Consider the following 57,671-nt stretch of genomic DNA (forward strand, 5'->3'; position numbering starts at 1 on the left):
GAGCTTGGCAGTGAATTTGCCGCCTATCTGGGCGATTTAATAAAAGGATGTAAAGCATGACAATTTTGGTCACCGGCGGTGCCGGTTATATTGGCACCCACACTCTGGTCGAACTCTTGGCCGCGGGCAAAGAGGTTGTGGTAATAGACAACCTGAGCAACTCAAGTGTTGAAGCCCTGGCCAGAGTCGAAGAGATCAGCGGCAAGAGCGTACTCTTTTATCAGGGTGATATCCTCAACAAGGCATTCCTGCAGAAAGTCTTCAGCGACCACAGCTTCGAAGCCGTTATTCACTTCGCTGGCCTCAAGGCGGTAGGTGAGTCCGTCGCCCAGCCACTGAAATATTATGAAAACAATGTCACCGGCACCCTAATTCTGTGTCAGGTGATGAAAGAATATGGCGTTCGCAACCTGGTATTCAGTTCATCGGCCACTGTTTACGGCGATCCCGCCAGTCTGCCGATCACCGAAACTTTTCCCACATCGGCCACCAACCCCTATGGTCAATCCAAACTGATGGTGGAACATATTCTGGCGGATTTAGCCGCGGCCGAACCCAACTGGAATATCGCCCGCTTGCGTTACTTCAACCCGGTTGGCGCCCACAAGAGCGGCCGTATCGGTGAAGATCCCAACGATATCCCAAATAACCTGATGCCATTTATCGCCCAGGTTGCCGTCGGCAAGCGTGATAAACTCAGCGTCTTCGGCAATGACTACCCCACAGTAGACGGCACAGGTGTGCGCGACTATATCCACGTAGTTGACCTGGCCATAGGTCACCTCAAGGCTCTGGACAAGCTCGCCACCAATCCAGGTCTGGTCACCTATAATCTGGGAACCGGCCAGGGCTACAGTGTACTTGAGATGGTCAAAGCCTTTGAAAAAGCCTGTAACAAGGCGATCCCCTTTGAGTTTGCCCCGCGTCGGCCCGGCGATATCGCCGCCTGTTATGCTGATCCCGCCCATGCTGCCAAAGAGCTGGGCTGGAAGGCTGAGCGCAGCCTGCAGGATATGGCCGACTCCAGCTGGAACTGGCAATCCAACAACCCTAACGGTTACAAGGGTTAGTCATGGATCTTTCTCGCAGACGCCTGTTCAGTCGCCGCAAGAGTGATCTGGTTCGGCCGCCCTGGAGCAAGCCGGAGGCGGAATTTACCGACGCCTGCACCCGCTGCGGCGCCTGTGTGGATGCCTGCGAGACTCAAGTGCTTATCAAGGGGGATGGCGGCTTTCCGGAGCTTGACTTTCAGCGCGCCGAATGCAGCTTTTGTCAGGCCTGTGTCACCCACTGTGAACAGCCGGCATTCAGGCCTCTTGGCGAAGCGCCTTGGCGGCTCATTGCCCAATTTGCCGACAGCTGCCTCGCTCGCCAGGGTATTGTCTGCCAAAGCTGCAAGGATGCCTGCGACGAACGGGCGATCCGCTTTCCGCCCCTTTTAGGGGCTACCGCCCTGCCGGTACTGGATGCTGAGCGCTGTAGTGGCTGCGGCGCCTGCGTTGCCCCCTGTCCCGCCTCTGCCATCAAGCTACGAGAGCCAAACCCCGACTGACGCTCTGCCGGGAGCCAAAAATCTGACTCCCACAGCGCCAAATATTAGTGGTTTTGTTACTTTGTGATAACAGGTAATATCGAGTTTCCCCTGATAAAACCACTAAAAAGTACTATGTTTGGTAAAAACAAAAAAACGGCAGGGCTCACCTATATTGCCCAGGGTAGCAAGATTACCGGCGAGAGCCACTTCGATGACGAGACCCTGGTCGGCGGCGCCATCTATGGAAAAGTAACAGCTGAAAATAAGCTGATCATCGAAGCCAACGGCCTGATTGATGGCGAACTTAACTGCCAGGAACTCAAGGTTTCCGGGCTATTTCGCGGTAAACTCCACTGTGAAAAATTAACTATCTGCGGTACCGGCACGGTCGAGGGAGAAGTCGCCAGTAAATCAATGGAGATCTTCGAAGGTGGTCAATTTATCGGTATCAGAGTCAAAGATGAGGTTAACTTGCTTAAAGAGCTTGGCGATGATAATCCCCCTATGACTGAACTTAAGCTCCAAGCTCAAGAGTAGTGATCAAAAAAGCACACAAACATGACTTTTATCACATTTTAATCACAATAAATTCGAAAAGCGCACTGAATTGTGCTCAGTCACAGTAATCATATTTGTGCTGGTCTAGCATCTATCTCCAAAGAGGTATAAATCCATAGGATGGATGCTAATGTCGAGTCGATTATTGAAACAGCTGTGTGAGCTGGATATCTTTACCCTCATGGTGTTCAAGAACATCTATGAAACAGGGCACGCCAACTGTACAGCGCGAGAATTGGCAGTGTCTGCCCCTAAAATAAGCCGCTGCCTGGCGGCACTGAGATTAGCCTTTGACGACGAGCTTTTCTATCGCCGTCAGCAACAACTCAAGCCTACACCTCTGGCGGAGAATCTATACCAACCGGTTTGCGATTTCATCCATTCAGTGCACCGCCTGGAACAGCAAGTTCATCAGAGCCGCTTGCCTTCAAGCGATATCTGTATTCATGTAGCCGTAGCGCATGGCTTGCTTTCCTCGCTGGCGATGAAACTGGGACAGACGAACATTCAGCAGCAGTTGGGCCAGATCAGACTCTACCCCTGGCAAGATGATTCAGCAGAAAAAATTCACCGTGGACAATTAGACTTAGGGGTCTGTCTGGAGCACCCCGAGCAGTTGGATCTCATTCTGAGTTCGCTTGGGCAAACCATGGGTGTGTGTGTTGTCAGCCGAGAGGATCATCCGCTGTGGCAAAAATCACCGGCTATCACCCTCGAAGATATCAGCCAATATACTTTCGTTTACTTGACCATCAAGGGCTTCAACGAGCGCATGGATCCCATGGAACTCTTCTGTCAGCAAGAAGGCATTCCCCTATCCCAAGTGCATGCCGTACACGACAGGGAAGAATGGCATGCTCATCTGTTGACCATGAGCAGTGTAGCCTTCAGCACCCCCAATGAAATGGCGCTTATTGAAGGCATGCCGGGTTTGCGGGTGCAACATCTGCCCGAGACCGAAGTGGCTAAACTCCACCGGGCATTTTCGCTGCCAAGCTACTCCTTGGTAGAAAAGGCCCCCAGCTATCGCCGTTACTCCGAACAACAAAGAAAACTGTTGTTGAACCTGGTCACTCAAGAACTCTACCCCAAGGCTGAATATTGAGAACTGATTGATCACCTGGCATCTTTGCGACCTTCAGAATTAGCCCATTCTCCTATTTGTCCAGAACTATCTGCTACTTATAGCCAGCTTCAGCTTGTCACTCTGCGCATTCGGTAATTTCAAAAACTGAAATTACCGATTTCGCCACCCGTTATTTCTTTATCAATTTATTAACTCATATTTCACAAATAAAACAATAAGTCAAAACTACTACTTTGGATGTATGTATATTCAAATGACTGCACAGGCAGTACCCATAATTTGAATAAAGGGACGCAATGATGAAAAAACACAATAAGTCATTACTGGCGCTGGCTCTGACCAGTCTATTGTGCCTTACCGCATGCGGGGACGGTGAGGACGGAAAAGACGGAGCCCCCGGTGAACCTGGCATACCAGGCGAACCCGGACAGCCAGGAGCCCCCGCAGGTTCAAGTACTTCCACCATTATCAGTGCCGGCGATGTCAGTTTCGAGATAGTGCCGGCCGACAACACACTGGCAGGCGGCGAAACCTTCGCCCTCAAGTTCAAGGCCTCGGCCACCAACGGCTCAGGGGAGCGAGTCCCACTGACGGGCCTGGATCAAGTCGCCCTCTACTCTATTACCGCCATGAGCAATAGTTCCGGCAGCGGTGCGCCGCTGCAATGGGTCAATAATGCCACGGCTCAGGAACTGGGCAGCTCCATGTACTGCACCCTGGATGGCACCTATAGCTCCAGGGGTCAAACTGGCGATGCCTGTCTTCTGGTTGAAGATCCGGCCGAGCCAGGTACCTATACCGGCACTTGGGCACATGATGGAGTCGCTCCCATCATGAATGCCAATGACAACCTCAGCGCACCTCATCGCTTGTTCCTGCGCGCCTATAACCTCAAGGATACCAGCGGCGCAGCCATAGCAGACAAGGTGCTCTCTACGCCGCTGGATTATATTCCGGCATCCGGCGAGCTGGTTGAAGCCACAGGTAAGGATACGGTAACAGATACCGCCTGTATTGCCTGCCACAGTGAAGTCGAAGGCCGCATCGCCAAGATAAACGCGCACCACAACTACCAAAGCACTGAGAAGTGCGTTGCCTGCCACAACCCGGCTCTGGTACCTAACGAAGCCCAAAAAGCCGAAGGTTGGGTATTTGATTTCGGCCCCATGGTTCACAGGCTGCATGCCGGCCATCACATCGCAGGTTTCCTCTCCGGTGAAGCCAAAGAGTACTTCGGTGAAATAGGCTTCCCGGCAGAACTTAACAACTGCGCCAGTTGCCACAACAACGGTGACTCCTGGAACGCCAATATCTACCGCGAAGCCTGTGTCGGTTGCCATATCAATGTTAACTTTGAAACCGGCGTAGGCCACTCTGACTTCAACCTGGCTCAGGCCGACGACAGCCAGTGTCAGTCTTGCCATGGCAGCGGAGCACTTAGCCCAGTGCAAGCTCATAAAGTGGGTAAACGGGCTGAATATGCCGAGCTGTTGACCGTTGAGTTCACCTCGGCCACTGCGGCGGCTTCCACCACAGCGGGCAATAAACTGGTTACCATCACTGCTAATGTCAGCTTCAATGGTCAACCACTGACAGATGCAGCTCAACTGGCGGTGCTCAACAAAGACGCCACTCTGATAGGCAATGTGGATGCCAGAGGCGAAGTCACCCGCTGGGGCAGCAGGCCAGGTCTTGCCAGCGGCAGCGCCGCCAATGGTGTGCTGACCCTGACTACTGATGTCCCGGAAGCTCAGGCAATGGGCACCATTTACATCGGAACCGAGGCCAACTTCTGTGTCGATAACTCAGGTAAGATAGCCGCCTGTGCCGAAGGCATGCCCTTCGATGCCGTCAATCCAATTGGCGCCACTTCAAGCGTTAAGTTCTATAACCTAGATGGTGGTGATGCTGTCACAGCCCGCTTTGCCATTGCAGAGCGGATGAGCGCCAGCGAAGCCAAGTGTAATGCCTGTCACGGCACACTGGACTACATCAAGGGTACCCGCCACGGCACCTACACCTTTGATCAGTGTATGGACTGCCATAACAACAGCTATTACGGCTCCTATCACGGCACCTCCGAGTACAACACGGGTAATCTGGATGCCGATGGCAAGCCGATATTTGCCGAAGTCCCCGGACTCCTGTATGCCAACCGCGATCTGATGACAGTTGCCCACCGTTTCCACAGTGGTAACTGGGGTGAAGCTGCCATCTTCCGTGACGCTGCAGGCGAGCTGCACGGCTATCCAGCTGTGGAAACAGAGTGTGCTGCCTGCCACAAAGACGACACACCGCTGTTTGCCGCCGATGGTGGCCTGACATCAGCCAAGCGTGGGATCAAGATTTCAGCTACCGAGTATATCTCTCCCGTTGCCGAATCCTGCCGTACCTGTCACGCTCACTCTGACGCGGCCGCTCTGGCCCACTTCAAGAGTAATGGAGCCTTCGTTGCCGGTGATGCTGCCACAGACGCCAACCTGCCGGTTGAGTCCTGTGCCACCTGTCACGCCGAAGGCAAGACCTATGGCGTAGATAAGGTACACGCAGGGGGTGCTCACTAGTACCGTACCTTGAGGGCTGTCCCTGCAAGGCCCTCCCTCAACTCTGCAACAACAAGGGGACCCACTTGGGTCCCCTTATCTTTCCTCATCCAACTTAAGCCATAACTTACAACTCTGTAGCCGACATCCTCTGCTGCCACAGCTGTCGCAGTTTACGGACAAAGCTCTCCGGCGGTTGATCCAATGCGTCCACGGGAATATAGAGGTGATAACCCAAGTACTTGTCCAGCGTCAGGCAACGGCGGCCAAACATGGCCAATACGCCTCGGTAACGCTCATCATTGACCGTAAGAGGTTCAAACTCAGCGCTGAGAGCCGCTTCCAGTGTCTGCAGCTCTTCATCCTGGGCAGCTGCTGTCATCAGCAAGGGCCGCTGCTCCGACAAGAGCCCGGTCGCCAACCTGGGTGAAATGGCATCCAGCAGTGGATTGATACGTTTGAGCTTGAGCCCGACATAGGGCAGCGTCAGTTGCTCCATGCCTTGGGTGACTCTGGGCTGATCCAGCCGCTGAATATTATCCCAGGCCACAAACAAGCTACCGCGGCGATGGAAGAATCTCAGCCCTTCAGCGCTGAATTCAAGACTGACATGGGGCTCGAGCTGCTTGGCAATACCCAGCACCAAAGACACGGCCCCAAGGGCAAAACACACTATGCCCGGGGCAAACATCCAGGGCCAACCGATAAACAACACCAACCCCAGGACTATGCCCAGCCCTCCGGCCAGAGTCAGTGTAATGCCATTGCGCTTACTGCCCGGCCTTATTGTGATAGTTTCCATAACGCTTTCGCTCTATTGCCAGCGGCTTATCAGCCGTTTATTCATTCTATAACCAGGGTTCTGAACCATTAGCGGCCGGTAACAGTCAACCAGGCCAATCCCAGATATTCGTGCAACGCCTTTTGTGAATCATCCAGATTGGATGTGCTCAGGCGCCACCAGTGATCGCGCCTAAGCAGAAAGTCAGTCGGTGCCGCCCGAGGTTCAAGCCCGGTCGAGCGGAATATTCGCATCGCCCTTGGCATATGGCTGGCGGAGGTGACCAGGATCAGTTGTCTGCCACCCAAGGCATCTATCCCTTTATCATCAGTGCCGGCACCGAAGGCCTGCCGCAGCGCCTGGGCTTCCTCTATGGTATCGCGGGCCGAATCCAACATTAAAACTCGCGATGGCTCGGCCCCCAACTCGATGGCGGCCTCGGCCATACGCCGGGCATGACTCTGCTGCTCAAGACCGCCGCTCCAACCACTGACCGCCAGCAGGCAATCTTTGCTGTTGGCCGCCTTGAGTTGCGCCACCCCTTCACTGAGACGCTCAAGCGCCGTTGCCGACAACATATGTCGCGCGAGTCCGCCAACCTCATCATCATGGCCCGAACCCAGCACCATCACCACACAGGAGCGCGCCGGCGCTGCGGTATAAAGTGGATACTGACGCTCAAGCCCGGCAAGCAGTGTATTGCTGCCGATAGAGCTGGAAAGCAGTAGCACCCAAGTGATGGCAAAAACCACCAGGGCGCGCGCTACACCCGGCCTGCGACGGATATAAAAACAGGCAAGCAGCAGAGTGACCAAGGTTAGAGGGATGGGCATAAAGAATTGAGAGAGGATTTTTTTCAGCCAGAACACGCTTGATATCCGAAGGTTGGCAAAAGTAGCCATAGCTTACAGAAGCGTTACTCGGCTGACCAGTGATTGGCGAAGGGCGATGGACTCACTTGCCCCAATACATGTTCGAGCGCTTTCCACTTTTGTCTAAAGTGCCTAGAGTGTCTAAAGTGTCTCAGTCGAATACCTGTAACACGGCCCGGGCACCTCGCCAAACTCAGTCCTGGCCCCACAGCCAAGCGGCGCCGCGTACCCCGGAGGAGCAGCCGTAGTGATTGGGCAACACAGGAGTTCGGCACTCGCCGCCGACCACATAGCGCTTGAGTCTATCCGGCAATGCCGGATAGATGGCCTGCACATTGGACATACCGCCGCCGAGTACTATGGCGTCCGGATCCAGCAGATTGATCACATGGGCCAGAGAGCGGGCCAGACGGTCGAGATAGCGCTCAAAGGCCGCGCCGGCCTCGGCATCCCCCTGCTCCAGCAATGCCATCACCTCGGCGCCTGAGCTGAGCTGCGCACCGGCAGCCTGGTTATAGTCGCGGACAAACCCGGTTCCCGAAATAAAGGTTTCGATGCAGTCGTGCTTGCCGCAAAAACACTCAGTGCTGTTGAACTCCTCGGCGCGTATCCAGGGCAAGGGATTATGGCCCCATTCACCGCCTATACCATTGCCGCCCTGATGTACCCTGCCATTGATGGCAATGCCGGCACCGCAGCCTGTACCTATGATCACCCCGAACACCACCTCTTTGCCTGCGGCGGCGCCATCCACCGCCTCGGAGACCGCAAAACAGTTGGCATCATTGGCAACCCGCACTTTGCGCCCCAGACGCTGCTCGAGATCTCTATCGAGCGGATGACCATTTAACCAGGTGGAGTTGGCGTTTTTCACCAAACCGGAAAAGGGTGAGATCACCCCGGGAATGCCAATACCCACAGTTCCTGTCATTTCCAGCTGCGTCTCGGCTTCATCGACCAAGGCACAGATGGCCTCAAGGGTCGCCTGATAGTCTCTGGGGGTGGCAATTCGCTTGCGAAACAGCTCACTCCCGGAATCACCCAGAGCCACCAATTCAATTTTAGTGCCGCCCAAATCAACGCCGATACGCATCATGCTTTCAACTCCGGTGTTTGTATCTGCTTTAATCGCACGGCCAATCGGCGCTGTATGCGATAAACCAAGGATTGAGGATAGTTTCTTTTTGGTTATATTTTAAGTTGTTGCCTGCTGGATATTCCAAAACTCGGCCACCGGCACTCTCAAGCACGGCCTGAGCCGCCGCCGTGTCCCATTCACTGGTAGGGCCCAATCTGGGGTAGATGTCCGCCTTGCCCTCAGCAAGCAGGCAGAATTTGAGTGATGAGCCGACACTCTTCATTTCGTGCTCACCAAGCTGCTGCAGATACTCGCCAAGCCCCGGGCTCGAGTGCGAGCGACTGCCGACAATCACAGGAACCTGGCGCTTAACTCCGGCCCTGGCATTCAATTCCACCCGCTGGTATCCAGCCGCATTTGGGGTCTCACGCCAGGCACCAAGTCCCAGTGCACCCAAATAGCACACGGCTGTGGCAGGCACATAGACAACACCTGCGACCGCCTGGCCTCGGTGAATAAGCGCAATGTTGACGGTAAATTCACCGTTGCCCTTGATAAACTCCTTGGTGCCGTCGAGTGGGTCGATAAGCCAATAGGTTTCCCAGCCCTGCCGCTGCGCCCAGGGGATATCCGCCGCTTCTTCCGACATCTGTGGCCAGGCTGGAAACTCACGCGCCAGCGCCTGTTGCAACACGGCGTGACTGGCAAGATCGGCAGCCGTGACCGGACTGTCATCGGCCTTGTGCTCAATCGCCAGTTCGCCGCCCTGATAGTAGTGCATTATCGCCTCACCGGCGGCGCGGGCCATCTCGGTCAAGAGTGTCAGCTGCTTGGCATCAAGCAAGGTCTTGGGGGGATTATTCGACAAGGTTTCATCCTTTGGATCAACAAGATAGTTTATTATGCCAGCCACCCGGCTTTGGTGGGTATAACCTTTAGCTACTGGTTATAATCTACAGCCGGTTTTGCCTTACTTTTCATCCTGTTTAACCCCATTCAATCCAAGGAAGGTGCACCAAGCCCCGAAAGCATCAGCGCCAGCTGCGCCTGCCAGGAAAGCCAGATGGGTGATGGATAGTCTTTTGGCAAATAGCAGCGAAATGCCGAAGGCATGGCCGCCATGGCATCTTTGAGAGCGCTTGAATCGAGCGCCGAATACGCCGGGCGCGGCGCCTGCGCTCGATTCAATAAGGCGCCGTACTCTGCTGTGCTGACAGGCGTTATCCGGCACCCTGGCGTGATTGGCGCCGGGTTTGGTTGAGCATGTAATGTAGCTTGAGATTGCAACGCGGCCTGAGATTGCAACGCGGTTTGCAATGGCACCGCCGCCTGAGAGCTTGGCGCTGAATTGCACTGCTGCTTGGCGATTTGCTCGGCTATCTCTTTGGTGAAAAGATACCAGCTGCACTGCCCCGTTGCCGCGTAATGAAAGCAGCCGCTCAGCACCGCGGACTTCTCTGGCTTAAGATGAAACCAGATGAGCAACTGCCAGATAAGCCGCGCCAACGCCTCGGCCCAGGTTGGCGTGCCGACTTGATCCGCCACCACCTTGAGTTCCGGACGCCCGGTCAGCAATCGCCGCATGTTCAACACAAAGTTGCTGCCAAAACGGCTGTAAAGCCAAGAGGTTCTCAGCACCAGGGCGCCGGGATTGGCCTTAAGCAAGCGCTGCTCGCCGGCGAGCTTGCTCTGACCGTACAGGCTCAAAGGCTCGCAAACATCACTCTCGGTCAAGGCTCTGGGCGCATTCCCGAGCATATTGGCCGCTGCATTTCCAGAAACGTTTCCAAGAGCATTTCCCAAATCCTTCCCGAAGACATTTCCGAAGACATTTCCGAAGACATTCCCGAAGACATAGTCGCTCGAAATATGGATAAGCCAAGCACCCTGTTGCCGGCACCAGATAGCCAAACGCTCCGGCGCTTCGGCATTAAGCGCCATCGCGGCAGCCATATCCTGCTCGGCCGCATCCACGGCGTTGTAGGCGGCGCAGTTGATTATCACATCAGCATTGATTTCACTGAGCCGCTCAGGCAAATCTGCCGAGGTTAAATCCAGCTGCTGATGCCCGAGCGCCACAATTTCAATTGCGCTGCCAGGTGCTACAGCACTGCGGGGCTCTACAGCACTGCCGGGCACCAGGCTTACCTCAGGTATCTTCATTCGCAGCCTGGAAGGCGAAAACTCGGGTAACCAAGGTAAGTTCGCCAGCAGCGCCTGTCCGAGCTGACCATGAGCGCCGGTGATCAATATTCGGGTAGTCTTGGCTGTCACGATTTGGGATTCATGGCTAATCAGTTGATGGATTTTTGTGGTTCGTATACTTAAAGCAGGCGAACCAGGTTAGCCTGCAACCGCCTCACTCTCAAAGTAGTCGATTAACTCACCAAGCGTCTTGTGGCCTCGCTGCTGCAGGAAATTCAGCAGTGCCAATGGCTCGCGATTGAGCAGCCTGTCTCTTGGATAACCGGCTGCATCCACTATCTCAAGCGCCAGCGGGAACTCACCCAGACTGAAGGCCACATGGGAATCTGATCCCATCACCAATTGGGCGTCGAATCGTTTCGCCAGTTTGGCAATATTGAGGCAGCTGTCTTCACTGCCCTTGCGGGAGCAGGCAAAAGAGGAGTTATTGATCTCCAGCGCCACATTATGCTCGGCGGCGGCGCGGACAATCAGCTCCTGATCCAGTGGATATTTGGGGTTGCCTGGGTGGGTAATGATATCGACCTTGCCGCTGCGAATGCAGTTCAGCAGCGCCTGAGTGTGGCTGTCACTGTCGGCGGGAGGGAATACCGGCTCGTGAAACCCGGCCTGCACCAAGTCCAGCTCTTCCAGGAACTCACCAAAGAAGTCGATTTCCCCCTCCAGATTGGTAATATTGGCTTCAATCCCGCGCAATATCCCCACGCCGTCGACTATCCGCGGCAACACCCTGAGATTCACGAAATGCCAGAAATGCGGTGCATCGGCCATCGCCGGACCATGATCTGTGGTGGCAAACAAACGGATCCCTTTGTGCTTGGCGACTGCCAGATAATCATGGATCGTGCTGTAGGCGTGAGTAGAGGCAACTGTGTGGGTATGGGTATCGACTACGAACATGGCTCCCCCAGGAGACTGTTTCTTGAAAACCGGGCCACTAGCTTAGCGCAACTGACCCACTTTGGCGAATGAACCCAATAGCTTTCCAGCCCATCGGCCACCCCAAAGATAAAGGGGATGCATCGACTCAAACGGCTTGAACAGCATAGATTTCCACTCGGCAAAACTCTCAAGCACCTGCCGTGGGCTTTCGTCCTAACGGCTTCTCGGCACGCCGTGAAATCATCCCTGATGGCTCTACTCTGGCACCCATGCCAGCGAAGGCCTCGAATCCATCAGGAGCAGAATACTTATGTTGTTGGCATTTGCGGTTGATTAACCCAAGTAGGCTCAACTAAATCGGACTTGCTATCTTTTACCAAGCGCTCTCTTGCGGGCCCGCTGCTTTTGGGCGGCTTTACTCTGGTTTTTCGGCGCGTCGAAACTGCGGTTGAGATCCGGCTCAAACCCGGGCAGCCATTCTCTGGGGAGGCGCCTGTCGAGCATGGCTTCCAGCTCTTCGAGGAGGCGCTCGTCGTCACGACTGAATAGGGTGATGGCGAGCCCTTCCATGCCGGCGCGGCCGGTGCGGCCAATGCGGTGTAGATAATCTTCGCGCTTGAACGGCAGCTCCAGATTGATAACGCAAGGCAAGGCCGCTACATCCAGGCCTCTGGCGGCAACATCCGTGGCCACCAGCAAACGGTATTCACCCGCCTTGAACGCCTGATAGGTCTGCTCCCGCTGGGCCTGACTCAGATCTGAGTGCAGCGCACTGGCGGCCAAGCCCTCGGCACTGAGCTCACAGACCAGTTTGTCGGCGCCCTCCTTGGTGCGGCTGAACAGCAACACCTGACGCCAGTCGTGCCGGCGACAAAGGGCGGCAACGGCGGCGGCCTTACGCTCGCTATCGAGCTCAATCAATCGCTCTTTGATACTGCCATCCTGCTCTGATGCTTGCAGCTCCAGCACTTTGGGAGACTGCAGCAAAGTCTTGGCCAGGTGCCAGATGTTGTCGTTGAAGGTGGCGGAAAACAGCAGAGTCTGGCGCTGTTTGGCCATCTTTTTCATCAGCGCCGAGATCTCATCTTCAAACCCCATGTCCAACATGCGGTCGGCCTCATCAAACACCAAGGTTTCAACCTTATCCAGCCTGAGACTGCGCTTTTTAAGATGATCCAGCAGGCGCCCGGGCGTGGCGACCAAGAGATCAACGCCATCCTTGAAGTTCTTTAGCTGCCCATCGAGTGGCACGCCGCCATAGGCAATGGCAATCTTCAGCTCGCAGCCCTTGGCATAGCTTTTAATGTTATCGAAAACCTGCTGCGCCAACTCCCGGGTAGGCACCAGCACCAGAGCCTTGGGCGCTGCGGGTTTTACTGCTCTCTCAGCCGTGGCGGGCAGTAAACGCGCCAGCAGCGGCAAGGCAAAGGCGGCGGTTTTCCCTGTGCCCGTCTGTGCCTGCACCAGGAGATCGCTGCCGGCGAGCACCAAAGGAATAGCCTCTGCCTGCACTTGGGTTGCCTTGCTAAAACCCAGTCCGGCCAGATTGGTCAGTAGCGATTCGGGCAGAGAAAAAGCGGTAAATTCCATGGAGAGTCCTTCAAAAATAAAGCTTAGAGCAAACCGCCATTATACCCTGCTACCCGGTGCCGAATAGATGTTATCCCTGGGTTCAGGCAGCAAACGTGGCTTACGGGTGAAAAATTAACCGCCCGAGAGACTTATTCGGCTTGACGTTTGCTTTAGGCTGCAGCGCATCTTATTGTCATAAAAAGCAGTTTTACTTTTCTCTGCCCTATTTGAACAAGGAAGCGCCCATGGCCGTCACCAGCTTAGATGCCAGTCAGGTATATCGTCCCGCCAATCTCGACAATCTGGGAGATGAGGTCAAATCTACCCGCGAACTGGAGCCGCTGGATGACATCATAGGCCAGGAGCGGGCCCAGAGTGCGGTGGAATTTGCCATGTCCATCAAGGAGAAGGGCTACAACATCTATGCCATAGGCCAAAATGGTCTGGGCAAACGCACCATGATGCTGCGTTATCTCAAGCGCCATGAATTTACCGACAAGACACTTAACGACTGGTGTTATGTGGCCAACTTCGACCAGACCCGGACCCCAAAGGTGCTCAAACTGCCCGCCGGCAAGGGCGTCACTTTCAAGAAAGAGATGGAAAAACTGGTTCTCAGGCTGGTCAAGGCGCTGCCGTTGGCGTTTGACAACGAGATGTATTACCGCCGCGCCGACAAGCTCAAAAGTCAGTTGGCGCAAAAACAGGAAGCGGCGCTGCTGGCTCTGAGCGAAGAAGCCAAGGGGATGAAAATAAGCCTCTCCATCAACACTCAGGGCGAGTATCAGTTGATGGCGCTGAACGGCGAAGAGCCGCATACCGAGGAAACCTATCTCGCCCTGCCAGAAGCCGAGCAACAGCTGTTTGAACAGAATATCAAACACTTGGAATCGCGCCTAAGGGGCATTATTCGCCAATTGACCGAATGGGAAGAGGAGTTCAGCACCAAGCAGCAGGAGCACGATGAACAGGTGGCCCGCGAAGTACTGAGCCATTTCTTCAAGCCGCTCAAGGATGAATACCGCAGTCTGCCGGAAATCCGCTCTTTTCTGACGGCGATGCAAAAAGATATGCTCGGCAACCTGGATATCTTCCTTGAGGAGAGTGAAGACCAACTGGCGCTGGCTTATGCCTCGCTGGAAAAGAAAATGCCCAGGCGCTATCAGGTTAATCTCTTGGTAGAACAGGAAGAGCAGAAATTCCCTGTGGTGGTAGAGGAAAACCCCACCTATCACGGCCTGTTTGGATATGTGGAAAACGCCACTTACCGCGGCACTGTCTTTACCGACTTTTCGCTGATCCGACCCGGCAGCCTGCACAAGGCCAATGGCGGGGTGCTGCTTATGGATGCGGTCAAGGTGCTGGAGCGGCCCTACGTTTGGGACGGACTCAAACGGGCACTGCGTTCCCGCAGTCTGGACCTCAGCTCGCTGGAGCGTGAAGTCTCCCTGTCCGGCACAGTTTCACTGGCACCTGAGCCTATCCCTCTGGATGTCAAAATCGTGCTCTTCGGTGACAACCAGACCTACCAGTTACTACAGCATTATGATCCCGACTTCAGTGAGCTGTTTCGGGTAACCGCCGACTTTGAAGATGTGATGCCAAGAAGTCCGAAGGCCGAATGCTTCTATGCCAGATTTATCTCCTCGATAGTGCACGACAACCAGATGCTGCACTGCGATCGCAGCGCCATTGCGCGGATAATCGAATTCAGCTCGCGCCAGGCCGATGACCAAACCCAACTGTCACTGCATTCGGCCAATATCGCCAATCTGCTGCGGGAGACCCACTACTGCGCCAAGGCGGCCAACGCCCGCAGTATTCGCCTCGCACATGTGGAGCAGGCACTGGCGCAGCAGGAGCAAAGGGTATCGCGTCTCAGGGATCAACTGATGCAGAGCTTTCACAAGGGCACCACCCTGATTGATGTGCACGGCAAGGTCTGTGGCCAGGTCAACGCCCTGTCGGTCATCGCCACCACAGATCATCAGTTTGGCCTGCCCAACCGTATCAGCGCGACCACAGCCTTTGGCAAGGGCGAAGTGTTGGACATTGAACACAAGGTGCGCCTCGGCGGCCGTATTCACTCCAAGGGGGTGTGGATCCTCTCGGCCTATATCAAAACCCTGTTGGGACGCGAGGCCGATATTCCGCTGACCACCTCCTTGACCTTCGAGCAATCTTATTCCGGGGTCGATGGCGACAGTGCCTCCATGGCCGAATGCTGCGCCATTATCTCTGCAATCGCCCAGGTTCCCCTGCGCCAGGATATTGCCATAACAGGTTCAATGAACCAGTTCGGTGAAGCCCAGCCCATAGGCGGGGTCAATGAAAAGATTGAAGGCTTTTTCGATGTCTGTGCCATCAAGGGGCGCAGACATACCCAAGGGGTAATCATTCCCGCGGCCAACGCCCACAACCTGATGCTGAAAAAGCCTGTGGTGGACGCCATCAGCAAGGGCAAGTTCCATATCTGGACGGTCGAGCATGTGACCGAGGCGATGGCATTGCTGTGTGATATGGAAACCGGCAAGGCCGACAAGCGCGGTCACTACCCGAATGGCAGTTTACTGGGGCTGGCCTCGGCCAGGCTGTCAGCCCTGAAAACTAAAAACCAAGACAAGAATCAAAACAAGGCTTAAACCTATTCTGGGCAAAGCGCACTCTTTTCCGGTATAAAGTCAAAACGTCAGTGACCATGCCGTGAAACTCAATAAAAATCCCCGCCATTGTTAATGGCGGGGATTTTTCATCTGGCTATTTTTCCAGGCGAACCACCTGAACTGGGCTTAACGCCGACGTCGCAGCAATCCCAGCGACAAGAGCAGTAAACTCCAGCCGAGTGAACCACCCGAGTCTGACTCATCCACCGGCGGCTCTGGTGGGCTCACAGGGTCAACCCCGTCGGACTCCACCTTCAGCATAAAGCTGGTGCTGGCGGCATCGCCGCTGTTGAGGCTATCACGCACAGTTACTGTGACCAGGGTTTCACCGTGGAAATCGGCCTCTGGGATCAGGTTGAAACTGTCACCGTTAATCTCTGCGCTGATGTGTTCACCACTGACCTCCAACAGATTAGGCACTTTATCGGCATCAATATAAGTCACGGCAATACCGTCTATACGGCCATTTTCAGCAACGCTCATGTCACTGAGTGGCGCCAGTTGGATATTGCCTTTAACCACAATTTGATGGCTCAGGGTTTCCGGTTCGCCGCCTTCAAGATCGTAATCCAGCGTCATGGCAAGCGCCTTACCGGTAGCACCAGGTTGAATCGCCGCCTTGAAGCTCAGCTCGACCCTGCTTTGCTCAGGCCCTGAGTAATCAAAACAGATAACCAGGTCTTCCTCGAGCAAGGTATCCAGATTATCGAAGCCCAGCATCTCATAAAGATAGCCATTCTTCGGCCCCGCATCACTGGACCAGGTACTGTCAAAGCCTTCGACAAACACAGCACCGTCGGCCACATCGGCCCCCAGATTCTGGTAGGCATAGATGATCTCATACATACCTGGATGATCGTCGATACCACTACGCAGTATGGTCTGGAAGTCAAACTCCTGACCTGTCTGGCGGTCGGTAACATTATCAAACTCGAGGAACAACAAATCTCCCAGATCCGGACGTTCTTCCTTATACTGAGACGCTATGGTCAGGCCCCATGGTTCTTCCCAATGACGGCGGTACTTCATCTCGAAACTGCCACGCCAGAAGGGTGCCAGCGCCTCGTAGAGGAAACCCGGGCCACGGTGCGCCCCCATATACCAGTAGGCAGTGTTAAACTGCAACGCGCCCACTGTGTGCATCCGCATATAACCGGCATTGGCCTGATTGTACACCTTAAACTCGGCGCCCTCTTTGTAGAACAACCAGTCAATAGGCACATCGACACTGGTTTGAGAATCACCGACCAACCAGTCGGCATTGGGCTGCATACCAAACTCACCAAAGAGATCTATGTAGCCACCGGTGGAGTACTCATCAATCATAGGTGTACGACACATGGCATCGTTAAGGTTGGTACTGACTTTGTATTGCCGCTCAAGGAGCCGAGTGCTGGGCTGCAAGCCTGTCAGCGTCAAACCGTTTTCATCGGCAACAATCGCTTCGGCAACCGCAGGATTATTACTCTTGATGGTCGCCGGCGCCAAACGCATGCCTTCGGGTAACTTGAGCTGCAGTTCATAGTTGCGATCGCGGGATTCCAGGTTGGCCGCCAGTTTAACGGTAACATCCACAACATCTTCACTCAGCGCCTTGTCCTGGCTGACTGTCCAACTGACGGCATCCTCGCTGCGGCGGATATTGAGGGCACTAAAACCGAAAGAACCTTCAGCGCCCGGCCCGGCACCGAGATCCATACCGCCATAGAAAACATCCCCTTGCTTGGCATCGGGAATATTCCAGTTAAGAGTCAACTGGTAGTCACCGTTGCCATCGTGCGATGCCGGGCCATCCAAGCTCAACATACCACGATCGTCATCGGCCATGATCACCGCATGGCCGGTCACAGCTTCCACTTCCCCCTTGCCATAAGCCATGGCGGTGGCAAACCAATAAGTACCGGGAGCAGGATTTTCCAGGCTACAAAGGTTGTTTTCGGCTTGGCTGGAAGAGAAACACATCAGCTCGGCATCGTATTCAGCCTTGAGCGCCCTGTCATCCTGTTCCATCTCCTCCTGCGAAGGGATAAAGCCGTTGTTGCCGTTGGCATCACGACCCAGGATCACAAAAGGGAACACCCCTGAATAGCGTGGGTTCATATCCTCAAGCGTGCTGGTGCGCTTGGCGCTCTGCACTTCCACCACCAAACGCTTGGCGCCTTCAGGAACCGTGACTGTTTGAATATCCCAGCCCTTTTCTATGTAGTCCAGGTCAAGGAATGGCGCCACGGCTTCCAGGGTGGCACTTTTAAGTTCAGGCTGCACTGGGCCGTAGAAACGTGGCGTCAGCTGGGCATAGGCCGAGGTATTCATCTTCAGAGTCTCACTGCCCTGAGAGCGGCTGATCTCCAAATCCATGGATACCGGCATCTGATCTGCCTTACTGGCCACCACCACTGGCATGTGCAGCTCAGGGGAAGCACCCGACGCTTCAGTGAGCCTGAGCTCACCATTGAAGAAGGTGTTTTTGTTTTGTACCTGTTGCCAAGGCGTTCCCGGTTCGCTCGGATTGACGTTGGACTCAATCAGCGGCGGCACTTTGGCCTTGATCACCAGGGTCTGACTCTCACCCTTGGCAAGAGTAAAGTTCGTGGGAGAAACGCTGAGCTCAAAGCCCTGCTCCTGACCCAAAGCCTCGGCACTCCAGCTGCCGTCGCGGGTAGCAGTAACAGTACGCATCCAGCTGCAGCTTTGCTCACAGGCCATTTCCACCATAGAAGGCAGGTTGAGCCAATTGACTATCCCACCGTTTTCCGGATTGGCATTACGGTAATTTTCTATGGTCTCATCCATCACCAGGCCGGTATCGGCTGCACGGGCCACATTAATGGCACCGGCGCCGGCCATAAAGTGATAGAAAGGCTCCAGCAACTCATAACCTGTGTTGAGATACACAGGCCCGGCAGTCATCATCAGCGCCGACTGCACTTCAGCCGGGGTCCACTCTGGATGCAGCTGCATCAGCAACGTCATGGCACCCGTCACATGGGGGGCTGCCATTGAAGTGCCGCTCATAAAGGTCCAGTCAGAAGCATCCGGCGCTCCGGTAAAGGGTTGATCATCTGCGTTGGCAGCGTAAATCTGTACCCCGGGAGCAGTAAGATCCGGCACCAAGGTGTTGTTGGTGCGGCTCGGGCCCATTGAGCTGAAAGGCGCCAGGTTATTGGCCAACGCGTCGTCAAATAGATACTCGTTGCTGAAATCCGAGATAGTCGCGACAGCCGTGCCAGGCTCACTGTATTTAACCCAGTTTTTCAGCTTATATCTGTTACTCTGCTTCACCTGGATCCCAGGGATCACAAAGCTGTCGGCCACCAGATTGTCGACCTGATAGTCCACGTTTTGCAGAATAAAACCACCGGCGCCGCCGGCCGCTACATTCTTGGCCTTGTCCACTCTGGGAATGTCACCGCGCTCACAGATGACCATCTGGTCATCGCGGAAGGTTCCGGCAGGGAAAGGGGCGTTGCAGGAAGCGGCGTTGAAATCATCACTGGGATCAGGGTCGGCATAGTTTTCAGCCAGCACCACCTCACCGGTAATGCTGCCGGAGAAACTCTTGCCTGCAATAGGCTCGGACGGGCGATAACGTTCGTTGCCGCCGAAGTTGTCTATATGCTTGCTACCGGCTTCCAGCACCCTGTCGTGGGTGGTGGCGCCAACAGTTGTCACCCAGGGAGAGCTGTGATCCGCGCTCCAATAGGCGCCGGCATTACCGGCCGCTACGGCCACAGAAATCCCCGCTTCACGGGCTGCCAGAAAAGCCAACTCCATAGGGTCGGCCCAGGGTAAAGATTCAGCGCCACCGATTGAGAAGTTTATCGCATCGACCCCGTCGGCAATCGCATCTTCAAAAGCCGCCAGAATCGCCGACTCGGGACAACCTGCATAGGGATCACCACCATTGCCGGGCCAGCACACCTGATAAGAGATGATATGTGCCCGCGGCGCTACACCGCTGGTAGACGGGAAGTTAAAGGGCACATTAACCCCATCACTGGTAGCGTCACCTGTTGCAGCCTGCAAAGGTGTATTATCCAGATGGTTACCTGCTACTGTGCTGGCGGTGTGGGAGCCATGGCCGTTATAGTCCTCACCATTGGCCGGGCGCACCATGACAGGTGTGCCCCAGGGGTTGGCCTGAAATTCCGGCGCACCGTAAACATCTGTGATCTCGGGATAGGAATGTACCCCCACCAGTTTGTTGTTACACAGCTCAGGGCTGTCGACACAATCACCGGTAAACTTGTTGCTACCGAGCGGATTCAAACGCACATAGTCCTGATCCTCGGCAAAGGCCGGGTGATCTGTGTTAACCCCGGTATCTATGATCCCGACCAACATGCCCTCGCCCTTGGCAGCCAGGCCTGTACTCGGGTCCTGGCCGAGCCAGATCCGGTCGGCACCGATAAACTCAGGCCCTCTGTCGGTACGCAGTTGGAAAATGCGGTTAGGGGTTATCCGCTTGACGCCGCTCTGGCGGGCAAGAATTTTGGCATCTTCCTGAGTCATCTCCACCACCATAGCATTGCTGGCGACGGTGAAGCGCTGTTTCAACTGCAGATTGGCGCCGGCCTGACGGGCGCGGTTTACGAAACTGTCCTGGCGCTGTTCCAGGAAGCGGCTGTAAGCCCTGGCATCAGTCGTATTGACACTGACCCGACCTTTGGCGATCAGCGAACGATTTTTTGGTGCCTTGGTGGCCGCCAGCCCTGAAATACTACCGTCATAAGTTGCCAGAGGCTCTTCATTAAGCTGCACTATATAACTTTGAACGCCACTGACAGATGGATCCGGTTGAAATATCTGTTCCGGTGTCCGTTGACGCAACACCTGATTGAGCACTCCCGGCTGACCGGCATAAATATCACCTTCAAGACTCGCCTTGCGGGCCTTGTCTGCCGCCAACACCTGTTCTTTGGTAAAACTTGGCTGATAGAAATTGCCTTTGCCCACAGGTTGCATCTGCACCTGGGCGCTGGCGCTCATCATGCCGCCGAAATAGAGCGCGGTCAGACTGGCCAACGCCGTCTGACGGAACCGCGTTCCAAGTTGATTATTTGTTATAGTCATAGGTCCTCTTTAAGACTCTTGCTTTCAGTTGCGCAGTTAATCTGCACTACAGATATAACAAACAAAAACAAACAATTTCGTAGCATTTGGTAACCTTGCAATTACATACAAATGTATGGGATGCTGACGACACCTGCAGTTCTATTTCAGCATTGTTGGGTTCCAAGCCTCTGATATGAAGGTTAAATATGAAACTGACTTGGGTATTTTTTCTGCTATTTCTGCAGCAGCCATGGCTGGCTTTCGCTAACTGTAATCCTTCATCCCCTTCAACTTCTGAACCGGCAGTACCGCTGCATCTGACACTGACCAATGATCCCTGGCCTCCTTTTATTGAGACCGATGGCAAAACCGGTTTGGCACTGGAAATAGTTCAGAGCGCGCTGGCGGTTCATTGTTATCGCTTACAGGTGGAGTTAAAACCCTGGGCACGGGCACTGAGGTCGGTTAAAGAGGCCAAAACCGATCTGCTGCTGGCGACCTGGCATACGCCGGAGCGAGAGCAAGTGCTGTTGTTTTCTGAGCCCTATCTGCAAAATCGCCAGCGTTTCATCAAGCGCCGTGGCGATCCCTTTGAATACACAGATCTCGACAGCCTCAAGGAGAAAAGAATCGGCGTGGTACGCGGATACAGCTATCAAACCGGTTTTCGCGCCGCTAGCGATTTTATTCGCGTGCCCAACAACAGTCTGGAGTCCAATCTGAAGATGTTGGCAGTGGGGCGTCTGGATTTGACTCTGGAGGATGAGATTGTCGCCACAGATACATTCTGGCGTCTGCACCAGGAAGATAGCTTCGACTTTACCGGTCCGCCACTGGATATTCGCAACCTGCACCTGAGCACCAGTCGCCTTCATCCCCATGGCGCAGAGTTAATAGCCGAGTTCAATCAAGGGCTGGAGACAATCAAAAAAAACGGCGAGTATGCCAAAATACTCGCCAAATATGGGGCAATTCTACAAGGACGCCGGGCGCCGCCAATACTGCATCTCGATGGCGCCATGGCTAAGCGGGTTAAGGATAAGACTCCGAACGGGATGTTCTGCTTCAGTCAAGAGTGGCCAGCATCTCATCCGAGTAATCCTGCAGGCGCTCACCGCTGCGAACCTTGGCGATATAGTCAGGGTTAGCAATAAAGGGGCGGCCTATGGCGACCAGGTCAAAACGCCCGGCAGCAATCGCCTCAGCGGCCGTTTCCGGGCTGTAGCCACCCACACCCACCAGATTTCCCTGGTAGTGACGGCGCATGTAGTCCGATACCCGGCCATCGAGGAAGTCAAAGCGCATGTTGTCGTCAAACATGCCCTCGTGCAGATAGGCCAATCGGCGTGAGCCAAGCTCAGCGAGCAGATAATCGAACACCTGACGGTCACGGGGATCGGCACTCATATTAAAGTATGCCCCGGGTGACAAACGCAGCGCCGTGCGATCTGCACCTATGGCGGCTATGGTGGCATCCACAACTTCCAGGGCAAAGCGGCTCATGTTTTCAGGCGTTTGACCGTACTCATCTTCACGTCGGTTGCTGTCGTAATGCAGGAACTGATCGATGAGATAACCGTTGGCGCCGTGGATCTCCACACCATCGAAACCGGCCTCAATGGCGTTTTCTGCCGCCTTGGCATAATCACGCACCAGTTCAGCAATCTCGGCCTTGCTGGCCGCCTTTGGGGTTTGATAGCTCAGCTCGCGCATTCTCGGCACTGTACCTTCAACGCCCACGGCAGATGGTGCCAACACATGCTCACCATTAAAAAAGTGCGGATGCGCGACCCTGCCTGTGTGCCACAGCTGGGCAAAAATCTTACCGCCCTTTTCATGCACGGCATCTGTCACCCTGCGCCAACCGGCAATCTGAGCCTGGGTAAAGAGCCCAGGAGTATTGGGATAGCCCTGCCCATCCGGGCGAATGATGGTGGCTTCACTGATGATCAGCCCAGCCTCGGCGCGGCGGGCGTAGTAAGCCAACATGGCATCGGTCGGCACCAAATCGGCATCGGCCATACAACGGGTAAGCGGCGCCATCATAAAGCGGTTATTGAGCGTGATGCTGTCATTGAGACGATACTGTTCAAACAAGTTCTGGTACATGGTTCCTGCCCTTGGCGAGTTAACGGCTCAGTCACTGGCATTCGCCTTATTCAGAGCCTGAGGAGCTGAGCCCCTATTTGAATGTTTGTTCAAGATAAAGATTGTTGAATGATCATTCAAGCCTTTTTTGAACAAATGTTCAAATTGCAGTAAACTCGGCGCATCACAGTGGGAAATCATCTTATGAGAAACGCCGAATTCGATCGCGAGAAAGTGCTGCGCAGCGCCATGAATGCCTTCATGGCCAAGGGTTACAGCAAGACGAGTATGCAGGATCTGACCCGGGCAACCGGCTTGCATCCGGGGTCTATCTATTGTGCCTTCGACAATAAGCACGGGCTGTTTCTGGCGGCGATTGACCAGTACCATGCCGATCGCGAGCAGCAGCTACAGGGCTTTTTCCCGGCCGAGGGTTCACGGCTCGAATGCCTGCGGCGTTATCTGGACAACATAGTCAGCGAGTGCCTCAGCTGTGACACCAGCCAGGCCTGCCTTTTGGTCAAGGCCTTGAGCGAAGTGGGTGAGCAAGATCTGGCTGTGCAACAAAGAGTGAACCAACATCTACAGCAATGGCAAACGGCGTTGCAGCAGATACTGCAGCAGGCCCAGGCGCAAGGTGAACTGGCCGCCGATAAAGATCCGGCGCAACTGACCCGGTTTCTGATGATGGGTATTTATGGCCTGCGCACTTATGCCCATACTCGCCCGAGCGCCGATGAACTCAGTGCCCTGGCCACAGAGCTGTTTGAACACCTGAGTCTCTGAGCCGACCGCAAGCCTTGAGCGCCCAAGGCGCAGTCGCACTGCAGCATCACTGGGCCTTGAAGCCTATCCGAAAGCCACCCCAGTGTTTGCCCTTAACATAGATGGGCACAGAGAGATCGTGCATCACCTCGCCTGTATCACGTTTGTAGGTCTGCAGCAGCACCGGCTCTGTGTGCTGGCCGCAGCGGATCCCTGTTGGGTCGTTGAACAATCTCTTGGTGCGGTTTTGCAGCATATCCCGCTCCCTATCGCCGGTCAGCGGCTGGCAGAAACGCTGATTGTGAGTCGGAAAGTAGCCCTTCTTATCAACCGCACCGGCGTAAATCACCTCCCGGTGACGCTCCAGTATCGGTTCCTGCAAGGCCGGAAAGTGCTTGTCGGTAAAACCGTCAAAGGCGGTGTTGTATTTGGGTGGCTCTGTTGCCGCTATCGGCCGATATTGCGGCGAAAACAGCTGCTGCTCAGTAAATTTGCCTTCCGCCAATCCTTGCTCCAGCGCCTGGCCGCAAGCCTTGGCGGCCTGCTGCGCTTGTTTGAGAATAAGCTGATCGAAACTACCGGTATCCCAATGGGAAAGCGCCCGGAACATTCCCTCTGTGGTCTGCGACAGCCCAAAGGCCTGACGGGAGATCTGCTCGCTGCGACGACCTGTATCTGTCAGCGACTCGCTGATATGGGTAATAGCATTGGAAATATCCGCCGTCGTGCCGCGATATTCACGTAAAGCCGCCTCAATCTGCTCCAACGCCTGCGCCGAGTCCTCGACACCCGAAGCGATACTGTCAAACCTCTGCTCCAATGAATTCATGGCATCCACGGCGCCGGCCGTTTGGCTAACCACCTGATTCATTAGCTGTGAGGTGCCATCGGTCAGCTCTCTAATCTGGGTCAACATGGCGGCAATATTCTGAGTAGCCTCTGCGGTCTTGGCCGCCAGACTGCGCACCTCATCGGCCACAACGGCAAAGCCCCTGCCCGCCTCTCCGGCTCTGGCGGCTTCAATGGCGGCATTGAGCGCCAACAGATTGGTCTGGGCAGCAACACTGTCAATCACTTCGGTGATTTTGCCTATGGCATCGGCCTGCGCCTTGAGTTGCCCCACGCCGGAGGCGGCCTTGTCGACATCCTGACTCAAGGCTTCAACCGCACGAAAACCACTGACAGCATACTGACGCCCTTCCATGCTGACACTGCGGGATGCCTGTGCCTGATTGAGCACCACTTCGGCGTGTTCACTCAAGACCACGGTAGTATGACTCAGCTGATTGGCAGCCACGGCAATTTGCCCGGCTTGCTGGCCACTGGAATCCAGAGTGAGCTTGAGCTGGTCAACAAAGTGGGACACTTCGGCAGCGCCGATAGCAATACGACTGGCATCCCGGCCCAGTTGCTGCGCCGCCTTGTCATCACCTGCGCTCTCGCTGGATACCTGCTTGGCATTTTGAACCACAGGGCGGGAAGCCCAGCGCAGCGCCAATACAGGGCCAAGAAGCGCAAGACACCATCCAAGCAGTGAAAGTAATAGATTGTCGGCACTTAAAGCCAACTGGACACAACCCAGTGCCAGCGCCCCGAGCAGCAAACCCGCCAGCATAGGCCAAATACGGTTTTCCTCAGACATGCAGCCTCCCTTCCTATCCTTAGTGTTGGTTTGCACCAAATAAGGGATTCTTGAGTTTTCAGCATAACCCAAAGCACAGCGATCTGCCGAATTGGACATAAGTCTATAGTGAGGCTATGAACTTCTACGGCGGGAGACGGTAAGCATGATCAGGCGTGGCTTCACACTGCCGGCAGCCCGACGGGCGGACAGGTGCATTTAGCGTGGGAAAGCTGCTAGAATCTGCCACTCTTTTTCAACGCATTGATGAGACATTGCAAAGATGGGCAGAGCATATCAAAACCGCAAGGAATCCATGGCCAAAACGGCCGCACAGAAGACCAAGGTCTACTCCCGTTACGGGAAAGAGATCTACGTGTGTGCCAAGGGTGGCGGTGTCGATCCCGACGGTAACCTGGCACTGCGGCGCCTGATTGAGCGCGCCAAGAAAGATCAGGTACCGGCACACGTTATTGACCGGGCTATCGACAAGGCCAAAGGTGGTGGCGGTGAAGACTATGATACTGCCCGCTATGAAGGTTTCGGCCCGGGTAACTGTATGGTGATTGTCGACTGTCTGACCGACAACGGCAAGCGCACCTTCACCGAGGTTCGTCAGGCCTTTGTGAAGAATGATGCCAAACTGGGTGGCCCAGGCACTGTGGCCCACATGTTCGATCACCAGGCGGTATTTGTCTTCCCCGGTGAAGATGATGAAGTGGTTCTCGAGGCCCTGATGATGGCCGATGTCGATGTTGCCGATGTCGAGTTGGAAGATGGCATGATCAGTGTCTACGCCCCCAACACAGAATTCTACAAAGCCAAGACGGCATTGCAGGAAGCCTTCCCCGAGATCAACTTTGAGATGGAAGAGATCACTTTCGTGCCACAGAACATGGTGGAAGTGTCCGGTGAAGATGTCGCCCAGTTCGACAAGTTTATTGCCGCACTGGAAGACTGTGATGACGTGCAAAATGTCTATCACAACGCCGAGATCATCGAATAATCTCAAAGATTTAGAATATGGAAAAGGGACCAGATGGTCCCTTTTTCATTTCTGCATCAAAGTTAAGTCCTTGAATTAACGCAGTTCCATTTCCTGGATGATCTCGTGGGCAATTTCCGGGGTCGTCACCTCGGGCTTTTCATGAAGATCGGCTTTGAGCTGTCCCTTTCTGTGCTTGAGCGCCGCTTCCAGTTTTTTGCCTGCCTCGGCGATAGCCGGATACATGACTTCGTTCTTGCCGGAGGCCGCGACCGCCACCCCCTCGTAATTGGTTCGAATATCAACCTGATGTACGCCATGCTCTTTGGCAATAATGATGTCCAAGCCGATCAGGCTGGGAAAATGCTTGGCGATTTTGGAAAACTTCTCTTCGATATGGCTACGTACTGCTGCTGTAACTTCAACATGATGACCTGAAAGCTGAATTTTCATAGGTTTTCCTTTTTTCTGCTGATTCACTTATAGAGCTTGGGGCTTTCAGCGTAAAACACAAGGGGCAATGTTCAAATAAAGCTCGATAAGTGCCTTATTCTGCTCTTGTATGGTCAAAATTAATCCAGAGTTCATCATACTCCCTGTTTAGTGCTGTTTTTATCGCCTGTAATTAGCTCGATTTAATTCAGTTCAATATTTTCAGCCCCTTCATTATCAAACCCTGGCCAACTTGATACAGGCATCATTTACAAGTAAAACACGAATGCTAATGTTTATCATTAAGCATTATTAAGATAGAATCAGCGCATCTCTTTCCCTTGATGACCAATGCACTATCCGCAGCAATCATGAAATCTTTATCTCTATTACAGTTTCCCAGGCGCCATCCCCAAGCCCTGACCATTATCAGCCGGGCGCTGGCATCTATTATTGGCGGTTATCTTATTGCGTCTTTGGCCTGTGCCCTGTTGGCTGTGAGTCTGCCGATGAGCCGTATCGACAGTACAGTGTGCGCCATGATGCTGTCTTTTTTGATCTACGCCCTGGTGGTTATCAGGGTATTTTGCATCAAACGCAGTTTGCGGGCCTGGCAGGAACTCCTGCTGCTGGCGGCCGCCTTGTTTGGCGTGCTGAAACTGCTGGGGGCTTGAGATGAAAGACAGTTTTTTTCGAACTATGACCTGGCTACACACCTGGGTAGGCCTGCTGGTTTGTTGGGTACTGTTATTGGTGTTTTTTGCCGGCACCCTGAGCTACTATCGCCATGAAATCAGCCTGTGGAATCAGCCTGAGCTACACAAAGAGGTGTTCCAATCCTACGATACCACCCGCCTTACTGAGCAACTGAGTCAGGGCGAGGATTATCTCAGGCAAAATGCGGTCAACGCCCAGCGCTGGCTGATTGAATTCCCCACTGAGCGTCATCCCATGTTGAGTTATGGCTGGCAACAGCCGCCGGAGCCGGGACAGCGCCGCGGCGCCTTCAGTGAACATGCAGTCAAGGCCGATAACAGCGGCTATGTGACTGAAGTGCGGGAGAGCCGCGGCGGCAACTTCTTTTATCGCCTGCATTTCGATCTGCATTATATCTCGGCCATCACGGCGCGCTGGATTGTCGGTTTCTGCACCATGTTTATGCTGCTGGCGATCATCTCAGGAATAGTGATCCATAAACGCATCTTCAAGGACTTCTTCAGCTTTCGCCCCGGCAAGGGCAGCCGTTCCTGGCTCGATGCCCATAATGTCAGTTCGGTACTGGCACTGCCATTCCATCTGATGATCACTTATACCGGGCTTATCACCCTGATGATCATCTATATGCCTTGGGGCATATTGGTCAACTATGACAGTGACCGCCGGGAATTTATCAATGAAGCCCGCCCCGGCAGCAGCTTCACCCGCATAGCTGCCGCCAATGAAGCCGCGCCTCAATTGCCACTGGCAAGCTTCCTGCCCAAGGTGCAGCAAACCTTTGCCGAACTGCCGCTCAAGTCGGTGTCAGTGATCAACCCGGATGATGCCAACAGCCGGGTAGTGGTCACTTTCAACACAGGCGAGCAGGTTACAGAGCGGGAGCTGTTTATGGTGTTCAGCGGTACTGATGGCGAGCTTCTCTACAGCGCGGACAACGACATCAGCGCCGCCAAGGCAACCCACGACGCCATGATGTCCTTGCACACCGCCCGTTTCTCCGGCCCCGTACTGAGGGGGCTCTTCTTCCTTCTGGGGCTGAGCGGCTGCGTGATGATAGCCAGCGGTACCTTGATGTGGGCGGTTAAGATTCGCCAGAAACAACAAAAAGCCATCAGTCAGGGCGCCAAGCCCAGCCTGGGTCTGCGCCTGGTGGAAACGCTGAACCTGATGTTTATCCTCGGCCTACCCCTGGGTACAGTGGCCTTTTTCTATGCCAATCGCCTGCTGCCGGCCTCTTTGCCTGGCCGCAGTCAATGGGAGGTTCACAGTTTCTTTATTCTGCTGGTGATCAGTGGCCTGCTGGCTATCTGGCGCCGAGACAGAGCCATGTGGCGCGCTCAACTGGCGGCGCTGACAGCCGCACTGGCGTTCTTGCCGCTGCTGAACGCCCTGACCTCGCCAGCCAACCTGCTGAGCAACCTCGCGGCCGGTCAATGGCAATTGGCAGGATTTGATCTGCTGGCGCTGGCCTTCGCTGCCCTTGGCTTATTTGCCTTCAAGCGTTTGGGGAGACAGCCAATGAAACAAACGGCCAAGGCCCAAAAACTTAAGGCGGTGCGCGGATGATGATTGCACTTATTGCGTTGACTTATCTCGCCTTTGGCCTGCTGGCCATGTCCATGTTCGGTCATTTCCGTGAGGCCATGGGGCGCGCGCCAAAAACATTGGAAAGCCAGCTATTGTATGTCAGTGGTTGGCTGACGCTACTGATGAGCCTGATACTGTGTGTCACAAAATATGATTGGGGTTACGGTAGCATACTGTTTTTCGGTCTGATGACGCTGGCTGCCCTACCTGTGGTTTTACAGCTCAGCTATGCCAGCCGTAGCCTACCAAAAACGTTAATATTGGCACCTGTCATCCTGATAGCGGTTTGGTTTATCTAGCCAACTCTGCCTCAAACCATGAAAAAGCGCTGCAACTGCAGCGCTTTTTAGTGTGTATCTCAAAAGAGATCCAGCAATCAGCGAGGATTTTTCGGGTTTTTACAGCCTTTGCCCTTACATCCACCTGTGTCACCGCCACCGCCGGTGCCACTGCCGGAGCAACCATTGGCGGTCAGATAATCCACAGCATCCTTGGCCTGTACCAGACCATAACCTGTCTCATCATCACGGCCGGAAGCGCCAAGATCTTCGGCGGTGGCACGCAATGCCGCACGAATGTCACTGTTGCTGCACTGAGGGAAATGACTCCACACCAAGGCCGCAACCCCGGCCACATGAGGTGTCGCCATCGAAGTGCCGTCGAAGTATGCATAGTTACCCGCGCCGATATCAACGCTGGCATTGCTGCCCACGGCCGCCAACATGGCCGCACCATCGGTATCACTCACACCCACAGACGGAATGGCGGTAACCACCTCACCCAGAGTCCCGTTTAAGGCCCCCGGCTCATTGTTGTAGATAATGGCCGCAACACCACCGCCGTTTTCACAGGCGAGCACCTTGTCGGAGAAGGCGATATTACCGCGCTGAATTAAACACACCTTGCCGGCGGCATCACACTGGCTCTCACCTGTGCCGCAGTCAGCCAGAGTACCGGCGGCGCTACCTGTAGGTGAGCCTTCCATACCTATGGCCTCATAACCATTGCCGGCAACAGCGGCAGCAGCTACCAATGCAGTGCCCATAGGCACAGAGGAAAGTACGCCGACCCCCGGGCCGGAGAGCTCAACCTGACTGGTACGCTGTGAGAAATCCGCATGCTGCTTGTTGGCATCCACTGCGGCAACCGACACCACAGAGTTATAAGATGCCGGATAAGAGTGACGGGTATTACCGTCGTTACCGGCTGCAGCAATACTCAGAATGCCGCGACTGTCGGCGGCAGCAAAGGCGCTGTCCTCGGTGCGGCTCTTCATGCTGCCACCCAGACTCATGTTGATTACCTTGGCGCCGGCCTGTTCACACTTGTCCAGTGCGGCAACCAGGCTGGATGAATAGCCCCAACCATCGGCATTGAATACCTTGATAATGTGCAAGTTAAGATTGCCGTTGGGGTTTACGCCTACCACACCAACCCCATTGTTGAGCGCGGCAATAGTCCCGGCCACATGGGTACCATGATGGTTTTCATCTGTGTACCAGTTGCCGGTACCCGGATCATTGGTGCCATCAACATTGTTGCCCGATAGATCTTCATGAGCCAACTGGTAACCCGAATCTATGATGCAGACCTTCATATTGCCGGTCTGGGCGTCACTGAGTTGGTCGGCCTGCACCATGGGAATACCATAAGGCACTATCTGTGAAAGCGGGAAACGCTTCACATCCGCTTCGACATATTCCACGTTGGGATTGTTGGCCAGGCCCTTGAGAGCCTGAGCCGGAATAGAAAAAGCGGCGGCGTTGTGGGCCGACAGATCCAGCTCCATTTTGGCACCCATGGCCTTCATCTGCGCCATAGTGCTGGGGCCTTTCCCCTCCTTAAACTTGACTATGTAGCGCTCGTTATCTGCAGCCTGTGCACCGACGCACAGCGCCAAAGTCACCGCTGCTGCGAGGGGCTTGTAAAATGCCTGCATAATGTTCTCCTGCAATTTGTTTTTGGTCTGCATTTCGATCTATCTCGAAATATTATTTTTATTAACAATTGAAACAAGGTGTTTACACACGCTATTGTTATAGCGCTGCCAGACTTGAGATGCAAGACTAAAGTAGGTGGAATGACCAAAGAATTAAGACCAAAGAACTAATGGCAGACATTCATGTAATTAACTTTAAAAACAACACTTTAATAAAGATCTCCTCTTGATTTTGCCAAAAAATATCGAGCATAAATGGATCCTGCCCCCCAGTGGCAGACAAGGGTTTGGCAAATAGGCTATAGTGGCCGCTACTTTGCAAACCGTCTCAAGGAGCATCCAATTGAGTTTTCATCTGACCGTATCCTGGCAAACCAGCCCGGCGCCCGAGGGAGAGTTCAATCGCGATCATCAAATAGACTTTGGTACTGGCCAACAACTGCTGGCGTCAGCAGCCCCCGAATACAAAGGCAATGAAACCAAAGTCAACCCGGAAGAGAGTCTGCTGGCGGCACTGTCGTCCTGCCATATGCTGACTTTCCTGACTATAGCTCACTTGAAGCGCTTACCGGTCGAGAGCTACCGGGATAACGCCACCGCAGAAATCGGCAAGAAGGAATCAGGTAAAATCGCCGTGACCCGCATGACTCTTAATCCTGAAGTGACCTTTGCCGAAGGCACCGAGATAGATAGGGAAACATTGGCAAAGATCCACGAAAAGGCACATGCCAACTGCTTTATCGCCAACTCTCTGGCGGCAGATACCGAAGTGGAAATTAATTTCTGAGCAATAAAAACGGGTGCTACCGGCCTGGGAACCAAGTGGCCGATAACACCCTAACACCTGCACGGGGGATGCAAATGCATCCCCCGTTTTTTATACCTCGACGTTTACTTAATATCGTCCGCTTTCCCCTTGGGAGGCATGGGGCGAGCATTCAATGCCGGTATCGGCTCCCGCAACAATTCATCCTTGAGATAACTGATAGCCCGCTCAAGCTGGGCGTCTTTGCCGTTGAAGGTTGCCAGTGGCAAGTTGTCTACCTCGATATCCGGGCTGACACCTCGGCCTTCAAGCACCCAGCGACCATCGATGGCATACTGAGGATACTCGGCAACCCGCGCCATGCCCCGGTCGGTGAGGCTGTTGCGACCCGAGAGCCAAACCCCGGCGCCCGCCGTCTGTTTACCCACCAAGGGCGCCAATCCCAGTGCCTTTATGCCGGCGGAGAAGGTTTCACCATCGGAGTAGGTCAACTGATCTGTCAGCACCACCAGGTGGCCGCGGAACGTCTGCTGCATGTTGACATAAGGCGCACCTGTTGTGGGTTGCCAGAAGGCCCAGGCCTTACGCAGCAGCTTTTCGATAATCCAGCTGTCGATATTACCGCCACGATTGCGGCGCACATCGATAACCAGGCCATCCTTGTCATAGTTGGCGTAAAACTCGCGGGCAAAGCTCTCAATATCATCACGGCTCATGGCATACAGATGCAGATAACCTATCTTGCCGTCGCTGGCCTTGGCCACCTTATCGGCATTGGCATTGACCCAATCGAGATACCTGAGTTTGGCATTGTCACGGTTGCTGATGGCCTGCACTATTACCTTGTGCTGCTTGCTGCCGCGCTTGAGGCCCAAAAGCACCTGTTTATCGGCCTGATTACGCAGCATGGAGGTGAGCTGCGCCAGGGTAGCCAGCTTACGGCCATTGATATGGGTGATGATGTCGCCATCGCGGACATCGACTCCGGGGCGCGCCAGCGGTGAGGCCTGCATCGGCAACTCAGGGTCGGTGCGATAGATATGGCTTACCTTGACACCATCTTTCACCTGACTCAGACGTGCACCCAGCTCGGCGGCCTTGGGCATATCGGGATCCTTGGCAAAGTCACCACCGCGCACTTGAGAGTGCAGCGCATCCAGTTCCCCCATCATCTGAGTGAAGATGTCATTCAGCTCATGCCTGTCGGTGAGCCGGTCCAGCAATGGCTGATATTTGGCCTTGGCGGCTTGCCAATCGACACCGCGCATCTTCTTGTCGAAAAAGGAGTCTCTGTGCATCAGCCAGGCATCTTCAAAGATCTGCTGCCACTCCTGACGCGGTTGAATGGCGAGTTGCCACTGGGATGTTTGCACCACGGCATTGCTGAGATCGCCCGGCAGTTTGTCACCCACTGGCACTATTACCATCTCTTTGGGATTGCTCTGCTTACGCAGCAATACCTTGCTCTGATCGGCCGAGAGCTGATAATCGCGCACATCATCGGCGAAGGTTTCCAGCTTGGGGCTCAAAGGGTCAAACCTTACCAGCTTGAGCGCCGACTGTTCGCCTGTGATATCGCTATCGAGCAGATAGAGCCCCGAGTCCAGCACCTGCAAATTCTGGTAGTTACCCGCCTCGATGGGGACTTGCCACAGCCGCGACTTCAGGCCTTGCCAATCCACTTGCAGCTTATCGTCAGCGGCCTTTTCATCACCGGCAATAGCGCCTTGCAGCTCGTTGGGACGTTGGAATGGGAAACGGGCATCCTGACTCAATGCCAGGGCAAATATTTGGCTACGCTTGTCAAATACGGGGCCCATGTTGCGATCGCCCCAAGGCGAAGATGGAGTGGCCTGGAACTCACGGTTTGACAGGAAATAGAGCCACTGGCCATCCGGGCTGAAGCTGGGCGAGAAAGACTCGTACTTGTCGCTGGTCAGCATCTCGCCCTTGGCGGATTCCAGCGAGTAGAGCATCACCTGGCTGCGCTGGGCACCGACTTCCGAGCGAGTCAAAGCCAGGAAGCGGCTATCCGGCGACCAACGGATATCGACATAGGGGCCGAGACCTTCGTTGTTGGTCACTATCTTCTTGTTACTGCCGTCTTTGAGATCCAGCAGCCACAAATTACCGGCATAATCATCATGAGCCAAATAACGCCCATTGGGCGACAGCTCCAGGCTCATTCTCAATGTGTTGCCATCTTGGGTCAGCTGCTTGGCGCCAGCGCTGCCATCGGCGGGATAACGCCAGATCTCCTGCTCACCGGAAGCATCCGAGATGGCATAGACCCAACGGCCGTCATGACTCATCAGTGCATTGCGCATTCTATGCTTGCCGTCCGAGTCCAGCTCTACCAGGCGGGAACCATCTGTAGTCGCCAGCGCCACATGGCTGCGGGCAGTGATGACCACCTTGTCTCCTGCCGGGGCCAGCCTGGCACTGGTGGCAAAATCGAGCGGATCGTTAACCCAATGTTCACGCCGCTCGGGGAAGTCTGAGGCCAGACGCAGATCCAGCTTCTGCTCCTGCCCGGAAGCCAGGTCCCACAGGTGAATATCGGCACCCAGCTGGAACACTATGCGGCCGCCGTCCAGATAGGGGCTGCGCACTTCGAAATCACGATATTGAGTCAACTGTTTAAGATCTGAGCCATCGCTGGCCATAGACCAGATATTGGCGTTGCCATCGGCATCCGAGACGAAATAGACCCGCCCCTGCCACAGCATGGGATGACGCAGCGAGCCCTGATGCTCTTTGCCCAGCCGCACAGCCTCTTTGTCCTGCCCCAGTTGATAACGCCACAGTTCACCCATGGCGCCGCCGCGGTACACCTTGGCATTATCCCCTGTGGTTTGCAGCCCAAAGCGGCTGAAGTAGACATACTCGCCTTGTGGGTCAACCACGCCTTCTATGGCATCGGCCAACGGCAGATCGCGGGTTGTCAGGGTATCCGGGTTTACCGAGCGCAGCACCCAGTAGTTCGCCGGCCCCTGGGCATTGTCTGTGGCATAGAGAATTTCGCCATTTGCGGTCCAGCCCTGTAGCCGAACCTGGCTGTTTTCGAAACTGACGCGCTTTGCAAGCCCGCCACTCATGGGGATCACATAGACTTCCTGGGCACCATCATAGTTGGCGGTAAACGCCAGCGATTTTCCATCGGCAGAGATCTTGGCATTCAGCTCTTCGGCCGGCAGGCTGGTCAAACGGGCAGCTTTCTCCTGCCCGAGTGTCTGAGTCCAGATATCCCCTTCGGCAGTAAACACCAGGGTATTGTCATGAATCGCGGGCGAACGGTAATAGCCCTGACCCGCTTCTGCGGCATAGGCGGCTGCACTGCCCAAAGTTCCCAATGCCAGCATACAGCAGGCCACGGAGTGACGAAGTTTCATCAATGCCTCTATTCTCTGTTATTAATCAGTTAGCGCGGTTTTACGAGCCCAACAAGTTAGCAGAGAAAGCGGCGGGATTCAGCTGTTGCCGACGACAGAAGTTTTAGCAAATGTGTCGGCAGGCATACTGAAAAAATCAAACTGATAGCGGCCAGCCGTGGGTAATTTTGCTCAAGGATTCATTCACATCGAACAGCCTGATGCGTATGTTGTGGGCGCCCATGGCCGCCACTCGTTGTGAGTGCATGCAGGCGTAAGCTTCGGCGCTGGCTTCATCTTCAAACAGATAGATGCCACCGGCCTCGCCGCTGCGTGGGTTTTCGGTCCAGATTTTGGCAATGAAACCCGGCTCCCGGGTAATGGACTCGGCCAGAGGTTTGGCCTGCTCAGTCAGGGCATCGCCCATCATTTCGGCGGGAAATTCAAAATCAATTTGCAATAGAGTGGTCATTCAACCCTCCCCTTGGTTTGCGGATTAATGTCAGGGAAGATGCAAACAAGTGATTGGCCTTGAATGCCTGTCACTGTTAATGCTGCTCGCTTGGCAGATAGCAGCATGAGAACCTTCCTTATGAAATCATAAAACTGCGGCGCGTTCGCTACAAGGAGGCACAAATTGGTGGCATAGTTACCCTAAAGTAACTTGCGCCCAGCCTTATGACACTCAATCAGCAAGCCCCTCTCTGCCCGGCCTATCAGGTTCTGCGGCTGATCTGCGGCAAATGGAAACCCGCCATTCTGTTCCTGCTGCAACAGCAGCCACAGCGCTTCAGCTACTTAAAACGGCATCTACCCGGTGTCAGTCAAAAAGTGCTGACCGCTCAGCTAAAGGAGCTGGAGCAAGACGGCGTACTCACCCGTACTCTCTACCCTGAAGTGCCGCCCAGGGTCGACTATCGTCTCAGTCCGCTTGGAATGGCACTGTTGCCGCTGCTGGAGCAGATGCACCTTTTTGCCGAGCAAAACGCCGACTTGCTGACGGGAGAGGCCCAATGAAACCTGTGCCCTGGCTCGATGGCATGAAGCGCTGGCATTTTGCCTTGGCCACGCTTTTATTATTCGGTACTGAAATATTGATAGCCCGCTACGCCCCGCCCGGCTTCATCCGCGGGTTTATCGGCGATCTGCTGGTAGTAATATTGATGTTTTGCGCCCTTAAAACTCTTACCCCTTGGACAAGTCGGTTGCTGCTTCCCTTGGTGCTGGCATTTGCCTTCGCCATAGAGTTTGGTCAGGCCTTTGGCTTGGTGGATAAGCTGGGGCTGGGCCATATTCGCCTAGCACGAATCGTTATCGGCAGCCACTTCGACTGGCTGGATCTGCTGGCATACAGCCTGGGTTGTTTGCTGTTACTCCCGGGCTCCCTTGCGCTACCTTTCCCGGGGAAGAGACAAGCTCAAAGTGCCCGGGAATAACCCCTGAATAAAACTCAGTTTCGGTGCTTGCTCCCCGGCTTAGGCCAATATCAGCACCACCTGGGCGGCATTGGGCTGAGAATTACCCGCTAAATCGGGCTAAAAGACCGGGAGCAGGTTGGCAGCTGCCCCCCGTGGATTTGACGGTTCAAAAAGGCGGTTTAAAAATCACGGCTCAAAATAAGCTTAAACCTTGTAACGCTCGCTAGCGGGTCAGGCGGTTTATCAACACCTGATGCTGAGGGAAACGCTCGAGCAGTTCATTACGGCCGAACAGCTTGAAGTCATCGAAAGTAAAGCCAGGTGCCACCATACAACCTACCAGCGAATAGCCCGGATTATTCATTGCCGAACCAAAAATAGTGCCTTTGGGCACCAAGACCTGTGGCCGCTCACCTTTGGCCAAGTCCATCCCGAGTTGCGCCTCGGTCAGCTCACCCTGCTCTGAGAGCATATATATGGTCAGCGACTCGCCACTGTGGAAGTACCACATCTCATCGGCCGTCAGTTGATGCAGGTGGGACACTTCCCCCGTCTTGAGCATAAAGTAGATGCTGGTCCACAGGTTACGGCTGTCATCATAGTGACTGTCCGAAACGAATGAACGACCGAAATACCCGCCCTCAACATGGGGCTCAAGCTCGAGTGCCTGGATAACATCATCGGCGGTCAACATAAAAAACTCCTGTTATTAAAATAAGGGCAGGCTCCCTGCCCTGTGATGGATTGAAACTGACTGACTTCCCGGTAACTTTTTTTAAGCCCGTAACTCTTTTTAAGCCCCGTCACTATATTTAAACTCAGTCACTCTCTTTTAAGCTCAATCTTTAGTCTCAGTGATTCTCTTTGACTTCGAGACTCTGCTCGAGACGCTCAAGCAAGGCTTGCCAGCGCTCGCTCTGCTCGCGATTAAGCGCTTGCGCATTCTCGGGCGCCGTAGCCTGATGGATAAAGGACTGCTGCTTCAGTTGCTGCTGGGCCGCTTCTTTCACCTGAGCCGCTTCATTTAGGCTCAAGGCCTTGGCTAAAGCATCCGGCAGCGTCAGTTGATAATCTGCAACTATGCCTCGTACCAGCACTGCCGCCTGCTCAAGTTCACCGGCTTCGATGGTACTTGTCAGCAGATCCAATCGGCCGTCGATATCACTTGGCTGCGCGGCCAGAGCTTGCTGCTGCCTGGGGGCCATTCCCGCTCTTTGCTGCACACTCTGTTCTGCCACGGCGCGATTCTTGGCAGCAGCGCTTTCTTGAAGATGCATATCCTGTTGCTGAACAGCCTGTTCCTGAGGTGCCGCTCGCTTGGCGGCCATGGACTGCGGCGCCGCCATCGGCTCAACTCTGGCGGGCTGCGCCGCATCTTCAGCGCTATCTGGCTGCGGGCTGATTTCCAGATTAGCCGGAGCACTGAGCTGCGGCGCCGATGCGTTTCGCAGTTCGGGATTCAGAATAAACAACCCTGCCACCAGCATCACAGAAGCCGCTGCGGATAGGCCATATCTGTGCTTTTGCCAGAAACCGGGTGCCGGACGGATCACCTCTGGCGCTTGACGGCAGTTGTCCCTCGCCTGCTGCAGAATGTGCTGATCCAAGGCCAGAGGCGGCTGCTCGACAGCACCTTCACGATAGAGCGCATCTATCTGCGACTCTGGTGTGGCAGCATCATCGCGTTTGTTCTCTGTCATTCAATGCTCTCCTGGGTCTTGCGCCCCAAACAGTCACGCAGGCTCTGATAGGCATAACGTATCCGGCTCTTGGTGGCCTCCAGCGTTGCCCCGACCACTTCGCTGATCAGTTGCGCCGTCAGCCCGGACTCCTGATTTAGCAAGAAGGCTTCCTTCTGCACCTGGGGCAAGAGGCCGATGCACTCCTTGAGCCAGGCGACCTGACGACCTCGCAGCAGTTCGCTATCCGGCTCGGCGGTTTGTGGGCCCAGCAGATTGGCCTGCGCATCCGGCTCATCCTCAACTATGCTGAGACTGTCGACCGGTTTAACCGCCCGCACATGGTCAATCAGCAGGTTATGAGCTATCCGGTACAGCCAGGTAGTAAACTTGGCGCTGGGTTGATAACTCTGCGCCGCCTTGATCACCCGGCTCCAGGTTTCCTGATACAAGTCTTCAGCCAAGGCCATGTCACTTAACTGACGGACAAAATACCGGTAGAGTCCGCCCTTGTGTTTAAGATAGAGGCGCTCAAAAGCTTGGGCATCCCCGGCGGCATAAGCCAGCATCCAGGTCTCATCCTCTCCACTTGGCATTCCCGTCTGCCTTTGCTGTTCCAAATTCTCTCTCCTGACCGGCAGCTTAATTGGTTATTGGGATGAGAGTTTGCCTCTACACCATTGGGCTGTAAAGCCCGCTGGCGCGACTCTGGATCTCAGTTTTGCCTACGCCCCTGTTCCAGTGGTTTAAATCCGTCGGCCGGCATAGGTTCAAACATAGGTTCGGACATAGGTTCGGCTCTGGTTTTATCTGCCACGACTTTGCGTCCGGGCTTAAGCGCGCCTTGCCCGGCCAACAGCGCGGCGCTGCGAGCCAGGCTGACAAACTCATGTCGATAACCGTATGGGTCTTCGCCCTTGGCCGAATCGGCAAGCTCGGCGACCCGGCGCCAGTCAAAGTCATGCAGATACACTGAGCCGTTAAGCAGTTGCCCAAGCCCGGCTACCGCCGCGGCGAAACGCAGATCATCACTGGCGAGCGCAAGCGACTTGTGGGCAGAATCCAGGCGAATGCCGTGAGTATAAAGCTGGCTCTTACTGTCTTTGCTACTGTCACTCAAGGGCGGTTTGGCTCGCAGTTTCAGATAGCCAAGCTCTTCACGGCTGTATTTTTCCTTGCCGCTGACAGGGTCGCGACCATAGCGCAATGCATCGTTGGCCAGGTTATGTGAATCCGTAAGGCTGAGCTCATATAGGGCCGTCACCGCATGTCCGGCGCCCATTTCGGCGGCGTCGACCTTATCGTTGTTGAAATCCTCCCGCTTGAGGGCGCGGTTTTCATAGCCGATGAGGCGATACTCGGCCACCAGCGCCGGGTTGAACTCGAGCTGCACTTTGACATCCGACGCTATGGTCAGCAGGGTACCGCTACGCTGCTCCACCAGAATTTTACGGGCCTCGCTCAAGGTATCGATATAAGCGTATTGGCCATTACCCTTATCCGCCAACTGCTCCAACATACTGTCGCGGTAGTTGCCTAGGCCAAACCCCAGAGTCGTCAGGCCAATCCCCTGCTGCTTTTGTTGTTCAACCAGTGCCAGCAGCTCCAGCCTGCTGGTCAGACCCACATTGAAGTCGCCATCGGTGGCCAGCAGAACCCGATTTACCCCGCCACTGATAAAGTGCTTGCGGGCCAAACGGTAAGCTGTTTGGATGCCTTCGCCGCCATTGGTGCCGCCGGCGGCCTTAAGCTCAGCCAAAGCGGCGTCTAGGCTCTCTTTATCGGCACCATTGATACCGTCCAGTACGACGCCGGCCTCACCGGCATAGACAACTATCGACACCTTGTCCTGTGAGGTGAGCGTATCGCTGAGCATTTTGATGGCCGATTTCAGCAGCGGCAACTTGTCCTGCGATGACATGGAGCCGGAAACATCCATTAAGAACACCAGGTTGGCGGCGCCTATCTGACTGGCAGGCACTTCATAACCCTTAAGCCCGATACGCAGCAACATCTTGCCTTCATTGTAAGGCGACGGTGCCAGCTCAGTACTGATGGAGAAAGGCTCGCCTTTGTCCGGCTGTGGGTAGTTGTAGTCGAAATAGTTAATCAATTCCTCAACTCTCACTGTGCCCTTGGCTGGCAATGCTCCCAGGTTGATACTGCGCCGCATCAGGCTGTAACTGCCACTGTCCACATCGACGGAAAAGGTCGATAACGGTGTTTCGCCCGCCACCATGATGCCGTTGGCGATATACACCTCCGAGCCATTGGCAAGCACAGTGGCGCTGGGATAATTCACATCCGCCAGAGTCAATTCAGCAGGCACGCTCAAACTTCTTGGCTGGACACTCGGCTGGTACAAAGTCCGTGACGATGCAGCGCCGCTGACGGCTAACTTCTGAGCTTGCGCATGGGTTATAGCATTCGCGATATCCCGCCCGGGGTCTTTGCTTGGCAGCACAGTAGTTTCAACCTCAGAGGACTGAGCCTCGCTCGCTTGATTGGCTACCTTGGGTAGTTCATGGGACTGCTGTGGCTGACAGGCAGTCAGCCACAAACTGCCAACTAGAATGGCCAACAGGCTAAGATGATATTGGCGCCCGGCAATGGCGGCGCTTTGATTTATCCCCATCTTCCCTTTGGTACTCACCTTGCATTTGCCAGGCAACATTGTCGCCTTCATAACATTTCTCCTTATTCGGCTGTTGTTATTGCAAACGGGCAGCAGAAGCAAAAGGGTTATCGAACCCACAATAAATCTTGCAAATAAGCCAAAGCACTGGTGAATGATGGCTAAGAAACGCCAAGCGACCAAGGCAGATAAAAAGAGAAGAGCAAACGTGAAAAACCGAATTGCTTTCGACCAAACACACTTTTACCCCAAAAAAAAGCTTAAAATTTAGCTTTTGAGCCACACGTCACACAAGGCGGGTTTACAGAAGCCTAAAATAACGGCTCTTTTTTTCCGGCCACAAGCCGGTTCGATTTTCTGGAGCCCTGTCGACGTGCCTCACATAAGCAATTTCAGAACCCAACTTTTTTCTTTGCGCCTAGGCCATGCCCTGCGTGAAGTCATCGCCAAGGAAGGCTATAGTGGTAAACACTTTGGCCAGGATCTGATGGCCGGGGTCACAGTGGGGATCATCGCCATTCCATTGGCTATGGCTTTGGCTATAGCCAGTGGTGTTGCCCCTCAATATGGTCTCTATACCGCTATCATAGGCGGCTTTATCATCGCCCTTACCGGCGGCTCACGCTACTCAATCTCTGGCCCAACCGCGGCCTTTGTGGTGCTGCTTTATCCCATAGCTCAGGAGTTTGGCCTCGCCGGTCTGTTGATGGCGGGGATGATGTCAGGGGGGATTCTGATAGCCATGGCGCTGCTGCGCCTTGGTCGCCTGATCCAATATATTCCCCAGTCGGTGACGCTGGGCTTTACCGCCGGGATAGGGGTAGTCATTGCAGTTCTACAGCTGAAAGACTTCTTCGGCCTCCCGATAGACAGCATGCCGGAGCAGTTTGGTGAAAAGCTGCAGGTACTGGTACTGGCACTGCCACAAACCGATTTTCCCAGCTTAGTGGTCGCATTGGTCACTCTGGCTGTGATGCTGTTGTGGCCAAAACTGAAATTGCCGGTACCGGCGCATCTGCCGGCCATCATTATCGGCAGTCTACTGGCACTGCTGCTCGGCAGCTTTGGGCAAGAGGTAGAAACCATAGGCAGCCGCTTCCATTATCTGCTGCCCGACGGCAGCCAGGGCAATGGTATTCCCCCCTTCCTGCCAAACTTTGAGTGGCCTTGGTTGCAGCCCGGGCCGGATGGTGAACCTCTGGGGCTTTCCTGGCAGATGGTAAAAGCCCTGGCCCCAGCCGCCTTTGCCATCGCCATGTTGGGCGCCATCGAATCCCTGCTGTGCGCCGTAGTGCTCGATGGCATGACAGGTAAGCGTCACAGCGCCAACAGTGAGCTGCTTGGTCAGGGGATAGGTAATATAGTGGCCCCTTTCTTTGGCGGTATCACGGCTACAGCTGCCATCGCCCGCAGCGCGGCCAACGTCAAGGCCGGTGCCTTTAGCCCGGTATCGGCGATTATCCACTCCCTGGTAGTACTCCTGGGGCTGGTGGCGCTGGCCGGCTTACTGTCCTTCCTGCCGATGGCGGCCATGGCGGCCTTATTGCTGGTTGTAGCCTGGAACATGAGCGAAGCTCCCAAGGCCTGGCAACTGCTGAAAACCGCGCCGCGCAGCGATATCTGGGTATTTTTAAGCTGCTTTTTTCTGACGGTAGCGTTCGACATGGTGATCGCCATCTCTTTCGGGATCATGCTGGCGGCCCTGCTGTTTATGAAAGAGATCGCCGAGATGACCCGCCTCTACGATATCAGCCACAATAAACGTTATATTGACCGGCCACTACCGGACGATTGGGTAGTACTTAAGATTAATGGCCCACTGTTTTTTGCCGCGGCGGAGCGCATCTTTGCTGAAATCGCGCAGATGACTCAGGATAAACAGACAATCGTGCTCTATATGGATGGGGTGTCCATTCTCGATGCCGGTGGTATGGCGGCGTTGAACAAGCTGATACGCAAATGCCAAAGTAACGATACCCGTTTGCTGGTCGCCGATCTGCAATTCCAGCCAATCCGGACCCTGGCCAAGGCCAAGGTTCAGCCTATCGAAGGTGTGCTCAAGTTCTATCCCACTTTGAGAGAGCTAATTGAAGAACAGGTGCCGCTCAGCATAGATGGTCAAACTAGCGCAGAAGCCGCCCATATCAAACCGGCACAATAGCACTATTGAGCATTGATTATACCTTCACGCGCCCGGTCTTATCCGGGCGCTCGCTTATCCCGCCAAAGTAATAACCATCGCAAACTACTGACACAATTGTAAGAGATTGGCTATCCCCCCCACTTAAGCCAATCTGCTAGTATGCGCGCTGATAAAAAGGGCGTTGATTAAAAAGCACAGGATAAAAAAGGCGCAATATTGATTTGCCGCCGTACATTGCAAAGGACTGGGAATGCAAGCAAAACAAACAAAGCTCTGTAACCTGTTAAAGCTGGTTGCCGGGCTGGGACTATTCAGCCTGAGCCAACTGGCGCAGGCTAATGAGGATAAAACAGAAGCGGAGATCCGCTGGCAAACACTTAGCCCGATAGCCAACCTGTATCTGAGTCAAGCCAACGCGGAAGACTTCATCGCCCAAGGAGATAATGAAAAAAGCCGCTACAACAACTACGCCGGTGCCCTCGCCTATTACCTAATGGCCACAGAACGCGATAGCAGCAATATCTGGGCGCCCTATCAAGCCGCCGGTACTCTGGCAATGCTGGAACTTAAAGACCAGGCTATCGAAATGCTGCAACTGGCCGACAGCCGCGGCCTGTGGCAAAAGATAATGCTTGAGGAAGACGAAGAACTTAACGCCATCAGAGACTCGGATGAGTACCGCGCCGTGCTGGAAAAGGTTAAACGTCGTTATCCTCAGCATGCAAAAGATGCCGGTACAGCTTATATCCACCACCCTCATGGGACAGCCCCTGAAGGTGGCTGGCCTGTGCTGGTCTGGTTATCCGGCTATGGCACAGAAGGCAGCAACAGCACCCATATGGCCGAACTGCTGACGAGTGAACGGGCAATATTTATCGGCATCAACGGCACGGAAAAGCTCAATGAGCACAGCTTCCGCTGGGCCAGAACCGAAACCGAGTCCAGTCACCGGGCGGTGCAGCAGGCTTTAGCCCTGGCGGCAAAGACCAGCCCTGTCAACAAGCAGAAAGTAGCACTGATGGGCTTTTCCCAGGGTGCCCTTCACAGCGCTCACCTGCTGGCCAAACACCCGAATGATTATGTCGGCGCCCTGCTATTGTCTGCAGGCGGCATGCAAACCGAGCTCAAAACTTCGGCCCCCGCCGGTAAGCGACTGGTCATCTCATACGGCGAACAGGAACACAGCAGTAATCTGGCGCTGGATAAACAGCTGGAACAATTTTTTAGCCCGGATAATCAACTGCAGCTCAAACCGCATCAGGGCGGACATTTCTTTGATGATGCCTGGCAGCAGAAATACCCGGATTATGTCAATTTCGTATTGGAACTCAATTAAGGAAGATTAGATGGAACTGAAAAGTACCTCAGGTTTTAAATCCTATTTTACCCCCAAGCGCATTCTGATAGGGGTGGGCATATTGGCGGCCCTGGGTATTGCCCAAAGCTCAGTATTGATGACAGATGCCGGTTACACCTATGTGCATCAGAACAATGTTACCGGCTCTTTGGATGTGTTCACCGAGCCCGGCATCCACTTTCGCATGCCGTTTCTGTCGAAAATAACCCGCTATGATCAGGTCGTTACCGTCTCCTTTGGCAACAACCAGGGCGAGGTATTCTACCAACGTCTGCCGGCGCTGCAGGTACGTTTTGCCGATACCTACACAGGCCAGGTACCGGCCACTTTCCGCTTTAAGCTGTCTTATGATCCCGAGCAGCTCAAGACCATGCATCGGGAGTTTCGCTCCAACGACAACCTGATTGACACCATGTTGATCAAAAACGCCCGCAACGTCACTGTGATCACCTCAACCCAATATACCGGCGAGGAGTTTTTCCAGGGCGGCCTCAATCAGTTCAAGGCACAACTGTCGGATCAGCTCAGCAACGGTATCTATACCACTGAGCGACGCCAGGTTGAAGTCGAGCAGGTGGATCTGGTGCCGGTGGGCTTCGATCAGGAAGATTCCAACAAGCTGCAAGCCACCAAGCAATTGGTGTGGAAGACAGTGCCTATTACCGACAAGAGCGGTAATCCGGTACGTCAGGATAACCCGCTAAAACATTATGGAATCACGGTCACCCAGGTCACTATCGGCGATCCCAAGCCGGAAGATCAACTGGACAAGCTATTGACCGACAAGAAAAAACTGGTTGCCGAACGGATCCGTACCATTCAAGAGCAGGAAACCTCCAAGGCCCAGGCCAAGACGGAGCAGCTGCGCAAAGAGATCCAGCGTACCCGCGAAGTACAGGATGCCCAGCGTGCCAAGGAGCTGGCGGTTATTGCCCAGCAAAAAGAGGTTGAAGTGGCGCGGCAAATCGCCGAGCGTGAACTGGTGGAAGAACGCAAGAAGAAAGATATCGCTACCCTGAGCAAGGCCAAGGAGCTGGAAATCGCCCAGGCCAACCTGGAGATCCAGAAAGCCAACTCGGCCTCGGCCATGTTTGAGGCCAAGGCGATCCGTGAAAAAGGGATAGCCGAAGCCGACGTACTGGCGGCGAAATACAAGGCATTGGGTGCTCATGAGAAAGTGTATCTGGCCGAGCTGAATCGGGATGTAGCCAACGCCCTGTATCAGAACCTGCCCAACTTCAAGGTGGATATGCCGAAGAACTATATCAACGGCAGTGGCGGCAACGGCATGACCTCCAATCTGGACGTGATCACCGGCTTGTCGGCGTTGGGACTGATGGAAAAAAGCACCACCCTTGGCAGTAAAGCATCCGCCAAATAACAGGCTGGCTAGAAAGTCAATTTTAGGGAGGCTTAGCCTCCCTTTTTATTCGCCTTCATTTCAGGTCATACTGATATGCCCAACCGCAAGGAGGCCTTATGTCTAAGCACTCATCCGTTTCACTGCGCCCGCAGCGCCGCGCTATCTCGCTTGCAGCGGCTCTCTCGACGGCAGCTTTGTTGACAGCTACCGTGAGTGGCTCTGCACTGGCTAAAAATTCAGCGCCATCGGTACTGAAGGATATCCGCCTGCCCCAGGGCTTTAAGATAGAAGTCTATCTGGATAATGTCGCCAATGCCCGCCAGATGGCGCTTGGCAGCCAGGGCACACTCTTTATCGGCAGTCGCGGCGAAGGTAAAGTCTATGCCGCAATAGATACAGATGCCGATGGCCGCCATGACAGGGTTAAAGTGATCGCCTCCGGGCTCAATATGCCTTCCGGGCTGGCTTTTCGGGACCAGACTCTCTATGTAGGCGCCGTGAGCCAAATTCTTGCCTTCGATAATATCGAGCAGCAGCTGAGTCAGAATGCTTCCCCGAGCTACCGAATCTTTTATGATGACTTACCCACAGATAAGCATCACGGCTGGAAATACCTCAAGTTTGCCGCCGACGGCCGCCTGTATATACCCATAGGCGCACCTTGCAATATCTGTGATGCCGGCAGCGACTACAGCAAAATAATCAGCCTGGATCTCCAAAGCAAACAACCGAGGCTCGAAGCCGCCGGTGTGCGCAACAGTGTCGGTTTCGACTTCGACCCTATCAGTGGCCAGCTGTGGTTTACCGATAATGGCCGCGACATGATGGGAGACGATATGCCAGCCGATGAGCTCAATCATTTGAGTCAGCGCGGCCAACATTTTGGTTATCCCTACGTTCATCAAGGGGATACCCTGGATCCTGAATTCGGCAAAGGTAAGCAGCCCGCCGATTTCAGCCCACCTGAAGTCAAGCTGGGCGCCCATGTAGCGGCGCTGGGGATGACCTTCTATCGCGGCGACAGCTTCCCCAGGGCCTATCACGGCGGCATTTTTATTGCCGAGCACGGCTCCTGGAACCGGTCCAGCAAGGTGGGATATCGAGTGCGTTTCGTGCCGATAAAACAGGGCAAGGCCGGTGAACCTCAGGTGTTTGCCGAAGGCTGGCTCAAGGGCGAAACCGTATCCGGACGCCCCGCCGATGTACTGCAGTTACCGGATGGTTCCTTGCTGGTAGCCGATGATGCCAAAGGCCGCCTCTATCGCATCTTTTATTCGGGCTGATTTTTGTCCGAAACACAGTGTTCAAGGGCAGCGCGCGCCGTCCTGTCATGATATTATCTGCAGCCATTATCGCCCGGCCTTGGGAACAACGCCGGGTTAAGGACGTTGCGAACCACGCCTTTTATCAAGGCCTGTAAGCCCACGCAGAGCACGCATGGAACTGGTTTGCACCGTCCGTTACTGTACCCGACCTGGAAACAGGCAAAATATTATAAATAAAATCAGTAGTTAAGGAGTTATCATGCAAGCCCTCGTTGCTGTTGTAATGGGTTCCAAGAGTGATTGGCCCACCATGGAAGCGGCCGCAGAGATCATGGATTCTCTCAAGGTGCCCTACCATGTCGAAGTGGTTTCGGCCCATAGAACCCCAGACAAGTTGATGGAATTTGCCGCATCAGCAGCAGACAAAGGATACAAGGTCATCATAGGCGGTGCCGGCGGCGCCGCTCACCTGCCGGGTATGATAGCTTCCAAAACCCGCTTGCCTGTACTGGGCGTGCCGGTACAAAGCAAGGCTCTCAGCGGCATGGACAGTCTGTTGTCGATAGTGCAGATGCCCAAGGGGATTGCCGTAGGAACGCTGGCCATAGGGACAGCCGGGGCATTCAATGCCGGCCTGCTGGCCTGCCAGATGCTGGCAACTCAGGACTCGCAACTGGCCGAGCGCCTCGAAGCCTTCCGCGAAGCTCAGACCCGCGCGGTACTGGATAATCCGGATCCGAGGGAAGACTGAGATGGCTGACAAGAGAGTTTGGGTACTGGGCGATGGCCAACTGGGTGCCATGTTGCGTCATGCCGGCCAACCGCTGGCGATAGATGTCCGCCCGGTGGATATCATGGCGCCAAGCGATGAAAAGTTGCCGCTGACAGACACAGATATTATTACTGCCGAACGTGAGCAGTGGCCCGAGTCACCCCTGAGCCTGCAATTATCGCAGCACTGTCATTTCATCAATGGTCCGGTATTTGGCCGCCTCGCCGACAGATACACCCAAAAATCCCTGCTGGATCAGCTCAAGGTGGCCACTGCGCCTTGGGAACTGCTGGACGAAAACACCCAAGTTAATGATCTTTATCACAAATATGGTGAAAGAGTTCTACTGAAACGCCGCACCGGCGGCTATGATGGCAAGGGACAACACTGGCTGAAACAGGTCGAGTCGAGCACTATCCCAGCCGATTGGCGTAATGAGGCGATTGCCGAGCAGGCGATCCCCTTCGATGAAGAAGTGTCTCTGGTTGGGGTTCGCAGCCGCAGCGGCGAGTGCTTCTTTTATCCCTTAACGCTCAATTTGCATCAAGATGGCATTCTGATGGCATCGATAGCCCCCTTGGCCCGGTTGCAACCATTGCAGGCCGAGGCCGAAACTATGCTCAGCAGTATAATGCATGAGCTGGAGTATGTTGGGGTGATGGCGATGGAGTGTTTCCGGGTGGGCGATCACCTGCTGGTCAATGAGCTGGCGCCAAGAGTGCACAACTCAGGGCACTGGACTCAGGCAGGCACTCATATGGATCAGTTCCAGCTGCACCTGCGGGCCCTGTGCGAATTGCCACTGATGACGCCTCAGGTTAACTTCCAGTGTGTAATGGTCAACCTGATAGGCATAGATAAGGACGACCGTTGGCTGAGCCTGGCCAATGCCGAGCTATTCTGGTATGACAAAGAGGTGCGCCCCGGCCGTAAGGTAGGCCACCTGAACTTGTCGGTACTGGATAAAAACGCGCTGGCAAACAGCATCAGCCAGCTTAAGCAGTGGATGCCGACTCAGTATCAGGCACCACTCTCATGGATACAGGCAGAGTTTGACTGAAAAACGGGCGGGCAAGGGTTGCCCGCCTTTTACGACTGTTCAAGGCATAACTTTAGGGCTTTCAGGATTTGTTGGATCAGAACGGACTCAAAAAGCAGAAGATAGACACATTGGATCTGCGTTATCATCTGCTGCTTATGTTACTGCCGCTGCTACTGATAGCCTTATTATTTTGGGTCACCAGTCCAGCCGGAGAACTTCCCTGGCTGCAGTGGGTTGGGGTTTCTGTCATCTATTTCATGGCCTATAGTTTGGGCTACTTTGTCCACCAAGGGCGCCTGGGCCGGCTGTGGCGACACCTGGAACAGGTGCTGGGTATCAACGAAGCCACCTTCGAGTTGGTGCATCTTTCCAGCCAATACGAAACCGAACACGCCTTCCTCAATGCCCTACTGGGTAAAGCAGTCGCCATGATAGATGGCGCCGAAATGGGCTCTATCATACTGGTGAAACCCGGCAGTAATAAGCTGCACTTTGAATCGGCTGTTGGGCTGGATATGACCAAATTGCAACGGCTGAATATGACCCTGGAGCAGTCTTTCGCATACAGGTTGACCAATGGCCGCTGCGACCGGGTAGTTGTAGTCAACGATATGCGCAAACTCAACGCCCAGAGTGGTCTGAGCCCTGAAGCTCAAACATTATTGTTAAACGCAGCCGCCCCTCCCATTAGCGCGACGCTTTCAAGCCCACTCCATATAGATGGCAAACTCTATGCCATGCTCAATCTCGACAGTTCATTAGTTGCCAGCTTCAGCAGCTATGACAGGGATCTGGTGGCTATTTTGACCCATGAAGCCGCCAATGCCATCGCCCTGTACCAAAAGTCCCGTCAGATCCACCAATTGGCCAACTTTGACAGCCTGACGGGGCTCGCCAATCGCAAGTATTTTGAAGAGCAAACCCAGAAGTGGCAGCCCAAAAACAACATAGAAAGCATGCTGGTGCTGCTGGATATGGATAACCTGAAAAAAATCAATGATAGTCTGGGGCACGGTGCCGGTGACTTTGCACTCAAACGTTTGGCAACCGAGCTGAAACTCGCTTTTCCGACACCGGCACTGGTGAGCCGCTTTGGCGGCGATGAGTTTGTGCTGCTCTGCTACGGCAATGAAACTTGGCTCAGAGAACGCTTACGGCAAGTCGAGACCAAGCTGACCACCGATAAGGTTGCCGTGTATTTCAGCGCTGGCATCGCACCTTTCAATGGCGATGTGGAGCAGAGTCTCAGATTGGCAGACAACCAGATGTACCAATATAAAAAAGCCCGCAAGAGTGAGCTCAAATAAATAAAGAACCGGATCCCAATGACGGGGTTACAGAAGTCGGTAACAAGGAGAAGCTATGCATAAACATCTCACCATCATGACAATGTTGGTCGTGGGCACATCGACTTTGCTGCAACAGGCACAAGCGGCACAAAACCTCTCTTCCTTAATGGTGGAAATCCGGCAGCAGGATGGTATCCCTCATTATTACAATCTGGCCAGTGGCATGCCCCTCAATGGTGAGATCTCCATCATTCGCGATAACCAAGGTTATACCCAAGCGACTTTCTCTCAAGGATTGCCCAATGGCCGCTGGCAGGTATTTCACCCCAACAATGCCAAATTGATTGAGGGTCAGTATTTCCAGGGTTATCAGAATGGCAGCTGGCGCATGTATGACCTCAGCGGCCAGATGACCGAATTACAGGTGTTCAACAAGGGCGTGCCGGAAGGGGAATGGCAAACCTTCGACAGCAATGGCCGCCTCAATGAAAGCGTATTCTACCGCAGCGGCAACAAAGAGCTGGTCAAGCGCTTCTACGCCAGCGGTAAACTCAAGGCCAGTGAAACCTATACCGATAACCTGCGCCATGGCCAGTGGCAGAGCTTCTATGAAAACGGCACCCTGGCCCAAAGTCAGCAATATGCCAACAACCAACTCTTTGGCGAGTATCTGGAGCAAAACGCCCAGGGGGTAATCAAGGTCAAGGGCCAATTCGATGCCAATGGCCAACGTCAGGGCGTCTGGCAGAGCTTTTTTGATGATGGCAGCAAAGAGAGCGAAACCCGTTTCAGCGCCGGAGAACGGGACGGCGAAAGCCTGAAATATCACCCCGGCGGTGAACTGGCAATCAAATGTGCTTACCGCGCAGATAAACGCCAGGGCCCATGCCAAACCTTCGACGATAAAGGCGTGCTGCTGGGCAATGAACTCTTCAGTGACGGCGAAAAAGATGGCCACCAGGAGTACTTCAACAGTGAAGGCAAGCTGGTCATAGAGCAGCATTACAAAAATGGCCTGCAAACCGGTATACAGAAACGTTTTCATCCCAATGGCCAGTTGGCCGAGCTGGAAACCTTCCACGACAGCCAATTGAGCGACAACGGTCAATATCCCCGCCATGGCAAGTATGAACGTTTCGATATCGACGGCAAACCCCTGGAAAAGTCCCAGTTCACCATGGGCCTGCTGGATGGCTTATATCAACGTTTCAGCGCCGGCGTTTTGCAAGAGTCCAGCCAATGGCAACAGGGAAAACGTCACGGCGACTTTATCCGTTACTTTCCGAACGGGGAAAAACGCAGCCTGGTGCAATATCAGCATGATAAGCAAACCGGAAAGTCCATCCGCTACTTTGAAGATGGCACAGTGCAAGAACAGGGCGAAGTCATAGACGGTAAATGGGTCGGCAAGTATGAGAGCTTCTACGACAATGGCAAGCCCAGGGAGTTAGCCCACTATGCCAAACACAAGGCCGCCAAGGATTATCGTTATCCGCTTGATGGCGCCTTCAAGCGCTGGTACGCCAACGGCGATCCCAATGAGGAAGGCGCATATCTCAACGGCGACAAGGACGGGCTCTGGATTCAGTATCGCGAAGGGGTCAAGAGCCGGGAGCAGACCTTTGTCAAAGGCAAACTCAATGGCAAATATGCCGAGTATTACCATGGCCGCCGCCGGGTTACGGGGGAGTACCTGGACAATAAGAAGACAGGTAGCTGGATAGACTACCGCTACGAAGAGGACGATCCTACCTTCGGCACCATCCCCGAGGGCAATGTCAGGATCAAGAGCCAGTGGCAGCTCGGCAAGTTGCATGGCGCACGCGAGCACTACAGCTTCAAGGGCATCCTTTATCGCAAGGAAACCTATGCCAATGGCGACAAGAGCGGCAACTACAGCGAGTACTATGTCAACAATGGGCAGCAGAAACTGGCCGGCGAGTTGTTAAAAGGAGCCAAAAGCGGCCAGTGGCAAAGCTGGTTTGAAGATGGCATGCTCGCCGCCAGTCAGGAGTTCAAGGACGATGTACTGCACGGCAAGTCAGAGCAGTATTACAGCAACGGTCAGTTAAAGCAGCAAGCCAACTACAGGCAGGGCAAACTCGATGGCAAACTGAGCCAGTACTTCCAAAATGGTAAACCACAGAGCCATGAACAGTGGCTCAAGGGGCAGAAAGAGGGTGAAGCCAGTTACTTCCACAACAACGGCAAGCTGGCCGAGAAAGGCACCTTCCTCAGGGACAGAAGAGAGGGACTGTGGCAGACCTTCTGGACCAATGGTGAGAAGCGTACCGAAGGCAGCTATATCAGCAATCGCGAATCAGGTGACTGGAACTTCTATGACCAATTCGGCAAGCTGATAAAGACTGAACACCATGGTTAATCTCCCCCCCGGTTTCGCGACTAGAGTTGGGGATTGTGAATTTTGGCAGCATCTATTGGCGAGAAAATGGGTTCAATAGACAAGTCGCCAAGGCTAGAGTCGTAAGCCAGCCTGATAGCAGCGGCTAATATCAGGTTACCGAAATAAACAGCCCCTTCCCCAGCCGGCCTCATCCGTAACCATAAAAATGCCGCTTACAAAAGTAAACGGCATCACGCGACAGAGGGATCCTAGCGCCAATATCAAATAATCAAGGTTGTTGTTCCAACTGAGGTATTGGCACCGCCTTCATCAACACTTCGGTGGTGAACTTGTCATTGTTGATCACCGGATATCTATCATAAGTTTGGAAAATCACCCTTCCCTGATACTGGATCATGGCGACCACACCATAGTTGACATCGGACTCAAGGGTTTCAGTCGGTAAAATAAACTTGAACGGCACCGGCGCCCTGGCGATATCAAAGCTCTTTTGTGCCACGATTACCCCGGGGGTGTCCAAGTCTATGATGGCAATGGTGATACTGGAACCTTGAGGCAAGGCCACTCTTTCCAAGTAACCAGCGGCCCCGTTGACGATAACAGGAGCTTTGGGGTCAACAGTGACACAGCCGCCTAGAAACACTATCCCAGCAGCAATTACCAGTCCTTTCACATACTTAATCATCTTGCTTTCCCTTATTTGGCGGTCATTCTCATCAAGCCTTCCTGAGTGGCAGAAGCCACCAGCTCGCCCTGTTGATTGAAGAATTGCCCTCGCACATATCCCCGACCGCCACTGGCATTGGGACTCTCTATGGCATAAAGCAGCCATTCCCCCATGTTGACAGGTCGGTGGAACCAGAGTGAGTGATCTATAGTGGCCATCCGCATCCCCGGGGTCAAAAATGACACCCCATGAGGCTGAGCCGCTGTCACCAAAAAGTTGAAATCCGAAGCGTATGCCAATAGGTAGTCGTGCATTTCATGTTCGGGCGGCAAGGCACCATTTGCCCGCATCCATACATGTCGTACGGGCTCAGTGGCCGCCGGAGCTACAGGGTTAAGCGGATTGACCAGGCGCATTTCAATGGGGGCATCGGCCATAAACTTTTCCAGCATTCTGGAGGGCACCTTATCCCTCATGGTCATTGCCAACTCCTGCTGATTGAGTATCCCTTCTGGGCCGGGAACCTCTGGCATTTCTGCCTGATGGCTGAAGCCAACTTCCGGCTCCTGGAAGGAGCAAGTCATGTAGAAAATCGGCCGCCCTTTCTGAATCGCCTTCACCTGACGGGCGCTGAAACTACCACCGTCACGCATATTTTCAACTTCGTAGACTATCGGCAGCTTTTCATCGCCTGCACGTAAAAAATAGGAGTGCAGTGAGTGCACCTGGCGCTCTTGCGGCACAGTACGACGGGCGGCACTGAGGGCCTGACCCATGACCTGACCACCAAACACATGACCAAAACCCAGATCCTGACTCTGGCCCCGATAAAGTCCGATTTCTATCTGTTCAAGCGCGAGCAGTGACAAGAGATCATCTAAAACCTGGCTCATAAAACTCTACTAACTGGCTGACATATACCGCAAAGATTAACCCAGAACCGCCCTTCGTGACCAGATGACTTTACTCTATCTCTATATCATGCTCAGCGGCAGCTTGTCTGGCCCAGTTAACAATTTGCGCCTCACCGCTGTCGCTGAAACCCAGCGGCGTGGCCACACTCAACTCTGGCCAGGCTCTGGCCAAAAGCTCAGGAGTACAAGCATCGGCATTAAAGTAACCCGGCTCTGTCTGCGCTATTCTCACCCGGCTGATACTGCCTGCTGCAGCCAACAAATGTTGCCCATTGGGCGCCTGCTCACTGAGCAGAAACAACCCGGCTGCCAATGGTGCGCTCAAACCAAATAAAGGTTGTACCGGCAGTGCCAGATGTTGCTCCGTCATAGGGGTGGTAGCCAAAGGATAGAGACTGTTGACACGGATGTTATGATTGCCGCCTTCACGACTGAGACTATTGGTTAATCCAAACAAAGCCATCTTGGCGCTAGCCCAGGCACTTTCAAAAAGGTCTCCAAACAGTCCACTAACACCACCCAACAAAAGGATCCGGCCATACTCCTGGGCCTTCATTCGCGACCAGAGGCCGTGACAGAGAAAGAAGCTGCCATCTAGATCCACCTGCAACTGCCGTCGCCACTGCTGTGGTGTCAGTTTTTCAAATGAGCAAGGGGTATGGATCCCGGCACAGGCCACCAACAACTCTATGGTGCCAAAGTGGTCACAAGCTTCCTGCAGCACCAAAGCAACATCTTGCTCATTGGCAACATCACAGTGCCAGGCTTTGGCATCGGCCCCCAAAGCAGAAATCGCATTCAAGGTATCTTTACAGCTGTCTATGTCCAGCAGTGCCAGACTGGCGCCACGCTGAGCCAAACCTATGGCAAAGGCGCGCCCCAACCCCGAGGCGGCACCGCTGACAAGGGCTGTCCTGCCCCCAAACCCCATCATATTAACCTCTGCTTTAGTAATAAGCTCATGAAATACCGGGTATTCTTTAACAATAAGAACACATAATCCCCTAAGGTTATTTGATTATGGCTGCATTTTTTTAATCCGCACGGGTACAAATGTGCGCTGACTCAAACTCTGTTAAATGCATTTATCCGATTGTGCTAACTTTCAAGTGGAAAATTGGTATCCTTAGCATGTTTTCCCATCTTTAACTCTGAAGAATTAACAAGATGAATCCCTGGATTTTAGCCTCACGGCCGCGCACCTTGCCTGCGGCAATAGGACCCTTGCTGATAGGCAACATTCTGGCTCTGCAACTGGAGAGTTTTAGTTGGACCATTGCAGTGGCATCTATGGTCTGTGCCCTGTTACTGCAGATTGCCGTTAACCTGGCCAACGACTACTTTGATTTCAAAAATGGTATAGATACCGAAGAGCGACTTGGGCCGATAAGGGTCACCCAGAGCGGCTTACTCGACCCGCTGAAAGTGCGTAATGCAATGATTTTTTGCCTATTGCTGGCATTGGCGGTGGGGTCTTTCCTCATCTGGCACGGTGGCTGGCCGATTGCCATCCTGGCGGCGGCTTCCATTTTGGGCGCCCTGGGTTACAGCGGCGGCCCATACCCGCTGGCCTCACACGGCCTGGGTGAAGTGGCGGCCTTTATCTTCTTTGGCTTGGTAGCCGTTGTCGGCAGTTACTATCTGCAGGCCGGTGATACCAGCACTGCAGCCTGGATTTTGGGTAGCGCCGTGGGCCTGCTCAATGCCGCCATCTGCCTAGTTAACAACACCCGCGATATCTATACTGACGAGAAAGCCGGCAAGCGCACTTTGGCGGTACGTATAGGTGAAGCCCAATCCAAGGTGCTGTACCAGGCGTTGGTATACTTACCCTTCGGCCTGATTATCGCTGGTTTCCTATTGGGCTTGCTACCTGGGCTACCTGTGCTGCTGACAGGCCTCGCGCTGCTGATGGCCCGCAAGCTGTCCAGTGATTTTATCCAGGAGTCAGGCGCAGCATTAAACCCTTTACTGGGGCGCACCGCCAAACTGACTATGATATTCAGCGCCCTGTTCAGCTTAGGCTTGGTGTTTACCCTTTAGCACTGGGATAGCTATAAACAAAGGGATAGAAATAGCAAAGGCTTCCACTGCCAAGCAGTTGGAAGCCTTTTTGTTGGCCGGTGATAGTATTCTGCCCGACCCGGTTTCCCTCAATCCAGCTTAATCAGCGGCCGCTTGGGGTCACTCCAATCCAGGTGATAACGCTCGTTGGCAGCTTGGTCTATGCGCTCAAAACTATGTGCTCCGAAAAAGTCCCGTTGCCCCTGTAACAGGTTGGCCGGCAAGGTCTCGGTGCGATAACTGTCGTAGTAGGAAAGCGCCGATGAGATGCAGGGCACTGGCACACCCGCAAGTACCGCCTTGGCAACCGTTTGCCGCCATGCCTGCTGGTGCGCCGAAAGCGTTGAAGCAAAGCCATCGGCCAACAGCAAATTGGCCAATTCCGGCTCCTTGTCGTAGGCTGCGGCTATGGATTGCAGGAATCTGGCGCGAATAATACAGCCGGCGCGCCAGATCCTGGCAATGGCGGCAAAATCCAGCTGCCATCCCTGCTCCTGAGCCTGCATCGCCATCAACTGGAACCCTTGGGCATAACAGCTCACCTTGGCGCAATAGAGTGCACTCTCCAAGCCATCAATAAAACTTTGTTGCTCGTCCGGGGCCGCCGATTGAGTGTCTCGCGCTTCGGGACCGGCCAGCTTGGTAGCCAAACTCTGGCGCAGAACTTTTTGAGTACTGATGGCGCGGGCATAAACCGCTTCGGCGATAGTGGGCGCCGGGCAACCTATCTGCAAGCTGCTAACTGCCGTCCACAGGCCTGTGCCCTTCTGCCCTGCCTTATCTAGGATCATCTCAACCAGAGGCTTACCGCTCAATGGGTCCTGTTGCCGCAAGACCTCGGCGCTGATTTCCATCAGATAACTGGAAAGCACACCTTTATTCCAGCGCTCGAATACCTCGGCAATGGCGTAGGCATCAAGACCCAGCACTTGGCTTAGCAGATGATAAGCCTCGCAAATCAACTGCATATCGGCATATTCAATACCGTTGTGCACCATCTTCACATAGTGACCGCTACCGGCCGGGCCTATGTAAGCCGTGCAGGGCTCCCCTTGGGTAACCGGGTTGCCGGGCTCGAATCGCTCCAACGGTAATCCGGTGTCACCATCCACCTTGGCAGCTATCGCCCGCCAAATAGGAGCAACCCGCCCCCAGGCTTTGATATCGCCGCTGGGCATCAGCGAGGGCCCGAATCTGGCCCCCACCTCACCGCCGGATACGGCGGAGCTGAAGAAGATAAACTGATCGCGATAGCGCAGCTCCCGCGCTATGGTGTCTGTCCACAGGCTATTGCCCGTATCTATGACTATATCCTCGCGCTCAATTCCGGCATCGAGCAGGGATTGGCATACGGCATCGACTGCCGCACCGGCCGGAATGGACAGCAGCAGAATGCGCGGCGTTGCTAAACTCCCCATCAAATCAGTAAGATTATTACAGCCAAACAGCAATTGTTCCCTCTCGGTCACTTCCATCTTGGCCTGGTTTTCGGCAGCAATCACTTTGCGACTGTCCAGATCGAACGCCGCGACCCGATAGCCGTTATCTATGATATTGAGAGCGAGATTCTTGCCCATCACACCCAGGCCTATGACCC

Annotated in this window: 47 protein-coding genes (2 of these 47 running past the window's edge); 25 read left to right on the top strand and 22 right to left on the bottom strand. The window is 54.3% G+C overall.

Annotation, left to right across the window (positions count from 1 at the left end):
* The 6 genes from galU to SIL79_RS19720 all read left to right on the top strand — a co-directional run.
* On the top strand, window positions 1-60 hold the end of the coding sequence (gene galU / locus SIL79_RS19695; protein WP_039033810.1) for a UTP--glucose-1-phosphate uridylyltransferase GalU. The gene continues 852 nt to the left of window position 1, outside the view; only the last 60 of its 912 coding nucleotides appear in the window; its start codon lies beyond the left edge, outside the window; the stop codon is at window positions 58-60.
* Window positions 57-1,070: a UDP-glucose 4-epimerase GalE gene (gene galE, locus SIL79_RS19700; protein WP_039033779.1), complete on the top strand. Its 1,014-nt coding sequence runs from the start codon at window positions 57-59 to the stop codon at window positions 1,068-1,070. Before galU ends, galE begins: the two co-directional genes overlap by 4 nt.
* A 2-nt stretch (window positions 1,071-1,072) precedes the next feature.
* Window positions 1,073-1,552: a ferredoxin-type protein NapF gene (gene napF, locus SIL79_RS19705; RefSeq protein ID WP_039033778.1), complete on the top strand. Its 480-nt coding sequence runs from the start codon at window positions 1,073-1,075 to the stop codon at window positions 1,550-1,552.
* A gap of 114 nt (window positions 1,553-1,666) precedes the next feature.
* Window positions 1,667-2,071 (top strand): bactofilin family protein, encoded by a 405-nt coding sequence (locus tag SIL79_RS19710; protein ID WP_039033777.1) that lies wholly within the window; start codon window positions 1,667-1,669, stop codon window positions 2,069-2,071.
* A gap of 151 nt (window positions 2,072-2,222) precedes the next feature.
* A complete protein-coding gene (locus SIL79_RS19715) occupies window positions 2,223-3,197 on the top strand; it encodes a LysR family transcriptional regulator (RefSeq protein ID WP_039033776.1) in 975 nt (324 codons plus the stop codon).
* Window positions 3,198-3,475: 278 nt separating this feature from the next.
* Window positions 3,476-5,743 (top strand): OmcA/MtrC family decaheme c-type cytochrome, encoded by a 2,268-nt coding sequence (locus SIL79_RS19720; protein WP_319619907.1) that lies wholly within the window; start codon window positions 3,476-3,478, stop codon window positions 5,741-5,743.
* Window positions 5,744-5,849: 106 nt separating this feature from the next.
* Here SIL79_RS19720 and SIL79_RS19725 read toward each other — a convergent pair whose 3' ends face one another.
* The 7 genes from SIL79_RS19725 to SIL79_RS19755 form a co-directional block, all read right to left on the bottom strand.
* Window positions 5,850-6,524 (bottom strand): DUF2982 domain-containing protein, encoded by a 675-nt coding sequence (locus SIL79_RS19725; RefSeq protein ID WP_039033774.1) that lies wholly within the window; start codon window positions 6,522-6,524, stop codon window positions 5,850-5,852.
* Window positions 6,525-6,592: 68 nt separating this feature from the next.
* On the bottom strand, window positions 6,593-7,372 hold the full coding sequence (locus SIL79_RS19730; RefSeq protein ID WP_052248026.1) for a YdcF family protein: 780 nt from the start codon (window positions 7,370-7,372) through the stop codon (window positions 6,593-6,595).
* A 196-nt stretch (window positions 7,373-7,568) separates the two neighbouring features.
* Window positions 7,569-8,471 carry a fructokinase gene (mak, locus tag SIL79_RS19735; RefSeq protein ID WP_071476255.1) on the bottom strand — a complete coding sequence of 301 codons (903 nt, stop codon included), beginning with the start codon at window positions 8,469-8,471 and terminating at the stop codon, window positions 7,569-7,571.
* 28 nt (window positions 8,472-8,499) lie between these two features.
* A complete protein-coding gene (gene cysQ, locus SIL79_RS19740) occupies window positions 8,500-9,261 on the bottom strand; it encodes a 3'(2'),5'-bisphosphate nucleotidase CysQ (RefSeq protein WP_234500714.1) in 762 nt (253 codons plus the stop codon).
* 188 nt (window positions 9,262-9,449) lie between these two features.
* Window positions 9,450-10,727, bottom strand: coding sequence for an SDR family oxidoreductase (locus SIL79_RS19745; RefSeq protein WP_234500680.1), 1,278 nt, complete (start codon window positions 10,725-10,727; stop codon window positions 9,450-9,452).
* Window positions 10,728-10,796: 69 nt separating this feature from the next.
* Window positions 10,797-11,558 carry a phosphatase gene (locus tag SIL79_RS19750; RefSeq protein WP_071476258.1) on the bottom strand — a complete coding sequence of 254 codons (762 nt, stop codon included), beginning with the start codon at window positions 11,556-11,558 and terminating at the stop codon, window positions 10,797-10,799.
* Window positions 11,559-11,906: 348 nt separating this feature from the next.
* A complete protein-coding gene (locus tag SIL79_RS19755) occupies window positions 11,907-13,130 on the bottom strand; it encodes a DEAD/DEAH box helicase (RefSeq protein ID WP_319619908.1) in 1,224 nt (407 codons plus the stop codon).
* Window positions 13,131-13,357: 227 nt separating this feature from the next.
* Here SIL79_RS19755 and SIL79_RS19760 point away from each other — a divergent pair, with 227 nt between their 5' ends.
* Complete coding sequence (locus tag SIL79_RS19760; protein WP_071476260.1) at window positions 13,358-15,754, top strand: Lon protease family protein; 2,397 nt, start codon at window positions 13,358-13,360, stop codon at window positions 15,752-15,754.
* Between the two features lie 147 nt (window positions 15,755-15,901).
* Here the strand turns inward: SIL79_RS19760 and SIL79_RS19765 are convergent, their stop codons facing one another.
* Window positions 15,902-20,848: a S8 family serine peptidase gene (locus tag SIL79_RS19765; protein ID WP_319619909.1), complete on the bottom strand. Its 4,947-nt coding sequence runs from the start codon at window positions 20,846-20,848 to the stop codon at window positions 15,902-15,904.
* Between the two features lie 188 nt (window positions 20,849-21,036).
* Between SIL79_RS19765 and SIL79_RS19770 the strand changes: the two genes are divergently transcribed.
* The gene (locus SIL79_RS19770) at window positions 21,037-21,978 is read left to right on the top strand and encodes a substrate-binding periplasmic protein (protein ID WP_071476262.1); all 942 of its coding nucleotides are present in this window, start codon (window positions 21,037-21,039) and stop codon (window positions 21,976-21,978) included.
* Here the strand turns inward: SIL79_RS19770 and SIL79_RS19775 are convergent.
* Window positions 21,896-22,939 carry an alkene reductase gene (locus SIL79_RS19775; RefSeq protein ID WP_039033767.1) on the bottom strand — a complete coding sequence of 348 codons (1,044 nt, stop codon included), beginning with the start codon at window positions 22,937-22,939 and terminating at the stop codon, window positions 21,896-21,898. The two genes, SIL79_RS19770 and SIL79_RS19775, sit on opposite strands and share 83 nt — an antisense overlap.
* A 183-nt stretch (window positions 22,940-23,122) precedes the next feature.
* On the opposite strand from SIL79_RS19775, the gene SIL79_RS19780 reads away from it, so the two are divergent.
* Window positions 23,123-23,704 carry a TetR/AcrR family transcriptional regulator gene (locus SIL79_RS19780; RefSeq protein ID WP_071476263.1) on the top strand — a complete coding sequence of 194 codons (582 nt, stop codon included), beginning with the start codon at window positions 23,123-23,125 and terminating at the stop codon, window positions 23,702-23,704.
* Between the two features lie 46 nt (window positions 23,705-23,750).
* Here SIL79_RS19780 and SIL79_RS19785 read toward each other — a convergent pair whose 3' ends face one another.
* Window positions 23,751-25,325 carry a methyl-accepting chemotaxis protein gene (locus tag SIL79_RS19785; protein ID WP_071476264.1) on the bottom strand — a complete coding sequence of 525 codons (1,575 nt, stop codon included), beginning with the start codon at window positions 25,323-25,325 and terminating at the stop codon, window positions 23,751-23,753.
* Between the two features lie 262 nt (window positions 25,326-25,587).
* Between SIL79_RS19785 and SIL79_RS19790 the strand changes: the two genes are divergently transcribed.
* Complete coding sequence (locus tag SIL79_RS19790; protein WP_071476265.1) at window positions 25,588-26,310, top strand: YebC/PmpR family DNA-binding transcriptional regulator; 723 nt, start codon at window positions 25,588-25,590, stop codon at window positions 26,308-26,310.
* A 75-nt stretch (window positions 26,311-26,385) separates the two neighbouring features.
* Here SIL79_RS19790 and hpf read toward each other — a convergent pair whose 3' ends face one another.
* Window positions 26,386-26,742, bottom strand: coding sequence for a ribosome hibernation-promoting factor, HPF/YfiA family (gene hpf, locus SIL79_RS19795; RefSeq protein WP_039033763.1), 357 nt, complete (start codon window positions 26,740-26,742; stop codon window positions 26,386-26,388).
* A gap of 350 nt (window positions 26,743-27,092) precedes the next feature.
* Between hpf and SIL79_RS19800 the strand changes: the two genes are divergently transcribed.
* From SIL79_RS19800 to SIL79_RS19810, 3 genes are read left to right on the top strand one after another with little or no spacing between them, the layout of a single operon-like run.
* Window positions 27,093-27,395, top strand: coding sequence for a hypothetical protein (locus SIL79_RS19800; protein ID WP_071476266.1), 303 nt, complete (start codon window positions 27,093-27,095; stop codon window positions 27,393-27,395).
* Window position 27,396: 1 nt separating this feature from the next.
* Window positions 27,397-29,004 (top strand): PepSY-associated TM helix domain-containing protein, encoded by a 1,608-nt coding sequence (locus SIL79_RS19805; protein ID WP_071476267.1) that lies wholly within the window; start codon window positions 27,397-27,399, stop codon window positions 29,002-29,004.
* Window positions 29,001-29,324 carry a DUF3325 domain-containing protein gene (locus tag SIL79_RS19810; RefSeq protein WP_071476268.1) on the top strand — a complete coding sequence of 108 codons (324 nt, stop codon included), beginning with the start codon at window positions 29,001-29,003 and terminating at the stop codon, window positions 29,322-29,324. Before SIL79_RS19805 ends, SIL79_RS19810 begins: the two co-directional genes overlap by 4 nt.
* A 77-nt stretch (window positions 29,325-29,401) precedes the next feature.
* On the opposite strand, the gene SIL79_RS19815 is transcribed toward SIL79_RS19810, so the two are convergent.
* Window positions 29,402-30,964 (bottom strand): S8 family serine peptidase, encoded by a 1,563-nt coding sequence (locus tag SIL79_RS19815; protein ID WP_071476308.1) that lies wholly within the window; start codon window positions 30,962-30,964, stop codon window positions 29,402-29,404.
* Between the two features lie 343 nt (window positions 30,965-31,307).
* Here SIL79_RS19815 and SIL79_RS19820 point away from each other — a divergent pair, with 343 nt between their 5' ends.
* A complete protein-coding gene (locus tag SIL79_RS19820) occupies window positions 31,308-31,751 on the top strand; it encodes an OsmC family protein (RefSeq protein WP_071476269.1) in 444 nt (147 codons plus the stop codon).
* 104 nt (window positions 31,752-31,855) lie between these two features.
* On the opposite strand, the gene SIL79_RS19825 is transcribed toward SIL79_RS19820, so the two are convergent.
* Complete coding sequence (locus tag SIL79_RS19825; protein WP_319619910.1) at window positions 31,856-35,122, bottom strand: S41 family peptidase; 3,267 nt, start codon at window positions 35,120-35,122, stop codon at window positions 31,856-31,858.
* A 136-nt stretch (window positions 35,123-35,258) separates the two neighbouring features.
* Window positions 35,259-35,573: a monooxygenase gene (locus tag SIL79_RS19830; protein WP_025010933.1), complete on the bottom strand. Its 315-nt coding sequence runs from the start codon at window positions 35,571-35,573 to the stop codon at window positions 35,259-35,261.
* A gap of 206 nt (window positions 35,574-35,779) precedes the next feature.
* On the opposite strand from SIL79_RS19830, the gene SIL79_RS19835 reads away from it, so the two are divergent.
* Both SIL79_RS19835 and SIL79_RS19840 read left to right on the top strand, forming a co-directional pair.
* Window positions 35,780-36,118: a winged helix-turn-helix transcriptional regulator gene (locus tag SIL79_RS19835; protein ID WP_039033759.1), complete on the top strand. Its 339-nt coding sequence runs from the start codon at window positions 35,780-35,782 to the stop codon at window positions 36,116-36,118.
* Window positions 36,115-36,537, top strand: coding sequence for a ribosomal maturation YjgA family protein (locus SIL79_RS19840; RefSeq protein WP_052248018.1), 423 nt, complete (start codon window positions 36,115-36,117; stop codon window positions 36,535-36,537). The genes SIL79_RS19835 and SIL79_RS19840 overlap by 4 nt, the downstream gene beginning before the upstream one ends.
* 205 nt (window positions 36,538-36,742) lie before the next feature.
* On the opposite strand, the gene SIL79_RS19845 is transcribed toward SIL79_RS19840, so the two are convergent.
* The 4 genes from SIL79_RS19845 to SIL79_RS19860 form a co-directional block, all read right to left on the bottom strand.
* Window positions 36,743-37,213 carry a cupin domain-containing protein gene (locus tag SIL79_RS19845; RefSeq protein WP_039033758.1) on the bottom strand — a complete coding sequence of 157 codons (471 nt, stop codon included), beginning with the start codon at window positions 37,211-37,213 and terminating at the stop codon, window positions 36,743-36,745.
* Window positions 37,214-37,370: 157 nt separating this feature from the next.
* The gene (locus SIL79_RS19850; RefSeq protein ID WP_039033757.1) at window positions 37,371-38,219 is read right to left on the bottom strand and encodes a hypothetical protein; all 849 of its coding nucleotides are present in this window, start codon (window positions 38,217-38,219) and stop codon (window positions 37,371-37,373) included.
* Window positions 38,216-38,794: a sigma-70 family RNA polymerase sigma factor gene (locus SIL79_RS19855; RefSeq protein ID WP_039033756.1), complete on the bottom strand. Its 579-nt coding sequence runs from the start codon at window positions 38,792-38,794 to the stop codon at window positions 38,216-38,218. Before SIL79_RS19855 ends, SIL79_RS19850 begins: the two co-directional genes overlap by 4 nt.
* A 119-nt stretch (window positions 38,795-38,913) precedes the next feature.
* Window positions 38,914-40,884 (bottom strand): vWA domain-containing protein, encoded by a 1,971-nt coding sequence (locus SIL79_RS19860; RefSeq protein WP_052248017.1) that lies wholly within the window; start codon window positions 40,882-40,884, stop codon window positions 38,914-38,916.
* A gap of 322 nt (window positions 40,885-41,206) precedes the next feature.
* On the opposite strand from SIL79_RS19860, the gene dauA reads away from it, so the two are divergent.
* The 8 genes from dauA to SIL79_RS19900 all read left to right on the top strand — a co-directional run bounded on the left by dauA (window position 41,207) and on the right by SIL79_RS19900 (window position 52,447).
* On the top strand, window positions 41,207-42,994 hold the full coding sequence (gene dauA, locus SIL79_RS19865) for a C4-dicarboxylic acid transporter DauA (RefSeq protein ID WP_039033755.1): 1,788 nt from the start codon (window positions 41,207-41,209) through the stop codon (window positions 42,992-42,994).
* Between the two features lie 232 nt (window positions 42,995-43,226).
* Window positions 43,227-44,312, top strand: a complete 1,086-nt coding sequence (locus SIL79_RS19870; protein WP_039033754.1) for an alpha/beta hydrolase — start codon at window positions 43,227-43,229, stop codon at window positions 44,310-44,312.
* Window positions 44,313-44,322: 10 nt separating this feature from the next.
* The gene (locus tag SIL79_RS19875; RefSeq protein WP_039033753.1) at window positions 44,323-45,714 is read left to right on the top strand and encodes an SPFH domain-containing protein; all 1,392 of its coding nucleotides are present in this window, start codon (window positions 44,323-44,325) and stop codon (window positions 45,712-45,714) included.
* Window positions 45,715-45,812: 98 nt separating this feature from the next.
* Window positions 45,813-46,979: a PQQ-dependent sugar dehydrogenase gene (locus tag SIL79_RS19880; RefSeq protein WP_162206765.1), complete on the top strand. Its 1,167-nt coding sequence runs from the start codon at window positions 45,813-45,815 to the stop codon at window positions 46,977-46,979.
* Window positions 46,980-47,220: 241 nt separating this feature from the next.
* Window positions 47,221-47,712 (top strand): 5-(carboxyamino)imidazole ribonucleotide mutase, encoded by a 492-nt coding sequence (gene purE, locus SIL79_RS19885; RefSeq protein WP_025010942.1) that lies wholly within the window; start codon window positions 47,221-47,223, stop codon window positions 47,710-47,712.
* Window position 47,713: 1 nt separating this feature from the next.
* Window positions 47,714-48,793, top strand: coding sequence for a 5-(carboxyamino)imidazole ribonucleotide synthase (gene purK / locus SIL79_RS19890; protein ID WP_039033752.1), 1,080 nt, complete (start codon window positions 47,714-47,716; stop codon window positions 48,791-48,793).
* Window positions 48,794-48,861: 68 nt separating this feature from the next.
* Entirely contained in the window at window positions 48,862-50,082 is a 1,221-nt protein-coding gene (locus SIL79_RS19895; RefSeq protein ID WP_162206764.1) for a sensor domain-containing diguanylate cyclase, read from the top strand.
* Window positions 50,083-50,137: 55 nt separating this feature from the next.
* Entirely contained in the window at window positions 50,138-52,447 is a 2,310-nt protein-coding gene (locus SIL79_RS19900; protein WP_162206763.1) for a toxin-antitoxin system YwqK family antitoxin, read from the top strand.
* Window positions 52,448-52,697: 250 nt separating this feature from the next.
* Here SIL79_RS19900 and SIL79_RS19905 read toward each other — a convergent pair whose 3' ends face one another.
* From SIL79_RS19905 to SIL79_RS19915, 3 genes are all read right to left on the bottom strand, one after another.
* On the bottom strand, window positions 52,698-53,114 hold the full coding sequence (locus SIL79_RS19905; RefSeq protein ID WP_071476282.1) for a YbaY family lipoprotein: 417 nt from the start codon (window positions 53,112-53,114) through the stop codon (window positions 52,698-52,700).
* 11 nt (window positions 53,115-53,125) lie between these two features.
* Window positions 53,126-53,989 (bottom strand): acyl-CoA thioesterase II, encoded by an 864-nt coding sequence (gene tesB / locus SIL79_RS19910; protein WP_039033748.1) that lies wholly within the window; start codon window positions 53,987-53,989, stop codon window positions 53,126-53,128.
* Between the two features lie 70 nt (window positions 53,990-54,059).
* The gene (locus SIL79_RS19915; protein WP_052248016.1) at window positions 54,060-54,944 is read right to left on the bottom strand and encodes an SDR family NAD(P)-dependent oxidoreductase; all 885 of its coding nucleotides are present in this window, start codon (window positions 54,942-54,944) and stop codon (window positions 54,060-54,062) included.
* Between the two features lie 233 nt (window positions 54,945-55,177).
* Between SIL79_RS19915 and SIL79_RS19920 the strand changes: the two genes are divergently transcribed.
* Entirely contained in the window at window positions 55,178-56,053 is an 876-nt protein-coding gene (locus tag SIL79_RS19920; RefSeq protein WP_039033747.1) for a 1,4-dihydroxy-2-naphthoate polyprenyltransferase, read from the top strand.
* A gap of 110 nt (window positions 56,054-56,163) precedes the next feature.
* Here the strand turns inward: SIL79_RS19920 and gndA are convergent, their stop codons facing one another.
* Window positions 56,164-57,671, bottom strand: the 3' portion of a protein-coding gene (gene gndA / locus SIL79_RS19925) for an NADP-dependent phosphogluconate dehydrogenase (protein ID WP_162206762.1). Its footprint extends 31 nt past the window's final position; the window shows 1,508 of its 1,539 coding nt (coding positions 32-1,539); the start codon falls outside the window, past its right edge — the gene reads right to left on this strand; it ends in the stop codon at window positions 56,164-56,166.

This window comes from Shewanella indica (genome assembly GCF_033842865.1).
Lineage (GTDB): Bacteria > Pseudomonadota > Gammaproteobacteria > Enterobacterales > Shewanellaceae > Shewanella > Shewanella indica.

Excerpts from the sequence above, each read along its gene's own strand:
- SIL79_RS19900 (WP_162206763.1), top strand. The coding sequence starts at position 50,138 with ATGCATAAACATCTCACCATCATGACAATGTTGGTCGTGGGCACATCG.
- SIL79_RS19805 (WP_071476267.1), top strand. The coding sequence starts at position 27,397 with ATGAAAGACAGTTTTTTTCGAACTATGACCTGGCTACACACCTGGGTA.
- SIL79_RS19790 (WP_071476265.1), top strand. The coding sequence starts at position 25,588 with ATGGGCAGAGCATATCAAAACCGCAAGGAATCCATGGCCAAAACGGCC.
- SIL79_RS19765 (WP_319619909.1), bottom strand. The coding sequence starts at position 20,848 with ATGACTATAACAAATAATCAACTTGGAACGCGGTTCCGTCAGACGGCG.
- SIL79_RS19835 (WP_039033759.1), top strand. The coding sequence starts at position 35,780 with ATGACACTCAATCAGCAAGCCCCTCTCTGCCCGGCCTATCAGGTTCTG.
- SIL79_RS19780 (WP_071476263.1), top strand. The coding sequence starts at position 23,123 with ATGAGAAACGCCGAATTCGATCGCGAGAAAGTGCTGCGCAGCGCCATG.
- mak (WP_071476255.1), bottom strand. The coding sequence starts at position 8,471 with ATGATGCGTATCGGCGTTGATTTGGGCGGCACTAAAATTGAATTGGTG.
- SIL79_RS19710 (WP_039033777.1), top strand. The coding sequence starts at position 1,667 with ATGTTTGGTAAAAACAAAAAAACGGCAGGGCTCACCTATATTGCCCAG.
- SIL79_RS19775 (WP_039033767.1), bottom strand. The coding sequence starts at position 22,939 with ATGTACCAGAACTTGTTTGAACAGTATCGTCTCAATGACAGCATCACG.
- SIL79_RS19830 (WP_025010933.1), bottom strand. The coding sequence starts at position 35,573 with ATGACCACTCTATTGCAAATTGATTTTGAATTTCCCGCCGAAATGATG.
- SIL79_RS19810 (WP_071476268.1), top strand. The coding sequence starts at position 29,001 with ATGATGATTGCACTTATTGCGTTGACTTATCTCGCCTTTGGCCTGCTG.
- SIL79_RS19880 (WP_162206765.1), top strand. The coding sequence starts at position 45,813 with ATGTCTAAGCACTCATCCGTTTCACTGCGCCCGCAGCGCCGCGCTATC.
- SIL79_RS19770 (WP_071476262.1), top strand. The coding sequence starts at position 21,037 with ATGAAACTGACTTGGGTATTTTTTCTGCTATTTCTGCAGCAGCCATGG.
- SIL79_RS19815 (WP_071476308.1), bottom strand. The coding sequence starts at position 30,964 with ATGCAGGCATTTTACAAGCCCCTCGCAGCAGCGGTGACTTTGGCGCTG.
- hpf (WP_039033763.1), bottom strand. The coding sequence starts at position 26,742 with ATGAAAATTCAGCTTTCAGGTCATCATGTTGAAGTTACAGCAGCAGTA.
- cysQ (WP_234500714.1), bottom strand. The coding sequence starts at position 9,261 with ATGGCCCGCGCCGCCGGTGAGGCGATAATGCACTACTATCAGGGCGGC.
- SIL79_RS19860 (WP_052248017.1), bottom strand. The coding sequence starts at position 40,884 with ATGAAGGCGACAATGTTGCCTGGCAAATGCAAGGTGAGTACCAAAGGG.
- SIL79_RS19755 (WP_319619908.1), bottom strand. The coding sequence starts at position 13,130 with ATGGAATTTACCGCTTTTTCTCTGCCCGAATCGCTACTGACCAATCTG.
- SIL79_RS19840 (WP_052248018.1), top strand. The coding sequence starts at position 36,115 with ATGAAACCTGTGCCCTGGCTCGATGGCATGAAGCGCTGGCATTTTGCC.
- SIL79_RS19720 (WP_319619907.1), top strand. The coding sequence starts at position 3,476 with ATGATGAAAAAACACAATAAGTCATTACTGGCGCTGGCTCTGACCAGT.
- SIL79_RS19760 (WP_071476260.1), top strand. The coding sequence starts at position 13,358 with ATGGCCGTCACCAGCTTAGATGCCAGTCAGGTATATCGTCCCGCCAAT.
- SIL79_RS19920 (WP_039033747.1), top strand. The coding sequence starts at position 55,178 with ATGAATCCCTGGATTTTAGCCTCACGGCCGCGCACCTTGCCTGCGGCA.
- SIL79_RS19850 (WP_039033757.1), bottom strand. The coding sequence starts at position 38,219 with ATGACAGAGAACAAACGCGATGATGCTGCCACACCAGAGTCGCAGATA.
- tesB (WP_039033748.1), bottom strand. The coding sequence starts at position 53,989 with ATGAGCCAGGTTTTAGATGATCTCTTGTCACTGCTCGCGCTTGAACAG.
- SIL79_RS19715 (WP_039033776.1), top strand. The coding sequence starts at position 2,223 with ATGTCGAGTCGATTATTGAAACAGCTGTGTGAGCTGGATATCTTTACC.
- SIL79_RS19800 (WP_071476266.1), top strand. The coding sequence starts at position 27,093 with ATGAAATCTTTATCTCTATTACAGTTTCCCAGGCGCCATCCCCAAGCC.
- SIL79_RS19785 (WP_071476264.1), bottom strand. The coding sequence starts at position 25,325 with ATGTCTGAGGAAAACCGTATTTGGCCTATGCTGGCGGGTTTGCTGCTC.
- purE (WP_025010942.1), top strand. The coding sequence starts at position 47,221 with ATGCAAGCCCTCGTTGCTGTTGTAATGGGTTCCAAGAGTGATTGGCCC.
- galE (WP_039033779.1), top strand. The coding sequence starts at position 57 with ATGACAATTTTGGTCACCGGCGGTGCCGGTTATATTGGCACCCACACT.
- SIL79_RS19750 (WP_071476258.1), bottom strand. The coding sequence starts at position 11,558 with ATGTTCGTAGTCGATACCCATACCCACACAGTTGCCTCTACTCACGCC.
- SIL79_RS19875 (WP_039033753.1), top strand. The coding sequence starts at position 44,323 with ATGGAACTGAAAAGTACCTCAGGTTTTAAATCCTATTTTACCCCCAAG.
- napF (WP_039033778.1), top strand. The coding sequence starts at position 1,073 with ATGGATCTTTCTCGCAGACGCCTGTTCAGTCGCCGCAAGAGTGATCTG.
- SIL79_RS19825 (WP_319619910.1), bottom strand. The coding sequence starts at position 35,122 with ATGAAACTTCGTCACTCCGTGGCCTGCTGTATGCTGGCATTGGGAACT.
- SIL79_RS19915 (WP_052248016.1), bottom strand. The coding sequence starts at position 54,944 with ATGATGGGGTTTGGGGGCAGGACAGCCCTTGTCAGCGGTGCCGCCTCG.
- SIL79_RS19855 (WP_039033756.1), bottom strand. The coding sequence starts at position 38,794 with ATGCCAAGTGGAGAGGATGAGACCTGGATGCTGGCTTATGCCGCCGGG.
- SIL79_RS19870 (WP_039033754.1), top strand. The coding sequence starts at position 43,227 with ATGCAAGCAAAACAAACAAAGCTCTGTAACCTGTTAAAGCTGGTTGCC.
- purK (WP_039033752.1), top strand. The coding sequence starts at position 47,714 with ATGGCTGACAAGAGAGTTTGGGTACTGGGCGATGGCCAACTGGGTGCC.
- SIL79_RS19725 (WP_039033774.1), bottom strand. The coding sequence starts at position 6,524 with ATGGAAACTATCACAATAAGGCCGGGCAGTAAGCGCAATGGCATTACA.
- SIL79_RS19845 (WP_039033758.1), bottom strand. The coding sequence starts at position 37,213 with ATGTTGACCGCCGATGATGTTATCCAGGCACTCGAGCTTGAGCCCCAT.
- SIL79_RS19905 (WP_071476282.1), bottom strand. The coding sequence starts at position 53,114 with ATGATTAAGTATGTGAAAGGACTGGTAATTGCTGCTGGGATAGTGTTT.